This window comes from Paenibacillus sp. SZ31, from assembly GCF_012912005.1.
In the GTDB taxonomy this organism is placed as follows: Bacteria; Bacillota; Bacilli; order Paenibacillales; family Paenibacillaceae; genus Paenibacillus.
Window position 1 is genome coordinate 1 of sequence record NZ_JABBEA010000026.1, and the last position, 51,637, is coordinate 51,637.

Sequence of the window (51,637 nt, forward strand, 5' to 3'; positions counted from 1 at the left end):
CACGAAAATGCTTGGGTTGGAAGACCGCTCACGAATCTTTCGCAGAAGAACTGTCGCACTTGGTTTGACAATCCGTCTTATAACTAATTCATCATTATCACGAATTATTATGCCTTCAGAAATAACTATCTCACATAGCCGCTCCACTTCGTCTATGGGTAAAGAGGCAGAATCTGCATTCTTCAATATATCATCATAAGTGATGTATCCCTTTTTATTTGCTAGCTCAATTAACGTAGATGAAACTTGTTTCCTAGCTTCGCCTATGCCCATATAAAACACCAACTTAAGAGTGTGTGCTAACTTCTAGCCAAAGCACACAAATCCAGAATTTTTTCATCGGTAATAGTCTCATTGTATCTCTCGTTAAATTGTTCCATGAAGTCATATAGTTTAGTCATATAATCTTCAGGAGTCGTTGCACCTTCAATTAACTTCTCATATAGTACTTCAACTCCACCTAAAACGTATTGGTTGTAAGACTGTTCATCAGCTAGTGTCTCTTCACTTTCATCACCATAATTCCTAAAAGCCTTATCCACCCTTTTTTCAAAGTCTTGTTCGTTTTTTTCGTCTAGCAGCATGAGAAGTCGATAATTATATTTTAATATTGAATCGTCTTTAATTAACTGTTCAGGGAATATCTTTGTGGTGTTACTCCCTGATTTATCAAGATTAGCAGTTCTTCCATACAAGAAACCAATTAGTGGAGCTAAAATATAGACATCAATATTTCGATTAAATATCTTTGATATCCCATTATCATCAAATTGAGATGTTAATTTATTTACCTTGTCTGCGTGAGACCCACGAAAAGAATACTCTTTCTGAAATAACAATGTTTTCACCTCGCGATTAGATAGGTTTCAAATTCATTCTTTTTATCAAACAAGTATCTCTTTCCAACCTTCTCTCCCATGTTTTCCTCCGCAATTTCTCCATCAGTATCTTTAATGAAAATAATAACCTGCTCAGCAATACTTGGAAGAGCATCACATACTGTTTTAATCCTACGTCTATCAAATGCTGAGAGGGGTGCATCCATGACTAATGGATAAGGCTCCGATTCAAGAAGCTTGCTATCGTTATCTCGTTCCACACTATTTTCTCGCGCCAATTTTATAATTCCAGAAATAAATGCGAATATGACAGAGATACTTTGCGCTGTGGAAGTTTCAATATCATTACTAAAACCACTATCATCTTCAACAATGACCTGAATATTGTAGTTTTCATCCACATTTATTGACATACCACCTTCATAAATGCTTTTAAAAATATCATTCACATAATGCTCTAATTTCTGGCGAGTTTCATTCTCATTTTGTTTATATACTCTTAATAATTCATCATACATATATTGTGCATATACTTTATAAATTTCTATTTTTTTGTTTTTCTCATCTCTTAGAGTAAGCTCACCCCGCTCAGTAATTAAACGATCACGATTAGTCTCATATGCCCCTTTGTTTCTATTTAGTTCATCTCTTTCAGCAATTCGATCTCGAATAGTCTTTTCATAACGTGAAAGATCCTTTTGAAGGTGACCTATGCCTTCCTTTCCTTCTATTTGTTTTTCAATGGATTGTATATCCGATGTCAACTGTTCAATCTGAATTTCACTGTCCCTTATAGACTTGTATTCGTCTGTTATAGACTCAAACAAATCATTGGATGATCTGGTTTTGGATTCAGATTCGGTCACAAACTGATTTATTAACATACCAATAGAGTGAGGTGGTAAATACTCTAATGCTTTATTTAACTCATTATAAGCATTTTTTCCGAATTCAACTTTTGTACCGCAAACACAAACCCCACGTTTAATAAGAAATTCTATAGTACGTGCATGCATATCTGGAATCCCTTTATCAAGTTTGTTTGATTTCGAAAGGGAGTCTAATGATTTGAAAATTAATGATTTAGCAAAATAAGATGTAGGGTTAGTATTGAATTTCTTTAGCATCTTTGCCATTGATGAGAACTTTGACTGCTTTATTTTAGTCAGTATTTCAGTCAATCGTTGTTTTTCCTTTTGAAGTCTCTCAGTCTCGGCCATCCCAATTAATTTTTTATTAATCTCGTCACATTTTTCCTGCGCTAGCTCCATTTCAGTACTTATTTCACTAAGTCTTTTATCAATCCTTTCTATTTCATCTTGGGCGTTTTGAATTTCTTGAGTATACTGTGCGATTCTTATATCACTTTTTGAATCATAGCTTTCATTATAGCTACCAATTACTCCATACTTAGATGTAGGTTTCAAATGTTCTATAGCTGCAATAAATGCATTAAGCCCTAACAGACCTCTTACTGCCTGTGCAAAATCTTGACTTCTTCCTTTTTTTATTTCTTTACTCATATTACCTATACGTTCCCCATCAAAGAAAAAGTATTTAGACAACTCTTTTGGTAATATCTGCTTCATATAAGAATCTACTTCTAAAGCCCTGACAAATTCTTGCTGTCCATCTTTTTTGTAAATTATATTAAAAGTTGCATTGTTAGCTTTCGTCTTTCCTACACTATCCTTCTTATAGAGTTGTTCTCGAACAATAGTATATTCATTATTACTGTGTACTAGGTTAATCTCAACTCGAACTTGTAACTCTTGGCCTAGCAGCAACTTTTTTTCCAGAGCACGATTTGCTACTACCTTATCTTCAAAATCCGTGTCTCCATACAGACACCATGTAAACGCTTGGGCAAGAGTAGTTTTACCTGACCCATTTTCCCCCATGATAACTGTTACATTCCTTACATCACTCGTAGCAAATTCAATATTTTGCTCTCCGATAAATTGCCGGAAGTTAATAAGCTTAAGGGATTTTAGTAACATTCTACTTCCTCCTCAATGGCCTTCTTAATTTTCCTGACCATTTCAGCATTATTAAGTTGTTTAGTCCTAAGATTCTGCTTTTCCATAATAATCAACTTTTTCAGAAGACGATCTGCTTTTTTCTTATCTATTTGAATTTGCGTGTCAATCATAAAAAACTCTGCTCCCCTCAGTTATTCAATTTAGACATCGTTCAGGTAATAGCTATCTTTTATTTCTTGAAGGATCTTGTCTGCTTCCATAGCATTCATTGCAATTCTAGCAAACTCATCAGCACGGTTTAGTTCATTTTTTATCAGAGAATAATCTTTCTTCATCTCTTCAATAGTCAACGATGAAACTTCGTCTAAAGGGCGTGGTGTTGTTATAAAGTCGTAAACTTCAGCATAATCCTTACCCTCAGCAAGACGGAGAACACGCCCACGTCTCTGAATATATTCTTTTGGATTTGTCGTACTAGCCAGGATGAATGCAACTTTTATTTTAGGAATGTTTACACCTTCATCTAGACATTTAATTGCGATAAGCGCCTGCAAATTAGTTCCTTGTTCAAATTCACGTTTTAATATCTCACGTTCTTCTACATCTTCCTTAGATGTAAATTGTGAGACCTTCATATTTAGTTCATTTCCTAACATAAGGGTTACCGCATCAATCTGTCTGATATCGTCTTCATCAACAATTGTATAGTCATCGTTCTCATTCAACAAAGAAGCAGCACCACAATATATAAGTAGGTAGCTATCGTGTACATATGGCTGAATAACTTCTTTTAGTTTACTAATTTTTGATTTTGCCGCGGCGACAAGTCTCGCTCTTTTGAGAGCCAGCCTCTCACCCTTCTCAGATAATTTTTTCTTTCCATTTTTGTCAACTATAACGCACTTGTTTATCTCCTGAGATAACAAAGTATAAGCTTCGAGCTCACTCTCGTTTAAGTTAACTATAATAGGGTAATATTTATATGGTGTTAACTTTTTTTCTTTGATTGCTCTTTCTAAAGGGTATTCAATACATTTAGGTCCGAAATATCCCTTTAATTTATCTGTCCCTTCTTCATCATTATGTCGTTCTAAAGTAGCCGAGAGAGCCAGACGATAACTAATTTTTTCACTTAACATTAGGCTCAGTCTTGTTGATCCAAAGTTATGAGCTTCGTCAACCAGCAATAAAATATTTCCTTTCATTTTTTCAATCTGCAACTGTACATAGTCGGATGTAAATGTAGCATTAGTACAAATAAAGCAAAAATTTCTTCTGTTTTTCACCTTTAACTTATGGTCACGTACAGCAATACTCAGTTGTTGCTTCCAATCCTTTTGAGCGGAGCTACTATACCCAACTATAGGTTTTAGATTAAACATGACGATGTCCCCTACCCATTGCTCAACTAGATGTTGGTATGGACAAACAATAATAATTGCCAATTCATCATCCAGTACTTGTGACAAACGTGACGCTGCCCCAAGACCGGTATAAGTCTTTCCTGTACCTGTCGCCATATCGAAGATTCCTTGGAACCCTTGTTTCTCCCAAGCATCAATTGCTTTGGTTTGATAATCGTGAAACTGAAAACCTTCAGGAGCTCTTGGTCCAATAGATATATCATTGTTTGTAGAAAAAACCGTTTTAGTTTCCATCAAAATTTCATTTGGATACTCTTTAATATCAACATCTAAATCTATATATTTTTTTTTATAGGTTTGGAGTTTCTCTCTAGCCACATTCGGGAAATCTATAATTTTCATTTTTGACATTGTATTATTCCAAAGGGAGGAAAAAGCACACTTTTTAGCCTCGACACGCTCCGCGTCTTCTGTCCAAGAACAGAATACATCAATTGTTTCATAATTATGAGAAAAGGCTGTTCCCGTTTCATTAAGGGAACCTGTAAAGGCAACTATTTCATTGTCCTCACTGTAAATTAATCCAAGCTTTTCATGATACATTCCGATTTTTTTATCGCTTTCGAGGAAGGCTATTTTAATATCTAAGCGATCCTGGGCAATAAGAGTCGCCAACAAATTTAACCTTTGTTCTTCAAAATAATTCCTCGGTTCAGTTATTGCATTTAAAATTGCCCGTTCAATTATTACATCTCTCTCTTCGTAGCCCTTAGCAATCGCCTGAATATCATCCTCTTGAAGACGCGGGGAAGCTATTAACTGAATACGACCAGCATTATCCACCATCCTTGAAATACCGTAGGAGATCTCTATTAATGCAGTGGAAGAAAAAAATCCTACTGCTCTTTGATATAAATTCGCTTTATCTAGCAATGGAATATAAAAGTTATTCACTATATCATCAGAAAATGATCTATACTCTTTTTTTATGTACATATCTTTGTATCCCATAGAACGCCCCCATAATTAAAAAATCAAAAATCGTGACTAAAGAACCTGTTTTTGTCTAATTTTCCCTTTATGTATTACACTATAACTATAGTACTATAAAGTATGCAAATCCACCTATATTATAAATTAATAAGAAAGTCTGACTCACGATGGTGTTCCCCCTAAAGGTAGACATAAAAAAAGAAATCATGTTATAAAGAACTCAATACTAGAAACCGGAGAAGATTTTTGTTATGCCAGCTAAAAAACGAAAAGAGAGCTTTTTTATTTGCGAGTTGAAGAAGACTAGACGTATAATCCCGTGTGTTGTTCTACAGAATCGTTGAAATCACACGTGCAGCTTATTACAAATGGAGGAAGACTAACGCCAGCAGAACGAAGCAAGTTGACTGAGATGCTGGTCTGAAAGCAGATATTCTGGGCATTTACCAGATTGGAGAGAGAAGGCTTGGTGTAGAATCAAAAGGAGATCCGTCGCTGATAAGAGAGCTTAATATTCGTTTCGTGATTTGAAAGAACCGTCAGTTTACTGGCCGAAGACCGTTGATACTATTCCGCAATGTCTTATCCAGTCAACTCGGCTACAGCTCCCCTGCAGAAGCGAGTTGACCGGCGTTACCTATATATGAATTAGTTGTCTCTCCGTTGTGATAGACCTGTATATAATGAGATTTTCGCTTGGGAGCTTACTCCAACGAATTGACTCTAGTTAGTTACGGACAAGGTGAAGTAGCTGAAGAGCCACCCCGGCAGTTTGCTTCATTAAGCTCGGGATTTCAGTATACTCTCCCAAGCTATACCACTTATTTGAAGAGAAAATGAAAGAAAGCCATTCCAGTCGATGAGTCTGCTTCGACAACGCTTGTATGGAATCGCTCTTTTCCCGTATGAAAATCGAGAAAAATTTGGAGAAGCCTGTTTTGAGCAATAGGAGTTAAATCAAGAAATTTTATTCCGTTTTTAACGAGGAACGTTTCCATAATAAACTTGGCGACCTCTCTCCCATTGTATTCAGGGAAAAGGTCGCCACTTAAAGGGAAATTCTCTTTTTATTGTTTACTTGACGGGGTTATGCTCTTTACGTTTTCATGAAAATGAACATACACAAGGAATATCAGCATCCTCTTGAAATAGATACTTTTCAAATCCCTCTGATTCTAACTTTCCCCTGAACTCTTTTAATGTGTAGGGACCAGCGTTTTTCTTGAGAATTGAAACATTTTTCTTGAAGGAATCTCTAAAACGTTCTTCCATCTCTTCCTGTTCTTTATAACGTTCAGGCCAGATAGCATAGAGTATAGCATAGTGTTGGAAGCCACCCCTAACGCATTTCCCCGCACAATTCGCATGAGAAAAACCTTTGATATTGTGTTTAATTAAAATCTCAGCATTTTCATTGCCTTCTTCAGCTAGCTGTTCAGCAATAGTATACATTCTTGGGAGTTTAATTCCCCACTCTTCTTGAATAATACCTTTTGCGTCTAAGTCTTCTCTAAAAAGTTCAATTAAAGGAAATCTAGTTTCAATAGGCTCCAAGGGAAAATGACTATAAAAATCCTTTAAATTGTCTGCTCGATGACTCTCGTGAGGACCTATTCCAAAATAAAGAATAGGCTCTATATCTTGTTCATTTCTAAGTTCATCTTCTAAAAATATAATCGTTTGTCTTACTTTTAGTTCTTCGGAACATTTTGCTAGTCTTGCATTTCCTAGGAATCGAGTTTCATGAAAAACCTCTTCTGGTGTTCTGCCATCAATTCTCTGGGTAATTTCTATCCCTATATAATCAGCTACCTCTTGCATAAATCGATAGTTGTCTTCATCTTCCCATAAAGTGTTTGTAAAAAACAAAACACAATTTTCTTTGCCATAAGTTTGAACCATATGATGTGCTACATACGCACTTCCTGCTCCGCCACTAAACATAGCCACATGGACTTTTCTTTTTTTAGTTCCGTCCATTTCCTCACTCCATGTCACTTACATATTTTTCGAATATTTTGTAAACTACGAATTCTAATTCTTGCCGAGAAACACTCTTTTTTGTAACACTAATTAGCCTATCTAAATTATCATACATCACTTTAGATTTAACAGATAAGTCTACTTCATTTATTATTTTTTTACTATGACCAATCTGTACTGGAATTCCTTCATCCGTTTTTATTAAATCTTCTTGAGTATCATGTGCTAAAATATCCTGGTTCAATTGATTAATAAGAATATCATATGTGGCATCAGACCAATCTTCAAGCCGTACACCAACATACATTTCTACGAAACGTATTAACCATCCAGATTCGAGATCGCTTTCGTTGTGTAGGGCTCTGTTTAAAGAATTTAATAGATTGTTTCTTGGATTTTTATTCAAATCGTGTTTACCAAGCCACCCAGAGAGCTCATTGAAATTGTTTACTCCTAAGATAGAACAAATATTATCTTCGAGTTGCTTTCCTAATACATTAATGCGGCTTTCTCCATAATCTTTTAAAGAAACCATATTATCGAATTCATCATAATATTTATCAAACAGAATTTTCATACTTTCTTGTGGACTAATTTCCGAGCGACGGATACACTCTCTAAACCAACTAAATTGATCGTCGACATTGTTTGATAGCTGCGTATACCTCGGTAAAGTCCTATACCACTTTAGTAATGTTCCAGCGATAAAAATAGTCCGAGATTTATTAACAAGTCTTCCCTCTGTGGAATTAGAAAACTCCACTTCTATTTTCCTGTAGAAATCAATATGCTTTTCATCAATTCTTTCATACTTATACTGATATTGACCTGCTCCTATTTCTACGATGATTTCAAAAAGTTTATTCCCATTAAGCCCTGGTACAAACATATCATTGCTGTACAACATAAATTCACTTAGCCTATCACTTAACATCGCCACTAACAAAACTGGTACAACTGGTTTTCTGATCCCAAAAGGTGAGTCTGTAAACAAATTAATAATATCTTTAAATTCACCATACGGCTTATGATCCAATAATTCTATTAAACGCTGTCTTAGAACAGCATAGGGCTCGTATTGAATATTTTGAAACTCGGCATTGTTTATATTCAAGTCAAACCGCCCATTATTTTTAAACACTGACGCGTATATACTATACTCAGGGCCATTACCCTCAATGCCAAACCTTTCAAAACGGGGTTTCTCCATCATTAGATCAATTAATTTAATAGCACCATTTTTCTGGGGGGAAGATATGATAGTCCTGTTGAACGAATCATTAAGAATCACCGGTGTGTATCTAAATAATTCATGGCACTTTTCTGAAAGGAAATCACCCAACGTCACATCGTTTATAAAGCTCAACTTTTCACCGTTGTAGTACCATGAATCTTTTGAAAAGGTATCTATTTCATCCAAGTAATCAGAAACCATAAATTTTGATTCATTGAGCAGAAGAATTATCTCTTCTTTAATACCTTTATCTTCTTCGATAAATGCTTTATTTTTCAAAAGTTGCTCTAATACAAAAATATTTTTTAGTTCCTCTTGAATAACCACTAAGGGCTTAGAATGTAAGTATAAGAGGGTACCACTCTCTTTACTTATCTTTAAAATCTCTTCAAATTTTTCATTGTTATGATAGTCAGAACCCAGCAATAGATATTGAATCGTAAGGTCAGCGACTTGTTCTCCAACTATACTCTTGTAATCTGGAATATCTAAGTCGCATACGAATTGTACTGAAGCAAACCTTGTCATACCTTTAGTATCATTATATTGTTGAGGAAAATAATATTTCTTGCTTAAATTTCTGAACATTATTTCTTTTTGTATTTTTTTATTAATTTGCAAAGAGGCTTTGTCTGACTCTATTCTTTCCTGTAGGTTAACGGAATTACCTGCAAACAACTCCCAGTAATTACTCACTCTATTGTATCTGAGTATTTTATTATCACTTAATATTTGAATAACTGATTCTAAGTCTGCGTTATTTCCATTAAATACAAATGATATAAACTCATCCGTCAATCTTACTTCAGACTGTAATCCACAGATATTCCAAAGTGATACGAACTTTATTAAATTTATAGCTAACTCCTGTTGTAGAAGATCACTTGGGATTCTCGCGATAGCCTTTTTCAACAGTAAAAAGTGTCCAGCTAATTCCTCGGAAGTTATATCTCTCGAATCAGGGAAAAAGTAATCAAATAATTGATGCGGCAAATAATAGTTATTCGTTTTTTTTATGTGATTATGGAACCCACCACTATCTTGACTTTCCAAGAAAGTAAATAATGTCCTCTCGTTTTGTCCAAAAACACTCGTTAACTGCGGCAACATAAATAGAGAGACGGGATGTAAGGGATACATCCCCTTCAAGATCAATTTTTCCTTTTCTGTCTGGTTTAAGCTTGGGAATAAAGTATACTCCCTTAATTTGTCGCGGCTATATTCAAACAACTCATTACTAATTTCAGGTTTATTCTCTAAATTCTCAGATATAACAATTTCAGCTAAACGAAGAAACGTAGCTTGATCGTTCTTAATGAAATATTGTCTAAACCTCTTCTCTATGCGCTGAAATTCACTAATTGCTTCTTCGCCTAAACCACTAAAATACTGACGAAGACCTTTATGTGTAACAAGCAATAGATGTATTAACTCATTGCGGTTAGCAATCTCGGCGAGGTCTTGAATATCTTGCATAGCCTCATTAAATTTTGAATCATTTAGTCCCTGTAAGAATCGCGCGAACTCATCATATACAATGAAAACACCTATATTATTCTCGTGTAGTATTTTTAAAACATATTCTATTTGAGTTATAAAACTTTGATTGTAATCAATGTCAAAAGAAGCACCCGAAGTCAATTGAGAGTATAATTCAGAAAAGTAGGAGATCTCTTTCTCATTTTGTTTATTTATTTCGGTAATCCAAGGTTCAATTTCTTTACCTTCCGAAAGTAATCTGGTATGGAACAAATTATATGTCTCAGGAAAACTTTGCTTCCAACTAGTAATCGTTTCAATTACCTTTGAACTTACTCCAGGTAAGGTTACATGTATGTTTTCTTCATGTAGCTTTTTTAGTAGATTTGAAAGTATGGATTGTCTAAACCGTCCTTCGTCCCCACTCAGTATAATAGGAAGATAGCGACGCTCTAATTGAGATACCTCACTTATATGATGAGCTGTACTGTCATCTACTTGTATGAATTTATTAACAAGTGAATTGACATCCTCTGAAGATACTGATTTAGAAACCATACTTGCAATTATATTTGCTAATAAAGATTTTCCTGTTCCATACGGGCCAACCAAAATATGCGCTCGATTTGCATCTTCTTTAATAAAACCCTCAATAATCCCATTAATAGCCTCTGCATGAGATGGGGTAGATATATATCTCTTAATAAATACAGTATTGCCTATATCAAATTTAATGTTAACACTAGTTTTAAAAGTCATATTTACAACACCACTCTCTTGCCAAGTTCATCATTCAAAAAAACCATTGGCTCTATCTGAGCAACTTTTATATAATCTAAATTGTTAGTTCGAACGTATTGTATGGGATACTTGTCATGATTAGTTAACACATTTAAAGCCTCTATAATCTTGTTCCGAGACAAATTATATGTAGTACCCCACAAATACTTTTCGTTAACAATTTCATTTATACTCACTAATTCAATCTTGTTTTTATGACAGTAATCAAGAAGCACAAAGTACAGAGCGTTAACACCTATAGTTTCAATATCAGGAGAAATTTTTTTTATGGTTTCTCTTTCACTAACTGAAGGTTCAATTTTTAACAGTTGTAATTTCGAAAACGGGCTGAACGTAACATCCTCAGGATCAAGTTCATTGGGCTGCTTTGTATAAAATTGAATCAAACAATCAATATCTCTTTTTAATGATTTATCAGAAATCTCTTTAGACTCATTCAAAGAAACCCAAGTTTCAAACGAAGAATTCAAGTCCACTTTTTTAAAAGCCGTTTCCTTATAGGTATTAAAAAACCAATCAAATACTGTAGATTGATCATTATCATTACAAATTAATTTATAATGTAAGATTGATAAAGTAACATTATGTTGCAAAACTCTATCGAACCGAAAGATCAATTGCCCTAAATTTGTAAGAGAATGTACTTTAAGACCATCTTCGATTTTCTCTTCTATAACTCCAAAAGCAAAAAGCCAATATTTTAAGGCTTCAACCATATTTTTACCAAGGCCAATTTTTTCAAAAGAATCATCTTTGTAAAAGAAACGACTATTACCTTCTACTGACTTTAAACCCTTACTAAGCCATTTATCTCTCAAGTAGAAACTTTGATGCCTTGCATATGCCATGCATGATACTTCCTTTCAAATGGGATTCATCCCTGGTTAATACCTTCCAGGGATGATTATACACTAGTTCGACCAAGATAGACAACATTTAATAGGAACATACATTCTTGAAACGGTCAATTTTGATTGTTTTTTTGGGAATGCATTCTTCATGCCTTTCTATCATTGTAGGCTATAGACATCAAAATTATATCACTGACTTTCACTGTAGGCTATAGCCTATTGACATAATTTCCAAGAAATTTTTATGATACCTTTAATATTAGTCAAATTAAAGGAGTTGCCCTCTTGGAAATCGAATTAGTCATCTTTGGGGAAATAATCAGAAATAGACGGTTGGAACTTAATATCAGCCAAGAAAATCTGGCTTTGAAAGCCGATATGGACAGATCGTATATAAGCGAAATAGAGCGAGGACACAAAAACCCTTCCTTATCTAAAATTCTGGCTCTTTCAAGCGCACTAGAACTTTCTGTTTCGGAGTTATTCTACTTGTTCGAAGAATCATATTATAAGAGAAAGAACAACCACAAATAATTAAATTTGATGGTTGTTCTTTCTCTTACTACATAGTAACCACTGAAACAATTGAATATTTATGTACCACTCGTAGAGTAGAAGGCATTGTCACTTATCTAAACTTGTTTTTTACCCGCGGTTTTCAAAATTGAGATCTTCAGGACTCATTTATTTGACTCTGTCCTTATATCATATAGTAATTGATGAAATTTCGAGTTTAAATTTATACCAAGAATCATCAATGAAAATGTAACAATAATACCAAGCATAAACCCTATCCATCCAAAACAAGAAAGAGTACTCAATATTATCACCGATAGAACAAAAAAAGGAATAAGAATACCACCACAATTCAGAATAGTTTGTGCTGATTCTAGGTCAAGTTCATTCTTCAATGTTACTATTACATCAGTAAATGCATCTTGTGTAATGTTTATAGGAATGCAATAATCCGTTACGTTGTTTTTTCTTTTATTGGAATGTTTTAATTTCATCTTAAATTTGATTAATTTCAAATTCCTAATATTATCTCGCCCCATTGTCCTAAAATACAATGTGGTGTTGTATTCTTCATTAGTATCAAAACCCTCTCTACTAAATATATTGGGATCTCCAATTTCCTCAATAGGAATAATCCCCTCATTTATTTCCAATACAAAGTACTCATTTTTTTTTATTGTTGCTAGCTTTACATTCATAGCCAAAGGTTGAAAACCTTGATTATTTCGTATAGTTAAATTAATGGAAGTTTCTTTATTGGGAGTTATTATGATTTCATTAATTTTAATGTTGACTCCCATATTTTCATCAGCAGCATCCTTGGGCTTATAATTAATCTCATAATTAAAGTACTCTTTCAAAGATTTATGCTCTATAACCAAAGTTAAGAACACTCTGAATAGTACTCTCCAATCTAATAACCCAAGGTGAGCAAATGCTTCTGGAAAAAGGTAAAAGTCTCTAGGTGTAATCAAATTAGCCTTTTTGAATACTTTTATCAGTGACTCCTCTTTCTCATCATCATCCTCCTCTTGTACTGATTTTTTTCTATAATTCTCCTTGCTAGTAGAATCACCTATCTGTTTCTTGTAGTTCAATAATAAAAATTTAAATATAATTATTAACAATATAATTGTCACAATTGAAATAATACCATCACTAGAACCTATAACTAAAGATTTCACAATTGCCCCAACTTGGTTAAATAAATCCGAAATCATAATTCATTGCTCCGTTTCTATATTTACTGATTCACAAAGAATCAACTGCCTATGACCAAAAAAACAACTAACTTTTATTATTTGAACTACTCTCTAATTGTCCTATAAGATCTCATTTATTCATTAGAAATATTACAGTTATGACTAACCTCTCACATAATCCGCTTCGCCCAGAAAGACAAATGGAGACGTATAGCCATGCTCTTCCTTATACTCCCGCACGAACAGCACGATTCGGTTGCCCGTCTCCCGATGATGGATATACCGCTGCGCGGTAGCCGTATGCTCCGACACCCGGCTCTGAGTCTGCCAGTGGAACAAACGCTCGTTAATAGCATAGTCCTCGTACAGCGTAGAGGGTGAAAAGTCTTTGTCCGATTTGTTCAGTGTAATGAAGAAGATGTCCGTCTGTTCATCGGCAAAATAATTCACGCCTTCACGGAAGGCGGGGGATTGCTGGGCATTCCAGTAGCCGAAGGCGGCAAGCACTTGGTCGATGGAGTACATACAGTGGATATCCAGTGGACAAGTGTACGGGAACGAATTACTTTTATCCACAAATCGCAGATGAGCCAGATTATATTTGAAAATATCCACAAGCTCTGCTCGGAATGCTTCACAAGACAGCACACGCTGCACACCCTCTTCAATGCTGCTCAACCCTAGTTTCTCAGGCGCGGCCCGGTGGAAGGTGTAATAGAACATAATCAACATGCGCTGTTCATCAGCGTTGGTTGGTTCTTTGCCTTTTTCAATAAAGTCGATCAGGAACGTCAGCCAGCTTCGGGAGTTGATCGTCAGCACAGACGGCAGTCTGCGGATGTACTCATCCTGCTCACTCTCTATTGGCTCTGTCAGTCCGGCCTCGGCCAACATACCCCGGAAATACCTTTTGCCCGTACGTCCACCATACAATTCATACAATGTCATCCCATGATGCTCTACAAAACCAGCCAAGGTCAGCGGCAGTCCGGTGTCTTGCTGGAACGTTTGCAGCTTCTGGATCAACGCTCTGCGATTACGACTCATCTGCTTGAGGTTGCGCATGACGTATTCCTTCGCTTGCTTTTCCAATTGAATGAACGTGCCGCGTGGTAAGTTCGAAAATCCATTCTCAACGTAGTACGAGATAGAATGTTTAGTAGCGCCGATCAGGGCGCGGAATTTATCCTGGAACCTGTATTCCTGATGCGCTTGTCCGATGAAGTCGAGCACGGTCAGGCACTCTTTGCCATCCGCCATCCGGAGCCCACGTCCCAACTGTTGCAGGAATACGGTCAGACTCTCGGTAGGACGCAGGAACAGGACGGTGTTCACTTCAGGGATATCCACGCCCTCATTGTACAGATCCACGACAAAGATCATGCGCAGTTCCCCGTTCACCAGCTGTCCTTTCGCAGCATGACGTTCCTGTTCGCTCGACCCGCCATGCAGGGCCATGGATGGAATGCCGGCTTTGTTAAATATTTTTGCCATATACATCGCATGATCCACCCCTACGCAGAACCCAAGTCCCTTCACATCGTCGAGATCGGTTACGTATTTGTTCAGACTTTGGATGATCTGGTTGGCACGGATTTTGTTATGGGTATAGAGTTTCTCCAGTTCGTTCAGATCGTAGCCTTTGCGCGACCACTTTACCTGAGATAGATCGACAGTATCGGTGACGCCAAAATACTGGAAAGGACTCAGTAGTTTCCGGTCAATGGCATCGGTTAGACGGATCTCGGCGGCAATCGTATGATCGAAGTAGGCGGTAATGTCTTTGCTATCCATCCGTTCAGGCGTCGCGGTGAGTCCCAGCAAAATCTTCGGTTCGTAATGGGATAACAGCTTCTGGTATGAAGGTGCAGCCGCATGATGGAATTCATCCACAATGATGTAATCGTAATAGTCTGGGCTGGTGATCTCCGTCAGCTTCATGGAGTTAAGACTCTGAATACTAACAAACAAGTGATCCAGCGCCTCTGCTCGGTAATTCCCGACATGCAGCTCACCAAAGTTCATATCCTTCAGGATATACCGGAACGTATCACGGCTTTGCTTCAAGATTTCTTCCCGATGAGCAACAAAAAGAAGCTTAGCTCCCGCATGGCTTGCCCGGAATCGCTTGTAGTCGAAGGCTGAAATGACCGTTTTGCCAACGCCTGTGGCGGCAACGATCAGGTTGCGGGTTCGTCCATACAGCGTACGCTCGGCGTGAAGCTGTTCGAGCACTTCCTTTTGATAATCGTAAGGCTGAATGTCTAGGTGAAAGTGGTTAGTCTGATCTTTTTTGCGATTCAGAGCCGCCTTCAACTGTGCCTCATGCCCTTCATCCTCAGCTACATATCGCGTAAATTCACGGTCATTCCAGTAACTCTCGAAGGTCGCTTCAATCTTGCGCAGCACGTCGAGTGAATCCTTCTCCGTCACCTTGAGGTTCCACTCCATACCACTGGTTAGCGCCGGGTTGGAGAGGTTAGAGGAGCCGACATAAGCTGTAGTGAAGCCAGTATCACGGTGGAAAATGTACGTTTTGGCGTGCAGCCGAGTCACCTTGGTATCATAAGAAATCTGGATCTCTGTGTTAGGTAGCTTGCTGAGTTCTGTAATCGCCTTGAGATCGGTTGCTTCCATGTATGTAGTTGTGATGATACGCAGCTTGCCACCGCCCGCGGTAAATTGTTGAAGCTGTTCCAGCAGCAGACGAAGCCCGCTGAATTTGATAAATGACACCAACCAGTCGATCCGGTCGGCGGTCACAATCTCCTTTTGCAACTCCAATAACATACTCGGCTCGGACTTGGCACCTGTGAACAAAGAGCTTTGGGCGATCGGTGTATCTGGACGAACGATCTTGGTATCCCGGACCGCACGAATGCTGTTCAGCTTGGAATACACATGGGTCAACACTTCCCCCTGCTCATCCAGTTGCAATTCGTTGTACTCTTCTTCCCCAAGTGTGTCTTTCAGGGTAGCAATAATCTCATTACACGTTCGAATCTGCGCCAACACTGCCGTCTTATCTTCCGTCTGTTCCCGCACAATCTTGAGCGCTCGCCGCGTCACCGCCGCCAGATACGTGGATAGCAGCTTACGTGCTTCTTCCGCATCCAGCTTCTCGGTCCCAATGTTATACACATCCGGGTCCAGCGCCGAAATCTCTTGTCTGGTGATTGTGTTGATAAGCTGTTCATATATGCCTTGTTTCATGAATGTACCTCGTGTGGGTGTAGGATGTTTGTGGATCGTTCTCTATGTATATGGTGGGCTAAAAATTACTTCTTCTATATTATCGACCAACCTGTGGAAGATTTCATTAGTTGTTTTGATTTCATAGGAAAAAGCACCTCTACTTTTGGTTTGGTAGAAGTACTTTTCTATGAATACGATTATGCGAAATAGTAACCTAATGATCTACAGATTATTAAATATCAATCGGATCTTTCTCAACAAATTTTTCATACCAATTGTTTAATGGAAAATGTGAGACTTGTGTAATTTCTAGAGAGAGTGGTTTGATAGTAAAAGAGCCTCCCCGTTCAAAAAGTATAATTAACGGTTCATATATGTCTAGATACTGGCTGATGCTCAGAGTGTTCTCTGCGTACTTCGCCAACTGTAGGTAATATTCAAATATTCTTTTCACATATGAGTTTTGATTCAAATATTCAACAGCCTCCGAACTACAATAAGCTGAAATATCTAATTCCTCTTCTTGATCTCCTAGCAGTTTCGCCACATTTGTAAATGCAGGTGGCATAGGCTTCAGCTGCTCCGCTTTATAAAATTGAGCCATTCTTCTGAGAAATTCATATCCGAGTTTAGTATCCTCATCAGAGATAACAGTACCTACTAAGGCCCAATTTATATTATTTAGTTTGGATACTGCATTTTCCAATAACATTCTATTTCACCTCAACATTTAGTAATCAATCTTATCATCGTAGTATTTACCAAAATCCTTACTAGGATCGTAACCTGGAAAAGGCGGAGGATTGGGAGCTGTTACAGCAGCTTTATCATGAGCATTTTTCTCTGTATCTATTTTAAATGTCTCTAATTCCGCGCTCCAAGTCGTCCGATCCCTCAGGGGCATTCCTTCACTCATTAACTCTTTTTCTCTCAATTCATGATTCGCTAATGTCTTAAACCAATCCTTCTCAGCTTCATTAAGATCACCGTTTTGAGCTTTCTTCCAAGCATATGCTATATCCCCGTCGGCTTGAAAGTAGTTTTCTTTATACGGTTTACCTTCTATGGACAAATTATAAGTGCCCAAGAATAGATGTCTTTTCATGTTAGTAACTTGCTCTTCTGTCAGCCCTGTATTTTTAGCAACAATAGGTACATCTTCAATTCCTTTTGTTCTAATTTCAATATAATTTCTTTCAAGATACGCCTGAAATCCATCTTTAGGAGGCGTAATATATTTCTTCATTTCTCCGGGGTCTGTAATAAACGTAAATTCTTTATTATTTGAGCCATTCTCCCCATGCTCCTTCTTGCCCCCACCCGATCCACCCAGATCGGTATGTTTATCATCCATCGAACGAAAGGCTTTCCCAAACAAAACATAGGCCAGAGCCTGTCCTGTCATCGCCCCACCGTAATATCCTGCTCCACTCTCATCAATCTGCTTCTTCTGATTCTCTACAAATTGATCTATGTCAGACCTCGCGGTCCCCGTACCCCAAGCAGTATCCCATGCAAACTGAATTCCACGCCCAACGTCCACAACTTTGCCCACTGTCATCGCATATGCCACACTGCTTAATGTACTTAACGGGTTATAGAAGAACGCTTCTGCCGTCTGGCCCATTCCCGTTATTGTTTCTCCTATTGATTTATCAAGCAGCCCTACAGCGAAATTTCGCTGTAGTTCTTCTGGAATGTACAGCGCAACCTCGCCGGAGCCGTCCGTTGTTCTGAAGTTCCTCGCGATAAACGTAAACTCATTCTGGATTTTGTCCAACAGCCCGAGTGTAGTCGGGAACACTTCTTTCACCTGCATAAAATCCCAGAAGAAACGCTCTCCTGTCACACCAGACCAATCGGATTGCAACATATAGATGGATTTCTCCAGTTCTCTAACGATTCGATCGAGTTCCAATTTCTTCTGCTGAACCAATCGAGCTTTCTCATCCAACACATCGGGATGTACCTGAATACGTTGCATACCATCTTCACCGCCAACCTGACCATAGTAGTTATACCTAAATTTTAACAAGTGAAGAGTTTGATTGGAATCAAACGGAGGATTCATTTTCTCGTTAAAGATTCAGTAGTCAGGAAACATTCATTAGCCAGATATTTTGCATAATCGTGCATGTTTTTCGTCTACCTTCTTCTCATACGTTGTCGATCTAACTGAGCTCTAAGGTATAATAAATGACATACTACTATATACACCCTCATTCTACAGGAACAATTGATCCAATTCGAAGGAGGCTTATCCATGCAAATAGAACGACTTGATCATCTCGTGTTAACCGTAGAGAATCTGGAAGCAACCATTTCATTTTATACCAACATATTAGGTATGAAGGTAGTGGAATTTGGCCAAGGCCGAAAAGCATTACAGTTTGGACAGCAGAAGATCAATTTGCATGAACGGGGCAAAGAGTTCGAACCGAAAGCTCATACCCCTACGCCGGGTTCGGCAGATCTTTGTTTTCTGGTCAGCACACCCTTGGAAGAAATGATTCTCCATCTCTCACAACATCATACGAAGATCGAAGAAGGTCCAGTGGAACGTACCGGTGCGCTGGATCCCATTCGTTCGGTGTATGTACGTGATCCTGACGGAAACCTGCTTGAGCTGTCCAATGCTTTGTACAGTTAATCACGTGATTTTTCACCTTTATATGGTCGCAAAAAAACCTGCAAAGCCTCGGCTTCGCAGGTTTTTGTGTCTTCATAAACTACCAGATGATTAATTAATACATCGCATCTGTAGCTACTCCACTAACATCTTGAGGATGAAAAGGACCCTTGCATCCCTCTCGCCATTAGTGAAGCTTCATTATTTCTCGAATCGGAACCAGCCGAAGTCAAACTGACTGCCTGGCAGGAAGATAAAGCTTACTTTCTGCTCACCTTTCACCTGCTCAAGCTCAAACACCCGCTCCTCATATCCACCCGACTGTGTGAACTCAACCAACTGGTTGCTCTGTCCGTCCGCACCTGCAAAACGAATATGAATGGTATTCTTATCAATCGGCGAATGACCGTAGATCACGAGCTTCGACGTGCCTTCTGCCGTAAAGTCCATATTTTCAAACTCCAACGACACATTGTTTCCGATGCCTTCAACACGATCACCTTCAATTTTAAACGTATCTCCATAGAGATGGTCACAGGATGCAGCGGCATTCTGTTCAAAGGCCCGACTCTGGCGTTCGAAGGAGAAACCTTTAATATGAATCTTCTGTTTCAGCACAAAACAAATCGATGTAATCCCGCTAAGGCGTTTGGACAGATGATACGTCTCTTCCTGGTATACATTCCAAATGGACTCTTTGTCATATACCACATCCGCGATCATCGTACTTCCCTCTTCATCCGGCATACCTTCCCAGATCTGAATGAAGTAATCCTCAGTGGATAACGTAAAGATTGGAATGGTAATTGTATCTGAGCCGTATGGCCCGAAGTCAATATTACGGAAGCCTACATGTGTCTCTCCATCGCGACTTGTCGCTACCCCACGTTCGTTGCCGTTACCAACCTCACCTTTGGTGTAATCGTACAGTCCGCCCGTGATGAAGCCGTATGGATCTTTGTAGGCTGTACCGAGACCATCCGCCTTGAACTCCAGCTGGGAGATGAGTTTCGTTTTATCCGTACCGTTGGTGCTGGTTGCGCGAAGTCTGAACTCCCCGTCACCTATAGCCGATACCTTAACCGCATGTTGATACCCACCGTTATCGCCCGTTTCCGCTTGAACAGCTTCCACTTTGGCAATGTTGGATTCGATCCCCGCATCATTCACAACAGCCCACTCGATATCTCGATAGGAGGTGTTCTCCGGATACAGTTTGGCGGTTACAGTCAGCTCCGGGTTGGACGGATCGAGCAACTGTCCTGCACTACTGATGATCTCGATTTTCCGCAAAGGAATCTCCTGAGCATTTCCCGTCAGCACCGGACGTTTTTCATTGTTCATGAAGACAGGTTGCACTTGTTTTTCACCATCAAGTTCTCTATCCACAACCCGAGATTCAAACTCAGCCGTAGCCCCTTCCAACCCTTCGGAAGAAACTTCGATCCGCACCGTTCCAGGTTCATTTGTCGCTCCGATGATCGCCATCAGTTTGCCGCTGAACAGTCTTCTGCTCAACCCTTTGTATGGATCATAGTCCGTGCTGTCCCCGTTATCCAGACCCAGCAATCGTCCTGCACCACTCACCTGAACTTGCACGCGGTTGTTCGCATTGTGTACCGGATTACCCGCTTCATCTTCCACATCAATTTCTACAAAAATCAGGTCTGTACCATTCGCTTGCAACTGCTCCCGATCCGCTTGCAGACGAATCTTCTTCGCATCCGTATAGGATCTTTGCACATCGGTTGCTATGATTTGACCGTTCTCATCATAAGCGATCGCTTTCAGCTCGCCCTCTTCGTACGGCACTTTCCACCAGCCTGACAGCTGTGTTCCATTGGCATGATCGATATCGTACGTGCCAATGGTCTTACCGTTGACTTGCAGCTCAATCTTCGGCGCGTTGCTGCACACGCGTACATCAATAATCTGACCCGGGCTGAAATCCCAATACGGGAACAGGTGAACCATCGGGCTTTTCTTATAATCCGTCCAAGCCGCTTGGTAAATGAAATAAGAGTCTTTCGGGAACGTTGCTGTATCCAGCTGTCCAAAATACGAATTCTTCGTATGATACGGTGTCGGCTCTCCAATATAATCGAATCCAGTCCACAGGAATTGACCCAATGAGTAAGGACGATCCCGCTCTGCCAAAATGCAGTATTCTGCCGACTTCGCGCCCCAGCTCGTCGTACTGTTACCCAAAGCCGAGCACTGCTCATCATCATCTGCTAGAATCGGCTGTTCGAGCGGGAAGTGATAGATGCCACGACTCTGTACTACGGAAGACGTCTCACTACCATAGATGATCCAGTCCGGATGCTCTTCATGATGTTTGTCGTAATATTTTTCCGCGTAGTTGTAGCCTGCCAGCTTCACGATATCCGCGCATTTTTGTGCATTTTCCCATGGCATGTAGTTGGAACCAATCGTCACGCCTGCATTGCCTTTCGGATCAAATTCCAGCACATAATCCATCAGCATCCGGGTTACTTCCTGTCCACGCTCATCCGCATGGGTGTCGTAAATTTCGTTCCCGATACTCCACATGATCAGGCTGGGATGGTTACGGTCGCGTTTCACCCAACTCTTCACATCGGTATGCACCCACTCCGGGAAAAATCTCGCATAGTCGTATGGCGTTTTGGCACGTTCCCACATATCAAAGGCTTCAGACACCACCAGCATACCCATCTCATCAGCAAGTTCCATGAACTCTTTGGCAGGCATATTATGCGCAGTCCGGATGGCGTTAACGCCCATTTCTTTGAGCAAAACAAATCTTCTACGCAATGCCGTCAGGTTAAACGCAGCTCCCAGTGCCCCGAGATCGTGGTGTTCGCACACACCGTTCATCTTCGTGTGGACTCCATTCAGATAGAAACCTTCACTAGGATCCAGCTTAACGTCCTTAAATCCAATACGTTGGGTTACGGTTTCAATGATCTCCTCACTCTGATCATCCGAGATCAGTCTCAGTTCGGTGACCAGTTCATACAGATGCGGTGCATCCGGGCTCCACAAGTTGGGATTCTCCACACCGATCTGTTGGCTATCTGTCGATGCGGACGCATTCTCACCTGCTGAAGTCGTAACATTCGCTTGGGTGGATGCCACTACCTGACCTTCATACAAGATCGTATGCACCAGTTTTGCCTGCTGATTCTGTTCCAGGTTCAGCTCCGTATCCAATTCCACCTGCCAGCCATCCGCCTGCTGCTTGATAGATACATACGTTCCATCCGTAACAATATGGTTGCGCTCTCTCGTCTTCAGCCACACATGGCGATAGATTCCGGCACCGGAATACCATCTGCTATTCGGACTCTGATGCACCACTTTGACCACAATCTCATTGTCGCCTTCCACCAGTGCATTCGTGATCTCATGTTCAAAAGCAGAATAGCCATACTTCCACTCCCCAACCAGCTGCCCGTTCACATACACCGAAGAGTCCATGTATACGCCATCAAAACAAAGCAGAAGCTGTTGCTCATCCTTCGTGTAATGGAACGTCTTGCGGTACCATCCGATGCTGTCTTCATATAGTTCAAGCGTATTATATATCAGCCAATCATGGGGAAGCTCCACAGGTTCATACACCAGACCCGCAGGTTCCGTAACATCCAGCTTGCTTTTCGCAAATTGCCATCCATCATTAAAAAGCCTCTTCTGATTCATGGTAGATTCTCACTTTCTTCAAGTAAATTATGATTACGGTTACAACAGTAGCTGTCGATTTTTCCGAAAACCTTTTCGATAATACACAAGTATGACTATAACACATAACCCGATTATACCATCAGTCTCTTTCCTGTACCTCCATTTCAGAAGATTTTTTAGCCAGATTAATGAACGTTTTATCCCTCCAAGCATTTCAAGTCTCGATGACAACAAGCCAAAAAGGCAACCCATCAAACGGGTCACCTTCTAGATCCATCCTATAGCACGCCACTTCTTCTCTATACACTCCTACACCAACACTACTCAACCTCTATCTCTTGTAAAAAGGGTTCCACCCTTTGCCTTTGCCCGATGGCATCGCGCCAGGCACCCCATCCGCTTCAAGCAGCGGACGGACAACTAACTTCACGGGCCACTCCTCGCTCTCGAATATCGCATGAGCGAGCGCAGCCCGATCGGAATCGGGAAGCTGCACATGTTGCAGCGCTTCCTTCCAAGCCTGCTCCGTGATCTCCCATAACTTCGTTTCCGGGATGTGATACACCTGGCTAAGTGCCTCCATGATCGCAGCCAGATTCACCTGCGTGCCCAGAGACTGCACATAGAAGATCAGCTTCTGGATCGTCTCGTTATACAGGCTGTTCGAGTAGCCCGGGCGAATATGGTAGGCAGGGTCTGCAATGCCATGCTTGTCCAGATAAGGCTGATGCAGACGTACGGAATCATGATCGCGGAACAAAAGACCTTTTACCTCATTATCCTTTAACACCAGACAGCAGTTCTGACCATGAATCTCAGGTACAACACCCACCTTGAACAGACGCATCACGATATCATAGAACATCGTAGCTATGCTGGTATAAAAGTCGAGGACATCCGTGCTGCTCAGATCATCACCCAGAATGTCCTTTAGTAAATGGTTACCTTCCAGATTCACACCCAGTGCAGCCATTGGAATGACTTTGTAGGCTTCATTAAGCAATTCAGCGGGATACACACGAATCTGTGCAGCCAGATGGCGTGGATGATCATCGAATAGTCCCATGGATTCTGGCATAAAGCCCCACCAATTCTGCTCTTCACACATATACACCTTGTCCTTCAACGTCTCGTCACAAGCAATGGCCTGTCGTAGCATCCGTTCCCCAGCAAGACCATTCAGCAGCTTGACTACGGGAAGATAGCGAGCAGCCCCCAGTGATAGCACACTAACCGGTAGCTTGAGCATCAGATTAAATTCGGTTGACGGAGCCATCGAGCGTAGAGAGGATGTTGCCTGTACGTCACCAACTTCTACGTCCAATACGACAATGCTGCCTTGTTCGATCTCCCCAGTGAATCGGGGCAGAATCACATGCTGCAATTGCCACGGATGTACAGGCATCGGCAGATATTCGTCCAACGTAATCCCTTTTCGGGCAAACTCGGCTTCCACCACTTCGCGCTGAACATCGTCTAACACGTCCAAAATGGACAGTCCATCTCCACACCCTTGCTGTACAGTATCCAGCCGTATAGCCACCCAGCGCAGCGAAATCGCCTTCCCGAATTCCGCTGCGTAACGTGTTACATCTTCTGCGTTGAATCCCACTTTGGCTTTGGACGATGGGTGAAATGGACGATCCCGCAATGCCGCTACACGTTCACCCTTGATAAACCATTCATAAGCAGACGCCGGGACGTTGGCGGACAGATACTGGACTTGTTCCCAGCCCAGAGCATACTGTTCCACAGCAATGTTCAGACTAGCAAGAAACTCTGCCACTCCGGGCTGCGTATAAGCCTCATCCAACAAAGCCTTCTGTAACACCGCACGTCCAACCTCTACCGGAGAATCAAGGAGAACCCAGCTTCCATCTGCTTTCTCCTCGTAGATCGGTGAACCCTCAACCCACTGAGTCCCCTGTCTTACTCCTGCTTCAACCAGACACAGTACACCTTGAGTGTGCAATCTATAGCGAGAAACTACATTCTGATTGGTTTCTTCACCGTCATACTCCTTAAACAATCGACGGAACGGTGCAGGTGCCGTGGCAAAATCAATGAACGAATAACCTTCCAGTGGGAGTAATTGCTCCGACAAGAATGAATTCATCAGATCCGCCATAATCCGGCGTTCAGCGGCTTGCAGACTGGAACGCTTCATCAGTGTTGACATGATTATTGTCCTCCGTTAGATAATGGAATGCCGGGTGCGGATGCCCCAGAAAATCATGATGCGAGATGGTCCAGCAATAAGCTCCAGACTTTTCAAATACAACAATGTCTCCTACCCGTAGCAGCGCTATCTCCGCATCGGAATGCATGCGATCCTTGGGTGTGCATAACTCACCTACAACATGAACTCGACGATCTCTTACCTCTGGACGGACAAACGAGTGCTTCCAGCGGTCCGTCGCCATAATCTGAAACGGATGGTTATGGCCCCATGAAGCAGGCAGACGATTGTGGTGCGTACCTCCCCTTAACACAGCAAAATACTGATCATGAGAGGTTTTGATATCCGTAACCTCTGCAGCATAATACCCGTGGTCTGCTACCAGCAGTCGACCCGATTCGAAATACAGCTGACCTCCGCGTGAAGCAAGGCGCTCTCTGGCTTCACTTTGCTCCAGCAGGGAAGTGAACAAGGGCCAGTCGAATCCGGGGCTGCCATCATACGTAACACCGAACCCACCTCCTGCATTCACCACTTCCACAGGAAGATCATACTGCTGCTGCCACTGCTCCACCTTTTGCAAATACAGTTCGATCATCTCAGCATGCAGCCTGGCGTCCATATTGTTAGATAAGGAGTGAAAGTGGAACCCGCTTAACCGAACCACATCCGCGCCTTCCACACGAATGAGTTCTACGGCTTCTTGCACTGCCTCTTCATCGATGCCAAAAGGACTTGGTCCGCCGCCCATAACAATCTTCGTCCGAGGTAACGTACTGCTTCGCAGATTGATTCGGAGCAGTATGCGAACCACCTGCGCTTGCTCCTGCACCTGCTCCATCGCTCTCTCTTTAGCAATCGCAATGATCCGCCGCAGCTCCAGCAAACTTTCCACATGAATGTAACTCACGCCATTCTCGATGGCTAGCCTCAGCTCGCTCTCCTTTTTACCCGGACCTCCAAACAGAATCGGAACCTCGCGACTTACCGCTCTAACCTTGAGTAGCTCTCCAATCGAAGCCACTTCAAAGCCCTTCACCAATGGAAGCAACGCCTCAATGATTCGCGGATCTGGATTCGCCTTAATGGCGTAGAACAATTCTGTGTTTCCGGGCATGCTGCCCAGCATCTGACCTACCTGTTCCTGAATGCCGGCCAGATCGTAGACATACGCACATACCGGGTCTCCCAATCCGCGTTGTAGTTCATCAATCGCCTGCCATACACTAGGTTTCATATCTGCCCACCCGCATTCCTGTAGTCATTCCGTTTTTGGGCATATGCCCGAAACGCCGTATTCCGATCATCACCAAGCACGTATATATGTACTCCCCGCTCAGCCCAGAGCGACATGTCCTCTACACCTCTAGTGACCGTTGCATAAGGTACTTCGCACTGCTGCGCGGTAGCATGCAATTCATCCAGTGCACGCCTCACATCCGGGTGCTCGGTCTGCCATGGCACGCCGAGGGATTGCGACAGATCCGCCGCCCCTTCCAATACAAAACTCACCTGAGGGTGAGACAGAATCTGTGCACTTTGCCGAATGCCCTCTACACTTTCGATCATGGGTACAACCATCACCTGTTGGTTCGCTTCCCCAATGTATCCCGTGAGCGGATATTTACCGAATACACCGGGACGACCGCTATTCAAGCTCCGCATACCAACCGGATGATAGTAGGCGTGACGAACCGCTTCTTCCACCTGCTCCAGTTGCTCCACATGCGGAATGACGATGCCTTGTGCGCCACAGTCCAGCACTTTAAGAATCTCCGCTCGCTCCACTTTCGAAATCCGAACCAACGGGGTTAAGCCAACCAGTTCCGCAGCCCGAACCAACTCTTCCACCGATTCCATCGATGTTGCGGCATGTTCCAGATCAATAATGACAAAGTCATATTCTGCATGTCCGATCATCTCAATGATCACCGGGTGTGGTATGGATACAAAAAGGCCATAGACTGGCTGTTTGCGTGCAATCTTTTCCTTCAGCGTGTTAATTCTCATTCGACGATTCCCTTTAATTCGGGCGTTCCCTTGGAATCAAGTGCATCCTTCGATACCTTGAGCGGATTGCTTGCCTTACGGAAATACAACTCCCCATCCCCATACAGACGGCGCTTGGTCATCTCTTCGATCAGTGCATCTTCGGCAAAAAGGTCAAATGCAATGAACCGCTCTGCGTATTCCGGGTGCTGCTTCTGATAATCTACAATTACACCTGCGCACAGCTGCCAGAACGCTTCCTCCGACAACCCAAACTTCTCCAAAGCCAGCGCAATATCTGTCATGCAGATAAAGAAGAAGGCATCATACGTATAGTCACGAACTTCCGACACATCTCCGGCATAGATGAAGGAATACCGATTGAACTTGCGGTGGGTTTCCGGCTCGGGGTTCAGCTTCGGAGCCCGTTCCGGGTGTAACAGTTGATCCGGTACGTAGCGAACACCATCATGCAGATCCTTGATAATGATTCGTTTCGGCAGATCATCTTCCAGCACCAAAATGATATTCTGAGCATGAGATTCCAGCGCAATCCCATGTGCATAGAGCAGATGAATAATCGGCAGGGTAACCGTGCGAACTAGAGCCTCGCTCCACTTTTCCACACCATGTCGTTCTACAGCATCCTGAATAAATGGAACACCGTCCCGCTGCACCAACATTAGCGCATTCAGCGGCCACGCCGTCTCGCCTTCCTTCAGATGAACAGATACATTCTCCCGCCAGATGGCACCGAGTGTGCCGTAAGCCCGTCCATACTGCGTTGCAGGCAACTGCTCATAACGGAACGACAATCCCATGATTTCTTTCAAAATGCCAAACTGCGCCTGCTGCAACAGCTCATCTCCACGAACAAGTTCATCCAGCCAATCGCTGATCAGCGGCGCGTTCTGGGTCGTATGCTGTGCCAGAATACGAGTGCTCGATGTGTTGGTGATGCTGAGGGCAAGCTTGATGTAAGGAGATTCCGGGTTCACTCTGTTCGACAGCGAACGGATCGATTGCTGTGCACGATAGGGCGAAGACGATGGACCAAGATACACGATGTCCCGATCCATCAGTTGGCGGGCATATACGGTCTCCAACTGGTGCTCCCACTGCCATGGATGAACAGGAATGAACACATATGAATCATCAGTGACAGCACCTTCTTTCCCATCGCACTCCAGCATCTGATGGAATCGCTGTACGTCCTCTGCGGTCAGATGTTGCCCCACCAATTCTTCAGAGGTATACCCCGCGGATACAGCGGTCTGAGCGAATTCTTTTCTCACAGCAACCCAGACTAATGCAACCTCCGAGTTAAATTCAGGGCCATAAGCGAGATTATCTTTCAGGGAAAATCCCAACCTCGACTTATAGCTCGGGTGGTACAGATGACCGTCGGTCATGTGACTTTCGAGCGCATCATAATGCCGATCCTCACTCGGAATGTTCAAGGGTAATATGGCCCGGCACTGACTGTCCTTTGCCATCGTTTCGAGCAGTTCCTGGATAAAAGCCGTCACATTCGCACCCTTCAAAGCGTTCAGCACGATTTCCTCCAAAAATAGATCCAAATCGGTGCAGATGACACCTTCCCTTTGAATCGAACCCTTCTTCACCTTCACCCGGCCAAATGAAAACTTCCGCTCGGCTTCACACGTGTACGCTACAGAATCGCCGGAAGATGTAAGGCCGCTGGTTCTCCACTCGCTCCCACTTACATGACTGTCCAAGATGCCTTCGAACCACATCGCCTCCAGCGTCTGCCGCATGATCCGTTCCTGTACACCCACGTATACTGCTTCTGTCCTGCCGCCTGCTTCAGCCTTGTATCCCACGACTCCCACGCACTTCACTCCCTATTCGTTTCATTACATTGCTCACCGGCACGTAAGCCGGGGTCTGGCTGATCCCTCTTAGACAACTCACCAGATTTTGTTTGGCCAAAAATGCATCCGTTGTCAGCAGATGTCGCACATATGCATTGCCCGTTCGTTCCAATTCATCTACAAGTACCTCACGTACCTGCTTCCAGAAATGCTCCTCCGATACGTTCACATCTCGCGCCATGGCATGAATCAGAGACCCCAGATGATTGACGATAAAATAGTACGATGTCCGCGCCCAAGCTTTCTCTCGCGAGTAAAATAATAAATCGGACGCAGCACGTTCCTGCTCACTTATAAGTTCCTCATCCACACTGACCCCTTCCAGATCGCGGACGATAAAATCAACAGGCAACCCATCCTCCAAGGTCACAAGGGTATTCTGCAAATGAGCTTCAAAATGAATGCCTTTCTCACCCGCCGCCCGTACAATCGGCAGCAGCGAACATGCCATATAACGATCCAGCCAGCGCTCAGCTATGTCAAGGTCTCCGCCCAGCAACGTCATCAGTCGCGACCGCATCCCAGGAAGGGGTGCCTCAACCAGACTGGATAAGACATACGTATTCGCAGGGTCGAACTCAATGGGCCGATAAGCTATCGTAAACAGACTGGTTAACTCTTCATCATCAAAGGCACATGTCGCTACACCTGTCTCATACGCAATATGGGTGTGCGGTTCAGCACCGAAGCAGTCATGCTGCCTGACGTAATTGGAGGCATCCAGTGTTCTGCGCATCTGCTCGGCACTGTTGGTGCGAATCATGTTGGTGATCTGCATGTTCAGTGACAGCTTGATATTGCAGTTCCATGCTGGAATATAAACTGTACGGACCGAAGAAGTCGGATAGACGATTGGCCCCGCACTGCCAAGCAGGATTAATTTTTCATCTCGAATATAGTGCTGAACTTCGGACAGCTGTGATATGTACGCGTATTGCCATGGATGGACAGGCAGAAGCCCATACATACCACTCTTTTCTTTTAAAATCGGCTCCACATGGCTCCGCAGGAGATCATGCAAATCCATTACCGCCTCGTCATCCACCCATTCCTGCACATAGACATCCTGCCTCACGGCGATATAACAGAGTTGAAACGATGTCCGTAGCTCCGGACTGTACTTCTGCACATCCTGCTCGCTAAAGCCTTTGGAGTTTTTCGGAAACGGATGGAACGGATGACCAACCAACAGTGACTGTTCCGATGTCCGATAGTCGTGGATGTCGAGACCGGCTGCTTGTTCGATGTACAAGGTGAGGTTACCCACACTGTTATCTACCTTTTGTGCAAAATCTCTGGCATACGCCAGCTCTACGCGATTCGTGTTCTCACCCAATGGATGTGCAATATCCACCTCGAGTGAGCTCTTCCTTTTCATCTCACTCTTCAGCATTCCATGTAGATCCGAACTCGCTCCCTGTGCCCCATCTCCACCTAGCTCACATGTGATCCAGCGAACCAGGTCGCGATAATGCACCGCTTCCCCGCCAGATTGCATGCTGAGGTATTCATGCTCTCCCATGGCAGAGTGATATGCCAGCTGTCCCGTCACCTTCACCCCGCTGGCTTGAAAAGCAACAGCGTACGTCAGCGTATTCGGATGGATCCGAATATCGCTTTCCTTCTCTAGCGCAAGCTCACGGATGTAACAGTTCAGCAGCAGCTTGCACGAATGTTCATGGGCCTGCTGCTCAGCCTCAGACCGGAGCTTGTTTTCCATCTCGAACAATGATGCCAACCTTCTTTCGGGTTATAAGTAAGACCAGGGGAAGTGTAAGCAGTATGGCGCAGCCAAGTCCGATACAGATCTCTTTGAGCGCTCCCCATTTGGCCATCTCCATGGACGTTCCTGCCCCGGCAAGCCATTGCCAACGCATATCGTAATACAGGGTCATGCCCATCACCGCAAACGAAGAAGCCAGCCGCTCAATCGTCGTCGATAACACCGACCCTTCGTGCATGTCTTCGTCCGGTAATGCTTGTAAACCGATAGCAGAGATACTCATGCCTGACAGGCCAACGCCAATTCCCCGGCACGCCATGAGTATTCCGATGATCCAGATTGATGCTCCCATGGGCAGAACTGCAAACGACAAGATCGATATCGACACCAACAACGTGCCCCATGCGATAAAATGCCTGGACCGACCGCGATCCAGCAAGCTGCCGCCAATCCACATGAACAGACTTGTACAGATCGACAAGGGAATGAACAGCGCACCGGACAGGGCCGGCGACAGGTGGAAGACGTCCTGGAACAACAACGGCAATGCAAAGATCACGCCAAACATGACACAATCCTGAATGGTCGAGATCAGCACGGTCAGCGGAAAGACGGCATTACGCCGCAGCAACTGGTACCGGATCAACGGTTCCTTGCGACCGTTCTCTGTCTGGACAAAACGAATGAGTAACACTACACCAAGCGCAATCAGCAGCCAAGGTACCCATACTGCCACGACAGGACTTGCGTACAACTGTACCCCTAGACTAAGGGCACCTACCGCACAGATTAGCAGCATGACACTGAAAGGATGCCATTTTTTCCTGCGGGCAGGGATATAAGTTTGAATGACTCGGCCGCACCCGATAAAAGAAAACACAGCCAGCGGCACATTGAGCCAGAACAGCATTTCAAGCCTTCCGTACTGAATGATGAAACCACCCAGCGTTGGACCAGCAGCCGGAGCCAGCATAAGCAGCAAGCCCCACGCTCCGGTAATTCGCCCCCTTACCTCCGGTCCGTATACATCAAACAGCAGCACAAGCGATAACGGAATCATCAGCCCGGCGGCAACCCCATGCATGAAACGGACCAGCAAGAGCACTTCGATGGAGTGATAAAACAACGCACCTGCCACCGAGAACACTCCATAGATACTGATGCCCAACATATACGTCTGTTTACGGCCCAGTCGGTCCACGATCAGGGAAGCCAGCGGCATCGTTAACGTCATGGCGAGCATGTACAATGCGATGATCCATCCGCCTGCTGTCGTAGAGATCTGATAGTATTGCACAAAATAAGGCAGCAGCAGGTTAAATGCACTGTTGGTCAGCACCAGCGAAAAAGCACCGATCAGAATCGCGAGTAATACTGCATGCCTCTTCATCAGGGACAGCTTCAGCATGCGGCCGTTGCTAAGGCAATCGCTTCAGTTACCGATTTCTCAAAGATCGCGAGGATCGCGTTCGATTCCTGCTCTGTAATATTCAGCGGCGGCAGAAAACGAACAACAGCTGAATGACGCCCGCCCAGCTCCACAATTAATCCATTCTTGAAACATTCACGCTGAATAGACTCAGCCAGCGCACCATTAGGCAGATAATGTCCAAGGCGATCCTTGCGTCCTGCTGGATCAACCACTTCAACGCCGATCATCAACCCTCTGCCCCGCACGTCACCAATCTCTGCATACCGTTCTTCCAATGCATTCAGTTGATTCATGAACTGCTCGCTACGCAGATTTACGTTGTGCAAGATATCCTGTTCCCGGATATAGCGAAGTGTGGCAAGCCCCGCAGCCATGGCTAGCTGATTGCCACGGAACGTACCTGTGTGTGCACCAGGCTGCCATTGGTCCAGCTCTTCTTTGTAGATGACAACAGACATCGGTAGACTACCGCCAACCGCTTTGGAGCAGATGATTACATCGGGTATGATTCCGGCATGTTCAAATGAAAACATTCGCCCTGTCCGTCCGATGCCTGTCTGCACCTCGTCAATAATGAGCGGAATATTTCGCTCTGCTGTGATACGGCGTAACTCCTTGAGCCATTCGATATCCGCTGGAATCGCTCCGCCCTCTCCCTGTACCGTCTCCACAATGACCCCGCAGGGTGCCGCAATACCGCTCTCGCAATCATCGAGCAAATTCTCGATATACTGTGCGCTTAATTGGGCCGTCATGCCTTCACCAACACCAAATGGGCAACGGTATTCATAAGGAAAAGGCAGGAAATGCACATCCGGCAGCAGGCTTTGCAGATGTTGTTTCTTGCTCAGGTTGCCACTCATCGACATGGTCGCTTGGGTTGAACCGTGATATCCACCTTGAAAGGCAAGAATGGACTTGCCACCTGTGGCATGTTTAACCAGCTTAATGGCTGCTTCTACGGCATCCGCTCCGGTTGGACCACAGAACTGAATCTTGGCTTTATCTCGCATTTCTTCCGGAAGGATGGAGAATAGTTCTTGCATATATGAAAGCTTCAGCGGCGTTGCCAAATCCAGTGTATGTAGCGGAATCTGCTGATCCAGAACATCGCGAATGGCGTTGACCACCGTGTCATGGTTATGTCCCAACGCCAATGTTCCTGCACCAGCCAGGCAGTCGTAGAATACGCGGCCTTCCGTATCGGTAATCTTCACCCCATGGGCCTTGCTAATGACAAGCGGGAAATGTCTGGGGTACGATCTTGCATTGGATTCCTTCTCATTTTGCATCTTCAGATATTCCGTCTGCACCTCTACTGACATAGCCCTATAACGCTCCTTATAATCGATTCAGGCTGAACCTGCTGCCTGTGATTCTTGTTTTATATCTTTTATGCGTTGTTATACGTCTCATACTCGAGTTGTTCCCGACAAAGGTATTCCAGGTATAACCGAACTACATCACGAGTTGTTCCACCATGGGGAAAGACGTGGTGTGTCATATCTGGCAAAGCGTTCACTTCCAGGATGCCTCCCTGATCTCTGGAGATCGGCGTGCGGATATCACGACAACGAACATCGATCCCAGCGACATCAATCTGAAGAGTCTTTGCCGCCTGAATGATCATTCGGGCATTTTCGGGATGAATGATTTCGGTACAATCCTTGTAGAATTCACTGATTTTTCCGGCGGCTGAGTTACGGAGATCGTATAGCTCGATTTCTTTTCCAGCGGCAGGTACTTCATCCAGTGTTATCCCTTGTGCTCGTAATACCTCCAGCAGACGTTCAGCTTCTGCATCAACCTGGGGAAAAGCTTCATACTCGCCAATGTACGTCATCTCGATTCGATCCTGATTCAACTGCTTGATTAATGCCCGAACGGTTGAAGTCCCGTTACCCTCGACATAGACAGGTCTATACTCATTTACAGCCGCCACTTCACCGTTAATAATCAGCACTCTGTAATCAATTCCAGTTACATATTGCTGTAGCATAATGCTGCTGCCATGAACACCCGCAAGACGAATGGCTACCTCCAGTTCATCTTCGGTACGCACATCCAACGTCACGCCCATACTACTGCTCGCATCCAGCGGTTTCACCACAATGGAGCCATGTCTTTTCAGAAAATCTGCTGCTTCGCTTCCCATCTCCGGGATCACGATAAATGACGGTACGGGCATGCCCTGTTCATGCAGCAACCTATTACATGCCTGCTTGTTCTTCGCGAGTAAACCAGCAATTAACGGCAGACGATGAGATCTGGTTTTGTTAATGATGATTTGCTTGTCTCCTACAGACAGCTTCAGAAAATCTTCGCATCCCTCAAGAAGTGGATCACAGGCGATGCCCATTTCTCTCGCTTTGCTTATAATGAGTCGGTTTTGCAGATTATGAATCCCTTTCGGAAACACTGAAAATCCTCCTCGATCGAATGAAGGTACTCGCACCTATATAAGTCGAATTAAAGATTATTTACGCTGACACTACAATGACAGAACAACCTTCCAATCGCTGTTATCCCCAGATTTTTTTGATTCCCTTTTCTCAAGGGAAAAATCCGGGGATAAAGGCGAACGCTTCGCTTTTTCAGGTTTTTTCTGTCCTCTCCGTTGCATGTAAATGATTAATTCAACTTATATTGCTCATACGTTCATCATTTTTTTGTAATTATAAATTGATAATGATTATCAATATCATACAAGATCTATTTTATGGCAATTCGAACTATATTGTCAATAATAAACTTTTAAGGAAAAATAAGATGTAATTTGTTAGGGGTTTGAGTCGATGTAGGTATGCTTTTATCGAATAGTAGGCACAACAAACCGGGCAAGCCTGGGACATGGTTTTACCAACGGCTTGCCTAATTTGTTATCTGTATGCTCATGCAATGGAGTTGATGTGGATGGTTGAATCAGTATTGAAGTAATCAAAAGCCGACTTTTTGATCGTCAAGCCAGTTGTGTATAACGCTGTTCCCCATTCAGCTTCCTTCCTCTTCCATGTGGGATGCAGGTTGGTGTGCCAAACAGCGGATCGACCGCAATCTCACACTCCATCTGGAAAACCTTACGAACCATCTCTTGTGTAACGATATCCTCCGGTTTACCTTCTGCGTAGATGGACTTGTTGTGAACAGCTACAATGTGATGCGCATACCGACACGCGAGGTTCAGATCATGAAGCACCATGACAATGGTACGTCCTTCCCGTTCGTTCAACTCGAACAACAGATCAAGGATATCAATCTGATGTGTCATATCCAGATAGGTTGTAGGTTCATCCAGCAGCAACGTTTCCGTTCCCTGCGCGAGGGTCATCGCAATCCAGGCACGCTGACGCTGTCCACCAGACAATGCATCCACAGGCCGATCGGCGAGTTCCGTCAGATGTGTAGACTCCAGTGCCAGCTTGACCATACGCTCATCCTCTCGGGACCATTGCTTCAGCCACGTTTGATGTGGATAACGACCTTGCTTGACCAGCTGATTCACTGTCAATCCTTCTGGAGCGGTCGGACCCTGCGGCAAGATAGACATGCGCCTTGAAATCTCTTTGGTCGGCAGCTTTGCAATCTCTTCACCATCCAGTAGCACCGAACCTGAGCTGGATTTCAGCAATCGGGCCATCGTGCGCAACAACGTGGATTTGCCACAGCCGTTACTTCCAATTAGGACGGTGATCTGCCCCTTGGGAATGGTCAGGTTTAAATTTTCAATAATGGGATCTGCTCCATAGGAGATAGTAAGCTCCTTGGCTTCCAGAATACTCACGGCTCTCTCCTCCTCAAAACTGATTTCGATTCTTGAACAACAGATACAGGAAAAATGGTGCGCCTACGCCTGCGGTGAATACCCCTGCGGGAACATCCAGCGGTAGAAAGGCAGTGCGGGCAATCAAATCTGCAACAAATACAAGCAAAGCACCGACCAGTCCGGACACAATCAGCATACTGCCAAACATCCGTCCAACCAGCTTCCGGGCAATATGTGGAGCGATCAGACCCACAAAGCCAATGGTTCCGGCAACCGCGACGGCGATTCCAGCCAGCAGTACACTGCATAACAACAACGCTGAACGATGCCATTGAACAGTCACACCCAGCCCTGTGGCCAGATCATCTCCGAACTCCTGTGCATTCAGACTGCGGGCGAACCAGATCGCCAGAGGAACAACAATAATGATAACCGGGAGAATGGTTCGGACATCGGTCCACGATGCTCCGTATATACTTCCTGTCAGCCAGATATAGGCTTGACCTGCCGTGTAGAACGGACTCAGGATTAGCATAAAGGTCGTTCCGGCCCCGGTAATGGCTGACACTCCAATTCCGATCAACACCAGGCGGATCGGACTGACTCCCTTTTTCCAAGCAAGCACGTAGATAATCAATGCCGTCACAAGCGCACCAACGATGGCGAACAGTGGTAACAGCTTGATGCTTACCGCTCCGCCCAGCAATGTAACAAAACCTACAGCCGCAACAGCTGCTCCGCCAGTGATACCAATGACATCCGGTGATGCCAGCGGGTTACGGATAATGCCTTGCAGGAGCGTACCTGACATCCCGAGGGCTGCACCTACGAGCAAAGATAGTAATACTCGTGGCAGTCTCAAGGTCAGCACGACGAAATCATGCTCGCCTGCATTCACACCGAATATCGTTCTGAGCACATCCAGCGGAGATATAAAGTCACTGCCCACACTGGTCCCTACAACCCCTGCCACGAGGAACAAGAGGATACATATGCCGATAACAGCCAGTGATTTTCGTTCCAATTGCACCGAGATGGTGTCTTTTTTGTTGCGGAAAGTCAACATCTTCCTCATATCTTCGTCACCCCCTTGCGGGCAATGTACACGAAGAAAGGTCCGCCAATTAGTGCAGTCATGACACCAAGTGGAACTTCCTGCGGCATGATTACCAGTCTTGCAACCACATCCGCAGACAGCAGCAGAATCGCTCCCCCTACAATAGAGTAGGGAACAAGCCAGCGGTAATCGTTGCCTACCAGTGCACGCATGATATGCGGGACAATCAGGCCTACGAGACCGATCGAACCAGCTACGGCAACAGAACCACCTGCGAGCAATACGGTAACAATACCCATGAGCACCTTGACCAGAAGTACATTCTGTCCCATGCCTTTGGCGATATCGTCACCCGTCAGCAGCAGATTGATGGCTCTGCCCATGAACAGAGAAACAATAGCTGCGGCTGTCATGTAAGGCAGAACAGGATATAACATATCCAACGTCCGACCACTTACTGAACCGGCAAGCCAGAACAGTACATCCTGCAATCCGGTTCCATCCAGCACCAGAATGGCCTGTGTGAACGAGGCAAACAATGCTGAGATGGCCGTCCCCGCCAGTACAATTTTGATCGGTGTCAGGCCATCACGACCGAGGGAACCCAGCGCATATACAATCGCCGCGGCAACCGCAGCTCCGGCAAAGCCAAACCACATCATGGTGGTGAGCGAGGATACGGACAATACAACGATGGCAATGACAATAAAAAAGATCGCACCTGCGTTGATTCCAAACACACTCGGTGATGCAAGCGGATTACGTGTTAATGCCTGCATTAGTCCACCCGCCACGGCCAAACTTGCACCAACGACAGCGGCAATAATGGTACGTGGCAGTCGCTCCGTCAGGAGCACCACATGTTCCACCGAACTCTCGTCATAGAATTGCAGCGCATCCCATGCCATCTGAAACGTGATATGCGTGCGTCCCAGAATCATGCTGGCTAGGCAAGCAAGTAGAAGTAATATGAATAAACCAGCCAGTCCATAGACTTTGGCACTTGCCTTCGTAAAAAGGGGAAACATATTCTCACTCTTTCATCTGTAAAATGACAAAAGACCTGCCTGCCCATACACTTCGTTAACGAATGTCCTGGTGCATGGCAGGTCCTGCTCCTGTTAGTTAGTTCAGGTTGAACTGCTTATATAGATCGTCCAGCATCATGTTGGCCGATGTGTATCCACCTGCCATGTTCCAGGCCACTTCATCGACCTGAATCAGTTGGTTGTTCTTGACTGCATCAAGATTTTTCCAAAGAGGACTGCTGGTCCAATCATCATAATTTTTCTGAATCGCATCGGTTTCGGTGCCTGAATTAAAGTTAAAGATCATGTCCGCATTCATATCTGGAATGTTCTCTTTGGAAGTCAATTCAACGCCCCATGTGTCTGCATCATGTCCAGCAGGTCTGGTGAACCCAAGTTCATTCAGAATTTTACCTGCGTATCCCATGTAGAAAATACGGACCTGATCGGCTCTAAAGTTCGTGATGGTTGCTTCAATTGGCAGACGATCACCCATTTTCTCTTTGAAATCAGCTACACGGCCATCCCAATCAGACAACAGTTTATCCGATTGCTCAACCATATTCATCGCTTCACCAGTCGTCTTCACGGTTTCTTTCCAGTCAAACAACGTTTCCGTCACTACCGTTGGGGCGATCTGTGACAATTGCTCATAGATCTCTTCATGTCTGATCTTCGTAGCAATGATCAAGTCCGGCTTCAACTTGTTGATCTCTTCCAGATTGGGCTGGGATTCCTGACCCACTTGTGGAACTCCATCCAGGTCTGCTCTCAGATATTCATAGACTGGCTGCTGAACCCATGATTCGACAATACCTGTTGGTTTCACGCCAAGTGCAACAACTACATCATTCGCACCCTGGAACAGTGTCACGATTTTTTGCGGGGTTCCCTTAATTGTGGTTTCGCCCATAGCATGTTTGATCACTCTTGCTTGATCATCTGTTGTACTACCCGATGTACCGCTTTCATTATTACTTTCATTACTACTTGCTGCCGTACTGGACGTATTCGTTGTCTCAGCGCTTCCACCTGAAGCACAACCAGCAAGCAGTGAAATCATCAGAATAAGTGCTGCATAAATATATAACTTTTTCTTTACCTTGAACATGTAACCCGACTCCCCTTTTCTCTGTAAATGATATTGAATCTCATTATCAATTGTATTGTAATAGAGATGAATCCATTATACAAGCATTTTATTTGGAAAAAGTTCTCACGTCATGTCGAACTTTGTCAAGTACATAAACAGCTTTAAACAAGGAACTTTCGCCTACATACATATAATATAAGTAAATATAATTTACACTTCGTAAATACATATATGTAATTTTTTTGATACTATTTTTTGAATGAATTGAAAACACCTCACCGTAAATTCCTCTACGGCAAGGCGTCTTCAACTTTGCATAATTAATCATAATCACTTATAAAAAAACGTTCTAACAATCCGTTTAATTATAGCTGGTTGTCAGCCACTGAACGGGTGTCCATACAACCTGCCCGCACCGGCACCACCGCTCGCATTCAGTTTCGTCTGCAAGTCAGCTGGGTAAACTGCATCGTAGCTATAGGGCAAGGATGCAAATCCGTTCCAAGCTCCCGCTGCTGGGCCTGGTGCCAGTGGGCTTTTGGCATCCTCACTTCCCCCTCTATAGCTTGTTCCATTCCATACGTATATCGTATCGATTGCATCGATTTTTCCCGTGTAATTACTCTTGGACGTACTCGATGTAATCTTCTTTTTGATCTCCCAAGTATCGGCATTATCCAAAACAATATTGTACACATATACATTACCTCCACGTACACGCGGCATGCGAATATGCAACAGCATGAAAGGATATGAAAAAACCAAATTACTGTAAATGGATACCTGTAATTTCTTGTCGTACTATGTTAGATTATCCATTGGAATAATATCACATATATAGACAGGGGAAATTGTAACGTGAAAAAATCTTGGGTTCTATCCATTATTATGAGTTTTGTTTTGCTTGGTGGGGTATTCGCACCTGCAGGGTCCTATGCCGCTGCTGCGGATGACTCAACCACTACATATTCGGAAGACGAATACTATGAAGAAATTGACACGTCAGAACAAGAACCGGAACGGGAACTTACAGCCGAAGAAGAAGATTTCCTGAACTATCTGGATCTACTGGATAGCGCAGCGGTATATGAGGAGAAAGCCTTCAATGCTTTGGGCAGTGGATTTTACATTACATCCTCCAATCGCAAGTCCGTTTTCCTGAAACTCACCAACACAGCGATTCCTAACTACACTAAATATGTATCCAAGCTGAAGCTGATTAAACCGCAAAATAAAGAGCTGCAAAAAATCCATGCCAACTTGATCAAAGGTAGCTATACACAGCTGGAAGGATTCCAACTCGCTAAAAAATCTGTCTCCAAAACAACGGTAAACAGCGCTGTCCTCAAACAAGCTAATGCCAAAATTGCTGCTGGTAAGAAAAATATCGAAAAGTATCAAAAAGAACTAGCTGCCTACTCCTATAAGCTTGGTTATGAATTTTAAAAAATAGTAACCGCAGCTAACATTTAAGGAAGAACAGTGTTTTCTTATGCTGAAGGCTATGCTGCCGAAAGGCACAACCTCGTGAAAAATTGAGGTTGTGCCTTTTTTTCGTTTATGGCCGCATTGACCTGAATTTCATCATCAGACGAGATTAAAAAAAGAAGCCGCAATGTTCATGCGGCTTCCTGGATGTTCCTGACTGTACTCACGATTTCCGTTTTCCATACTCGACTGCACTTGAATGGATTAGTAAGAGCTCCAACCAGCATCTGCTGTAACGACCGTTCCGTTCACGAAGCTGGACTCGTCAGATCCGAGGAACAGGGCCACTTTAGCAATCTCTTCACTCGTCCCGATACGTGGGTTAATTGCCATGCCAAGCTGTTGCCGCCCTGCACCGAAATGACTAATCCCTGCCATGGATGTGCTGATATTGGTTGCCACAGCTCCTGGAGCAATCGCATTACAGCGAATGCCTTGCTCAGCATACATGTACCCTGTATTTTTGGTGAAGCCCACGACCGCATGTTTGGAAGCCGTATAGGCTGCTCCTGCACGTCCGCCGTGTAGACCACCTGCCGAAGCAATATTCACGATAACACCTTTTTGTTTTTCCAGGAAGATCGGCAATACTTTACGTGTTGTCCGCATCACACTTGTCGTGTTCACAGCGAACAATCTCTCCCACTTCTCATCCGTCACATCTGCTGCCGGCTCCATGCCATCCATAATGCCCGCATTGTTAATCAGAATATCTACTGTTCCGTATGTGCTCACCGTCGTATCGATCAGGTTTTGCACATCTTCTTCTTTGGCTACATTGGCCAGAACGACAATCGCTTCTCCGCCCTGTGCCTTAATATCATTAACTACCGCTTGTGCGGATTCTTCGTTAATATCCGATACGACTACTTTCGCGCCCTCTTGAGCATACAACGTGGCAATTGCTTTCCCCATACCTGAACCAGCACCTGTAACAACTGCAACTTTATCTTGAAGTTTCATTCCATGTATCCTCCTTTGTGTATTCGTTTACAATAAGTTAACAAACAAATGTTCATTAACTCCTATCCTTAGTATAATAAGTCATAGCGTTTCACTTCAATCAGTAAAAGCTTGTCCAGTTGTACGTTAAACAACACTTATAAGCCCGAATGTACTTTAATTAATAAAGTGAACTATATAAATTGAACTAAACATTTACGCTTTAGTTCAATTTATATAGCGAGGAGGAAAATAAATGTCTGAAACTCTGAATTTGATGGACCGAAGAATCAAGAAATCAAAGGCTGCGCTGAAAGATGCGCTCATCCATTTAATGCAAAAACATCCCTTTAAAGAAATATCGATTACGGATATTGTGCAGCGAGCTGACCTGAATCGGGGAACTTTCTACAGACATTATCAGTACAAGGAAGACCTGTTCAACGAAATCATTAATGATGTGATTCAAGATTTGGTGACTTCTTTTCGCAAACCTTATCAGGATAAGGAAGAGTTCGAGGTCAATCTGATGCCCTCTTCGGCAATTACCATATTTGAGCATGTGCATCAGCACGCACAATTCTATACGCTGGTTGTGAAATCCGAAGCTTCATCCAACTTCCAGCGCATGATCTGTGATGTCCTTCGGGATCTCGCCTTACAGGATCTGAACCATATCTTCCCTCCGCACATCAACCATGAAATATTGGCAAGTTACCAATCTCATGCGATATTCGGCATGATCATGGAGTGGATTCGTCAGGAATTCAAGCACAGCCCCGCCTACATGGCCGAGGAGTTGTTCAAGATCATTCATTACAAGCCTGACAATGTCGTGTTGAGAGACTGAAATTTTGAATCGCCTTACTTCCCTATAGTAGGGTTATTGAGAGTAATTTCAAGAAAGCTTCACCACCAAAATTATGTAAATACATTCCTGTAATTTCTGGTATTGATATGATAAATTATGCATTGGAATACAAACAAAAGGAGGATGACAATACATTTGAAGAAGTCGTGGATTATATCATTGATAACCAGTTTTGTTTTGCTTGGCGGAGTGCTTCTCTCTCCAGCCACTTCTGTCAATGCAGCCAAAGAAGCAACCTCTACATATTCAGATCAGAGTTATAGTGAAAACGAAGATGACTTTAGTGAAGAGTTTGCGGACGAGTCGGCATTTTCTGAGGCAGAACAGGAGCTTGTAGACTATCTTAATCAGATATTAGCTCTTGAAACTTATGTAGCTAAAACCTCTACCGCTTTGGAAAGTATCGGCTCCCAAGTAACTTCACCAAATCGCAAGTCTATTTATCTAAAACTTACGAATACGGTTATCCCTAACTATTCGAAATTTGTATCTAAGTTAAAGCAAATCAAACCTGTCAATCCGGAACTGAAGAAGATTCACGCCAGATTCGTCAAGGGGAGTTACACTCAACTTGAAGGTTACCTGTTATACAAGCAGGCAGTTTCCAAGACCAAAGTGAATTACACGATATTAAAACAGGGCAGTGCAAAAATAAAAACCGGTGGCGATCTCATTGATCAATCCGAGCAGCAGCTGTACGCTTATGCAAGAAGTTTGGGTTTTGAATTTTAGTACCAATCTTCATAGAAGCCCAAAAAGCGACCATTCCCATGCTTAATGAGGAACGGTCGCTTTTTCTAATTATGAATTATGATAACAATCTAATACGTAAAATTTATATATCACTCTTCTAAAATCACAGCCCCAGCTTCTGCCCTTTTTCCAACCGCTGAATCTGCTGCTCCCCGGTATCAGCAAGTTCACGGAACTGAGTAATCGTCTCGCGCATTCTTGGCAGAGCTTCCTGCTTATAAAGACTGATTGAATCGAGCGCTGACAACACATCGGTGAATGCCTGTTTCATCGTATCCACGGAGATGCTGGCTTCATACGCCTGCTTCTGAATGGCAATCCCCTGGTCCTTGAGCATTTTGGATGTACCCGCGATCAGATCATTCGTCGTCTGGTTCAGCAACTCAATCTTCTGTAATACAATCTTCTGATTATACAAAGCACTCGCTACCGTAACGGCAATTTTCAGTGCCGATATCGTTACATTCTTCGCCCGGTCTACGCCTCGGATCAGTTCCTTATTATTGCGGATGACTACTTCAATCGCCATAATGCCCTGTTGGTTCACAACCAACATCTGCTGCAGATCCATGACCCGCTGACGGAGTGGGAACAATACTTCTTCCGTAATAAAACGGACTTTCTCGGGGTCCTCGTTGCGGACCTTGGCGGCTTCAATCTGGCCATCGATGGATTCATCCATGAGCACACCAAGCTGGATTTCCTTTTGCAGTCGTTTGGTGAGTTCCCGCAGGTTCTGTTGCTCAATCTCCAACGTCGTATTATCGTTTCGGAGTGTGGACCTGCCTTTATCCAAGGAGGTTACGATGTCAGCGATGACTGCGTCAGCCTTCTGGTATTTCAGGAAATAGGCGCGAAGCGGATTGAACAATTTCCCGAGGAAACCGGTCTTGGCGAAGTCGACCACGCTCGGGTCGAGATCCTTCAGTTGCATATGCAGCTCGGTCAAGCCTTTGGCTACCTGACCGCCCTCGTCTCCCGTCTTGGACAGATGTCCAACAGAGACTTGAAGCAAGGCGTTTTTCTCAGAAGAGGATCTCATCGTGTTCATGCCAAAACCGTCAATGGATTGCAGTATCTCTTTGCGCTTCTCCAGGGATTCAAGATCCAGTGTCATAATCATCTCTACGTTGGCATTAGCCACTTGTTGAAGCTCCGCGACCTCGGCGGGCACGGGTTTCACCTCTTCTTCGATCACCTTCTGAATTTCCTTCTGGCTCGGTATTTCCATTGAAAATGACATCTATAGTTCCCCCTTTAGATTACATCTGAACGTTAAACAGGTTTCCGATCTTGTACACGACATCGTCGGTATCGGCATTAATGCTTGCGGCTTCGTTAATGCTGGAGATGCTCTCCAAAGCCTTGATGTCCGCGTTATAGCCAATCGTATAGATTGGCACTTTGTACGTCTCGACCAGATCCCGGATATCCTTGAGGGTATGACCTTCGTTGGTCTCGCCATCACTCAGGACAAAGATCAACGGCTTCACGTTCGGATCAGCAGCCATATAATCTTCCAGCATCTTCATCGCCACCACGATCCCGTCAAAGGTTGCTGTACCGCCGCCAGCTTGCAGACTATCGACTGTTCCGACAAACATGGACTGCTGGTTCGTATCATATTTGGCAATCGGCAGATTCACAGTTACCCCGCTGGAGTAAGAGACCAGGCCAATACTGTTGTCCGTGCCCAGATACTTCTGACCTTTACGTAAGGACTCCTTCAGTCGGTTAAGCGGTTCGCCATCCATGCTTCCGGATACGTCTGTCACGAACACGGCGGCAATGGGTTTACTACCATTCTTCTTCTCTTTCCATACTTTCTGTGCAGATAGCAACGTGCCGCCATCCACAGTAGCCAGTTCGGATTTGTAATCCTGTAACCCGTTGAAACCGAACTCTTCCGCCGATTGTTGGTACTTCGCCTGGGTTACGAATTCCGCGAACTTCTGGATAATCTCCTGTTTGTTCTGCGGCAGTTGACCGAGTGCATACAGCGGGCTGTCATGTCTTACGCCAAATGGTGTAAATACGTAACCACTCTTCAGATCGGCGGTATTCAAATACGTCTGGTATTCGAGTACAAAAGCATCCAGTCTGCCTGACTTGGCAGCTTCACGCATCTGAATGGTTGTTGAAGCGGTAAACGGTACATTGGTCTGGAACTTTTCGAATCCTTCAACGGCCTTCTCACCGAGTGGATTGGTACTGTCATACGTATTCAGTGCGGTCACCAGGAAGTTAAGTCCTGTAGAACTGGCAAATGGATCCGTATATCCCATCGCAAGTTCATTGTTCGCAATCGCTTCGGTTACGGTCTTCACATTAACGGAGCCGTACGTATCAACCAGTGCGTCATACTTGGCTTTGGAAATAACGATACCCGGAACGTTCCCGACCAGTCGCTCAGACACCATCTCGGTCTTCACCCCACTGGCCTCAACCATCTCGCCCCACAGTTCGTTAGAAGGTGTGAATGCATCAGGCATATACTTACCAGACTTGATATAATCCGTAGCCGTTCCGGAGGCAATGTTGCGGATTTTGACCGATACCTGTTTGCCTCCAACGGTAATGTTCGCTTTGTTGAATTCCTCACCCACTTCAGTTAACCAGCCGTCTACCCCGCTGCCCGACTTCTCCGTGGAAGAGAATATTTCGACATAATCATTCGTTGTATTCTCTACAGCAATCGGAAATTTAGAGATATCCGGCAGTGATTCTGCCACATCGACCGGGTCGAGATCAATCTGTCCTTTGACCGGTTCCGCCGTTGCCGGCGCAATGTCCGAGTACAACTTACCAAGTGCTTTACCTGCATTCTCTGTGCTCACCTGTGTGGTTGATTTGCCAAAGTTCGATGTTAGTGTAATTCCTGCATAGACCAGACCGAACACGAGTACCAGCATCACAATCGATATGAAAAAAAACTTTCCCTTCTTGGCCATACGAGCAACCCCTCACTGTCTGTATAATTTGGTGTGCTTGATTAACTGATCAATCTCCTGCATACAAGGCATCTGTTCAATATCTCCGGCTTCAAAGCTGTCGAGGCGTGAAATCTCCAGTAACAACTGATCGAGCTTGAGCAAAATTTCCTCATTGGTGTGTAGTGCATTTTTCACATAAGACAGATAATCGTTGTATACCTTGGTTTTTTCCTGAAAGAGCTTCTGGGGAAGTGTTGAGGATTTGGATTTCATCATGTTGGCATAATCAGCTTCATCAAATACATTCAACCGGTTCAGTACACTGCGAATGTTCAGGTATAACAACTTCTCCACTTCCAGTGTGACCGAAGCGAATTTCTTGTAGCTCAGTTCCCCGGGATCAAACCGTTGATGAAGCACGTTCAAGAGTGTTTCCTTCTTCTTTTTCATCCGACTAAGTTGGGACAGCCCCAGCGTAATATCTTCTTCGAGGACTTTGATGCGTCTATAAAACGATAAGGCTTCCACATAATCTTCATGTGTTTCGATATGCTTCACGGGCAGAACTACTGGCTGTCTGAACAGCAAAGTGTAACTGCCATATAAGAGTGCCATTGCACTGCCGAATAGAAGGGTGACGGATAGCGCAGTTGTAAATGCACCCACTCCGAAACTCAGCCCGATAAAGCCGGGTGAGAATGCCAGAACATTTACAGCCACAATACCGAAGATCAACCCCAATAATTTTATGTACTTGATCATGTTCAATCATCCGACCTCCTTTCATGTTATATACTGGTGCTTCATGTCGTAATTTTCCCAATCAACTTATTCTTATTGTACATGATGTTAACGCTCTCAGGTGGATAACATTGGATATTCGGATACTCATAATATACGTGGTTTGGGCTTATCCCATTTCATATTTTCAGGGACAACGTGGAACTTGGCAGGTAATTTTGTGGTCAATCTGTAGAAGTTCGTCTTCTAGAACAGCAGATGGTGGAAAAAGAAATGTTATCAGGTAATACGTGGAAAATAGCTATGCGTGTCATTTTTTATATAAGACTTGTCTGAAAAATGAGCCATGCAAAAAGGACGAAACGGAGATCATCCGGTTTCGTCCCTTATATGTTGGTTCACTTTTTTCATGTTCTTATATAAAATCTTGATACCGTTTTCTATAGCTAACGAACTGAGGTGGCGCTATTTGGTATATTTCAGCTCTTCTGAAAATGTAACGAACCTGAGACACGTTATGTTCGCGAATTTGGTGTAGAAACGTTGTTTAGCGCCCATTTTGAATGAAATAGCGTCGCTGAGATTCGTTACATTTTCCACCTCATCAATATTGCCCATATAAGACGTGTGCGGTTCGTTAGAAATTAGAAAGTCGATTTCTTATCGAACCCTCTCCTCCAGTGGACAGGCCACCGCCTTTTCATATGATGCCCCTTATTACGAAAAGATGGATTCCGGTTTGCTTCGCGTGGTGCGTACCTCTACAACTTTCCCGGTACATCCATTGTCGCCCTTCGCCTGGAACATTACCGTAACGCTGTCTTTGCCTGATGTAACCGCCTCCGGAATATCGTAGGTCACATAGAACACTTCGCCGATTTTGTTCATATGAATTCGCTGCTCTCCGATGACGGTTCCATCCACGGTAATGCTGAATTTTCTGTCGTATAACGTACCTTCCCGTTCAAACGGCGAATGATCTCCGCCCCAATAGGCCACGCATAGGTAATTGGCTGCGGCTCGATCCACTGCCAGCTGATAACTGAAGTAAGCTCCACGGACGCCAAAAGCCTCTCGCCACATATGCAGCTTGTTACGGCCATCCGTGGTAGAACCATTATGATGCTCCCCACGGCAATTGCTATCCAGTTGATGTCCGATCTCATCCTGCTGACCATCCGCCTGGACCCTGTCGATCGTAATATCATTTAATTCTTTCTCCAGTGCATCACCTTCATCGTTAAACGGCCAATACACCGTATAGAACTCATGATGCACATCATAGAACGGAATGAGCTTCACGGCTTCGCCCGTGGAAGTGACATCCTTGCTAAGTTCAAATGTTAACGTGCCTACATCCACGACCTTGATCCACTCTCGTACATCCTCTTGCTCCGTCCAAATCACAGGTACAGGTGCAGTCTTGGGATTCAGCGCTGTTTCGTCCACAATTGTATCCTCGGGCAGACCATCGCTGCCAAGTGCACCGGCGAGTACGATTGGCCCGTACAGGAAGGCCACTTTGTGGGCATCATCCCGGGAAGTGTACTGGCGGAGTGACATCGGCAGTGTGATTGTGATGACATCGCCCGCTGTCCATGTGCGGTCGATGGAAAGATAGCCGGGTTCCATCCGTGTATACGGATGTTCCGTATCCCCGTTAACCGTTGCCGTCATTGGCTCTTGCAGCCATGAGGGTACGCGTAATCTTAGATGGGCCGAGGCGCTGCCTCCGGTGATCGTCAGGGTCACCTTTTCCGAATAAGGAAAGTCGGTTTCGAGCTTCATGGATATTCCCTGAGATGTCCAATCCAGTTGGGAAGCGATATACAGGTTGACGTACAGGTCCTGCTCGTCTTCGAAATAGATGGCCTCAGCATATTTGCCCGGGTTCTCCATACCTGATCCTGTACAGCACCACCAAGCGGTATCGTGAGTACCATAGATTTTGTAGTGGCCTTGCAGTGTTGAAGCAAAATACGTCTTGTTCCCCGTATCCGGGTCCTGCGTGCCGAGGATGTGATTATAGATGGCGTTTTCATAATAGTCCATGTAGGCGCTATCGGGATTCCAGGCAAAGAGTTGTTTCGTCAGATGCATCATGTTGTGAGTACAGCAGCTCTCACCTGTCTTGATCCCGAGACTCTCCATGCCCTTCGCTTCGTAATGCTCCGAAATACTCGTCGCACCAAATACATAGGAACGATGATGAATGGTCGTATCCCAGAAAAATTCTGCTGCTGTCCGGTAACTCTCGCGGGAGTGATCCTGGTTGTAGATCTCTGCTGCACCGATCACTTTGGGAATCTGGGTATTCGCGTGTCTGCCTTGAAGATCGTCCTGCTTGTGTTCCAACGGTCTAAGAATCAACTGATGGGTGAACTTATTAGCGATCTCAAGGTATAAGGCTTTGCCCGTAATCCCATACAAATGTGCAAATACTTCATTCATGCCCCCGTGTTCACTTTGAAGCATCGTCTGCATCTGTTCTTCTGTCATCGGAAGCAAACCTTCTACCGCCCAGTCTGCAAATCGAGTAACCACCTCAAGTGCCTGTCCGTTGCCAGTGAGTTTATAGGCGTCAATCAAACCGCGATAGATTTTGTGCACACTGTACCAGGGAACCCAGTATTCACCGATGTTGAATCCACCAATATGTTCGGCGCGGAATGCGATGTGGAACGCTTCTTCGGACAAACCGCCGATATACCCGCTCCCCGTCGTCTGTTGGATTCTCGCCAGTTCGGTGACAGCATAATCCAACGTTTCTTTTAACGTAATATTCCCGGTTGCTTGATACGTCACAGCCAGGGCAGACAGGTAATGTCCGAGGGAATGCCCGCTAATGGTGCGTGCCTCCCAACCCGCGTATCGTTCTTTTCGGGCAGGTAAACCATGGGCTTCAAAGCATGGAGCCAGAAATCGATCAATATCTAGCGATAACAGATAACGCTCCCCCACCTCTTGTGATGTTTGGAACAAACCATTTAGCAGATCTACATGTTCCGGTCCCAGAAATCCTTTTTTCGTATCAATCATTACATTCACTCCTTCTCGGGATGTAATAGATATCCATTCATTCTTGAGGGGTAAAATCCGTGTTCTGTTCCATATGACTAATACTCATCAATCTACTGTAGAGCTTGAATATCCTCATATTATCAAATAAAATACAATTACATCAGACTCATAATCCAAGAAAAGGTGGATAAATCCGTCCTATGCAAAAGCCACTGGAACATTACCTGTGCGGCAAGTTCATATCCGAAGGTAACTGGAGCCACATGAGACGTAGCATGCCTGTTCACGAGATCATTTTGATGCTGGAAGGTGAAATGTACATCGCGGAAGACGAGGAACAGTACGTGGTTCGTGCCAATGATCTGTTGTTTCTGAGCGCCGGTCGTACCCATTATGGCTACCAGATCAGCGACGCCCCCGTGAGCTTCTACTGGGTTCACTATGATGCTATGCAGTCAGAATTCAATCGCTTTAGGACACATGCCACCATTCAGGTGCCTTCCATGGCCAATCAGTTATTCAAGCAATTGCTGCATGTGTCATCCTTCTCACCCGAGGAAGCCAACGCTGCTTTGTTATTGTTGTTCAAGGAGCTGGAGCGCAATATAGAGACGGATTATCGCCCGCACAATGCGATTGTAGACCATATTTGCAAGTGGGTGGATATTCATCTGCATACGAACATTACGGTGAGTCAGATTGCAGAGAATTTTAATTTCAACAAAGACTATATCTCCAAAATGGTGAAACGTGAGAAAGGTACCGGACTCAAAACCTATATCCTCACGGAACGAATTCGCCGGGCGAAACAGTTGCTGCTCAACACCAATGCCAGTGTAAAAGAAATTTCCGGACAGTGCGGCTTCTCCGATTACAAGCTGTTCCTGCGCATGTTCAAGCAATACGAGGGCAATACGCCAACCGAATATCGCAATCATCTGTATTCCACACAGCTCAATCGCTGATGGGATTTGATCTATAGAAATGACTGAGTTAACCATAGAAAATTTGAATGAATCGGATTGAATCCGTTATGGTAAAATGCAAGAAAACTCTATTTCACACTTAACCCATAAGAGAAGAGGAATTAAGAGATGACAACGGCTGCCGTTACGATTCATCCTGCCACAGAAACAGACCATCCAGAGATTGTAGATATCCTTGTTGCAAGTTATGCCGAGTATCGGGAGACTTTTGAGCAAAATGAACGATGGGAGGCCTACCTAAAAGATATTCGAGAGTCTGTGGTTAATCCGTACCTGACACAATTATGGATCGCCAAGATTGATGATCAGATTGTCGGTACAGTCCAGTTATTCGAAACCGCGCACAAGGCTTATCCGAACTTTGAATTGCCTATTGATTATCCGTTTATTCGGCTGTTGGGTGTTGATCCAAAATGGAGAGGACGCGGGATCGCCAGAGAATTGCTCCAGCAATGCGTTGACTCTGCCAAGGAGATGGGTAAAAATACGGTGTATTTATATACGGGCGGTCAGATGCTCAACGCTATTCGTTTATATGAGCGTTTTGGTTTTGTGGAAGATGTGGAATTCAGCTCCGAGGGTACTGGAGGAAAGGCCATTTGCTATCGGTATGATTCCTAGTGGAGGGTAACAATAACCCGTGGTAAGCGAGTGGAGAATGAAACGTAAAAAAGACCGATCACCATCATGACGGTCTTTTTTACGTTTATATATGTCAACTATATAAGTTGCCTAATCATTTATACGATAACGGAGAGGACAGAAAAAACCTGAAAAAGCAAAGCGTTCGCCTAAAAGCTTTCTGAAAGAAAGCTGCTTCGAAAGCATACGCTATCCCCGGATTTCCCCTTGAGAAAAATGAATAGAACAAATCTGGGGATAACAGCGATTGGAGGGTTATTCTGTCATCGTAGTGTCAGTGTAAATAATCTTTAGTTCAACTGATATGAACGAAAATGTCAAAGGCGCTTTAAGAAACTCCTTTCACAGCTCCGTTTTGAAGCAAAGT

Annotated in this window: 36 protein-coding genes and 1 pseudogene; 7 read left to right on the plus strand and 30 right to left on the minus strand. The window is 44.0% G+C overall.

Annotated features, from left to right (window positions below):
• From HF638_RS27620 to HF638_RS27650, 7 genes are all read right to left on the minus strand, one after another.
• Positions 1 to 273, minus strand: a 273-nt coding sequence (locus HF638_RS27620) for an RNA ligase family protein (RefSeq protein WP_169483098.1), incomplete at its 3' end; no start/stop codon positions are given.
• 26 nt (positions 274 to 299) lie between these two features.
• Positions 300 to 839 carry a hypothetical protein gene (locus HF638_RS27625; protein WP_169483099.1) on the minus strand — a complete coding sequence of 180 codons (540 nt, stop codon included), beginning with the start codon at positions 837 to 839 and terminating at the stop codon, positions 300 to 302.
• Between the two features lie 5 nt (positions 840 to 844).
• Entirely contained in the window at positions 845 to 2,839 is a 1,995-nt protein-coding gene (locus tag HF638_RS27630; protein ID WP_169483100.1) for an AAA family ATPase, read from the minus strand.
• 182 nt (positions 2,840 to 3,021) lie between these two features.
• Positions 3,022 to 5,196, minus strand: a complete 2,175-nt coding sequence (locus tag HF638_RS27635; RefSeq protein WP_169483101.1) for a DEAD/DEAH box helicase family protein — start codon at positions 5,194 to 5,196, stop codon at positions 3,022 to 3,024.
• 1,086 nt (positions 5,197 to 6,282) lie between these two features.
• Positions 6,283 to 7,158, minus strand: coding sequence for a hypothetical protein (locus HF638_RS27640; RefSeq protein WP_169483102.1), 876 nt, complete (start codon positions 7,156 to 7,158; stop codon positions 6,283 to 6,285).
• A gap of 4 nt (positions 7,159 to 7,162) precedes the next feature.
• On the minus strand, positions 7,163 to 10,633 hold the full coding sequence (locus HF638_RS27645; protein ID WP_169483103.1) for a P-loop NTPase family protein: 3,471 nt from the start codon (positions 10,631 to 10,633) through the stop codon (positions 7,163 to 7,165).
• Between the two features lie 2 nt (positions 10,634 to 10,635).
• A complete protein-coding gene (locus HF638_RS27650; RefSeq protein ID WP_169483104.1) occupies positions 10,636 to 11,523 on the minus strand; it encodes a DUF4007 family protein in 888 nt (295 codons plus the stop codon).
• Between the two features lie 288 nt (positions 11,524 to 11,811).
• Between HF638_RS27650 and HF638_RS27655 the strand changes: the two genes are divergently transcribed.
• A complete protein-coding gene (locus HF638_RS27655) occupies positions 11,812 to 12,060 on the plus strand; it encodes a helix-turn-helix domain-containing protein (RefSeq protein ID WP_211175821.1) in 249 nt (82 codons plus the stop codon).
• Positions 12,061 to 12,206: 146 nt separating this feature from the next.
• Here the strand turns inward: HF638_RS27655 and HF638_RS27660 are convergent, their stop codons facing one another.
• From HF638_RS27660 to HF638_RS27675, 4 genes and pseudogenes are all read right to left on the minus strand, one after another.
• Positions 12,207 to 13,262, minus strand: a complete 1,056-nt coding sequence (locus HF638_RS27660) for a hypothetical protein (RefSeq protein ID WP_169483105.1) — start codon at positions 13,260 to 13,262, stop codon at positions 12,207 to 12,209.
• A gap of 153 nt (positions 13,263 to 13,415) precedes the next feature.
• Positions 13,416 to 16,457 (minus strand): annotated as a pseudogene (locus HF638_RS27665) (DEAD/DEAH box helicase); the annotation flags it as partial.
• A 214-nt stretch (positions 16,458 to 16,671) separates the two neighbouring features.
• Positions 16,672 to 17,151 carry a hypothetical protein gene (locus HF638_RS27670; RefSeq protein WP_169483106.1) on the minus strand — a complete coding sequence of 160 codons (480 nt, stop codon included), beginning with the start codon at positions 17,149 to 17,151 and terminating at the stop codon, positions 16,672 to 16,674.
• An 18-nt stretch (positions 17,152 to 17,169) separates the two neighbouring features.
• Positions 17,170 to 18,423 carry a WXG100 family type VII secretion target gene (locus tag HF638_RS27675; RefSeq protein WP_169483107.1) on the minus strand — a complete coding sequence of 418 codons (1,254 nt, stop codon included), beginning with the start codon at positions 18,421 to 18,423 and terminating at the stop codon, positions 17,170 to 17,172.
• 279 nt (positions 18,424 to 18,702) lie between these two features.
• Between HF638_RS27675 and HF638_RS27680 the strand changes: the two genes are divergently transcribed.
• The gene (locus HF638_RS27680; RefSeq protein WP_169483108.1) at positions 18,703 to 19,089 is read left to right on the plus strand and encodes a VOC family protein; all 387 of its coding nucleotides are present in this window, start codon (positions 18,703 to 18,705) and stop codon (positions 19,087 to 19,089) included.
• Between the two features lie 180 nt (positions 19,090 to 19,269).
• On the opposite strand, the gene HF638_RS27685 is transcribed toward HF638_RS27680, so the two are convergent.
• The 14 genes from HF638_RS27685 to HF638_RS27750 form a co-directional block, all read right to left on the minus strand.
• Positions 19,270 to 22,752 (minus strand): glycoside hydrolase family 2 TIM barrel-domain containing protein, encoded by a 3,483-nt coding sequence (locus HF638_RS27685; protein WP_169483109.1) that lies wholly within the window; start codon positions 22,750 to 22,752, stop codon positions 19,270 to 19,272.
• Between the two features lie 313 nt (positions 22,753 to 23,065).
• Complete coding sequence (locus HF638_RS27690; RefSeq protein ID WP_169483110.1) at positions 23,066 to 24,913, minus strand: IucA/IucC family protein; 1,848 nt, start codon at positions 24,911 to 24,913, stop codon at positions 23,066 to 23,068.
• Entirely contained in the window at positions 24,873 to 26,150 is a 1,278-nt protein-coding gene (locus HF638_RS27695; protein ID WP_169483111.1) for a type III PLP-dependent enzyme, read from the minus strand. The genes HF638_RS27690 and HF638_RS27695 overlap by 41 nt, the downstream gene beginning before the upstream one ends.
• Positions 26,147 to 26,923, minus strand: a complete 777-nt coding sequence (locus tag HF638_RS27700; protein WP_169483112.1) for an HpcH/HpaI aldolase family protein — start codon at positions 26,921 to 26,923, stop codon at positions 26,147 to 26,149. Before HF638_RS27700 ends, HF638_RS27695 begins: the two co-directional genes overlap by 4 nt.
• A complete protein-coding gene (locus tag HF638_RS27705; RefSeq protein WP_169483113.1) occupies positions 26,920 to 28,755 on the minus strand; it encodes an IucA/IucC family protein in 1,836 nt (611 codons plus the stop codon). The genes HF638_RS27700 and HF638_RS27705 overlap by 4 nt, the downstream gene beginning before the upstream one ends.
• On the minus strand, positions 28,730 to 30,517 hold the full coding sequence (locus HF638_RS27710; RefSeq protein WP_248278297.1) for an IucA/IucC family protein: 1,788 nt from the start codon (positions 30,515 to 30,517) through the stop codon (positions 28,730 to 28,732). Before HF638_RS27710 ends, HF638_RS27705 begins: the two co-directional genes overlap by 26 nt.
• Positions 30,495 to 31,910 carry an MFS transporter gene (locus HF638_RS27715; RefSeq protein ID WP_248278295.1) on the minus strand — a complete coding sequence of 472 codons (1,416 nt, stop codon included), beginning with the start codon at positions 31,908 to 31,910 and terminating at the stop codon, positions 30,495 to 30,497. Before HF638_RS27715 ends, HF638_RS27710 begins: the two co-directional genes overlap by 23 nt.
• 11 nt (positions 31,911 to 31,921) lie before the next feature.
• On the minus strand, positions 31,922 to 33,277 hold the full coding sequence (locus tag HF638_RS27720) for a diaminobutyrate--2-oxoglutarate transaminase (RefSeq protein ID WP_169483116.1): 1,356 nt from the start codon (positions 33,275 to 33,277) through the stop codon (positions 31,922 to 31,924).
• Between the two features lie 68 nt (positions 33,278 to 33,345).
• The gene (locus HF638_RS27725; RefSeq protein WP_169483117.1) at positions 33,346 to 34,371 is read right to left on the minus strand and encodes an ATP-grasp domain-containing protein; all 1,026 of its coding nucleotides are present in this window, start codon (positions 34,369 to 34,371) and stop codon (positions 33,346 to 33,348) included.
• Between the two features lie 540 nt (positions 34,372 to 34,911).
• On the minus strand, positions 34,912 to 35,733 hold the full coding sequence (locus HF638_RS27730) for an ABC transporter ATP-binding protein (protein WP_062837465.1): 822 nt from the start codon (positions 35,731 to 35,733) through the stop codon (positions 34,912 to 34,914).
• A gap of 13 nt (positions 35,734 to 35,746) precedes the next feature.
• Entirely contained in the window at positions 35,747 to 36,790 is a 1,044-nt protein-coding gene (locus HF638_RS27735) for a FecCD family ABC transporter permease (RefSeq protein WP_169483118.1), read from the minus strand.
• Positions 36,787 to 37,800 (minus strand): FecCD family ABC transporter permease, encoded by a 1,014-nt coding sequence (locus HF638_RS27740; RefSeq protein ID WP_169483119.1) that lies wholly within the window; start codon positions 37,798 to 37,800, stop codon positions 36,787 to 36,789. The genes HF638_RS27735 and HF638_RS27740 overlap by 4 nt, the downstream gene beginning before the upstream one ends.
• 97 nt (positions 37,801 to 37,897) lie before the next feature.
• Entirely contained in the window at positions 37,898 to 38,911 is a 1,014-nt protein-coding gene (locus HF638_RS27745; protein WP_169483120.1) for an ABC transporter substrate-binding protein, read from the minus strand.
• 360 nt (positions 38,912 to 39,271) lie between these two features.
• Positions 39,272 to 39,589, minus strand: a complete 318-nt coding sequence (locus HF638_RS27750) for a hypothetical protein (protein WP_169483121.1) — start codon at positions 39,587 to 39,589, stop codon at positions 39,272 to 39,274.
• A gap of 162 nt (positions 39,590 to 39,751) precedes the next feature.
• Between HF638_RS27750 and HF638_RS27755 the strand changes: the two genes are divergently transcribed.
• Entirely contained in the window at positions 39,752 to 40,339 is a 588-nt protein-coding gene (locus HF638_RS27755) for a hypothetical protein (RefSeq protein ID WP_169483122.1), read from the plus strand.
• Between the two features lie 246 nt (positions 40,340 to 40,585).
• Here HF638_RS27755 and HF638_RS27760 read toward each other — a convergent pair whose 3' ends face one another.
• Complete coding sequence (locus HF638_RS27760) at positions 40,586 to 41,344, minus strand: SDR family oxidoreductase (RefSeq protein WP_091034565.1); 759 nt, start codon at positions 41,342 to 41,344, stop codon at positions 40,586 to 40,588.
• Positions 41,345 to 41,579: 235 nt separating this feature from the next.
• Between HF638_RS27760 and HF638_RS27765 the strand changes: the two genes are divergently transcribed.
• Complete coding sequence (locus HF638_RS27765; RefSeq protein WP_169483123.1) at positions 41,580 to 42,173, plus strand: TetR/AcrR family transcriptional regulator; 594 nt, start codon at positions 41,580 to 41,582, stop codon at positions 42,171 to 42,173.
• 156 nt (positions 42,174 to 42,329) lie between these two features.
• Positions 42,330 to 42,926: a hypothetical protein gene (locus HF638_RS27770; protein ID WP_169483124.1), complete on the plus strand. Its 597-nt coding sequence runs from the start codon at positions 42,330 to 42,332 to the stop codon at positions 42,924 to 42,926.
• A 124-nt stretch (positions 42,927 to 43,050) separates the two neighbouring features.
• Here the strand turns inward: HF638_RS27770 and HF638_RS27775 are convergent, their stop codons facing one another.
• The 4 genes from HF638_RS27775 to HF638_RS27790 all read right to left on the minus strand — a co-directional run bounded on the left by HF638_RS27775 (position 43,051) and on the right by HF638_RS27790 (position 49,660).
• Complete coding sequence (locus HF638_RS27775; protein ID WP_169483125.1) at positions 43,051 to 44,190, minus strand: toxic anion resistance protein; 1,140 nt, start codon at positions 44,188 to 44,190, stop codon at positions 43,051 to 43,053.
• A gap of 19 nt (positions 44,191 to 44,209) precedes the next feature.
• Positions 44,210 to 45,898 (minus strand): vWA domain-containing protein, encoded by a 1,689-nt coding sequence (locus HF638_RS27780; RefSeq protein WP_169483126.1) that lies wholly within the window; start codon positions 45,896 to 45,898, stop codon positions 44,210 to 44,212.
• A 12-nt stretch (positions 45,899 to 45,910) separates the two neighbouring features.
• Entirely contained in the window at positions 45,911 to 46,642 is a 732-nt protein-coding gene (locus HF638_RS27785) for a hypothetical protein (protein WP_169483131.1), read from the minus strand.
• 696 nt (positions 46,643 to 47,338) lie between these two features.
• A complete protein-coding gene (locus HF638_RS27790; RefSeq protein ID WP_169483127.1) occupies positions 47,339 to 49,660 on the minus strand; it encodes a beta-L-arabinofuranosidase domain-containing protein in 2,322 nt (773 codons plus the stop codon).
• Positions 49,661 to 49,842: 182 nt separating this feature from the next.
• On the opposite strand from HF638_RS27790, the gene HF638_RS27795 reads away from it, so the two are divergent.
• The gene (locus HF638_RS27795; protein WP_169483128.1) at positions 49,843 to 50,607 is read left to right on the plus strand and encodes a helix-turn-helix transcriptional regulator; all 765 of its coding nucleotides are present in this window, start codon (positions 49,843 to 49,845) and stop codon (positions 50,605 to 50,607) included.
• Positions 50,608 to 50,736: 129 nt separating this feature from the next.
• A complete protein-coding gene (locus HF638_RS27800; protein ID WP_169483129.1) occupies positions 50,737 to 51,249 on the plus strand; it encodes a GNAT family N-acetyltransferase in 513 nt (170 codons plus the stop codon).
• Positions 51,250 to 51,637 lie beyond the last annotated feature (388 nt).

What these genes read in the sequence shown, in the direction of transcription:
- HF638_RS27685 (WP_169483109.1), bottom strand. Translation starts at nt 22,752, where the DNA reads ATGAATCAGAAGAGGCTTTTTAATGATGGATGGCAATTTGCGAAAAGC.
- HF638_RS27790 (WP_169483127.1), bottom strand. Translation starts at nt 49,660, where the DNA reads ATGATTGATACGAAAAAAGGATTTCTGGGACCGGAACATGTAGATCTG.
- HF638_RS27700 (WP_169483112.1), bottom strand. Translation starts at nt 26,923, where the DNA reads ATGAGAATTAACACGCTGAAGGAAAAGATTGCACGCAAACAGCCAGTC.
- HF638_RS27660 (WP_169483105.1), bottom strand. Translation starts at nt 13,262, where the DNA reads ATGATTTCGGATTTATTTAACCAAGTTGGGGCAATTGTGAAATCTTTA.
- HF638_RS27690 (WP_169483110.1), bottom strand. Translation starts at nt 24,913, where the DNA reads ATGTCAACACTGATGAAGCGTTCCAGTCTGCAAGCCGCTGAACGCCGG.
- HF638_RS27795 (WP_169483128.1), top strand. Translation starts at nt 49,843, where the DNA reads ATGCAAAAGCCACTGGAACATTACCTGTGCGGCAAGTTCATATCCGAA.
- HF638_RS27720 (WP_169483116.1), bottom strand. Translation starts at nt 33,277, where the DNA reads ATGTCAGTAGAGGTGCAGACGGAATATCTGAAGATGCAAAATGAGAAG.
- HF638_RS27765 (WP_169483123.1), top strand. Translation starts at nt 41,580, where the DNA reads ATGTCTGAAACTCTGAATTTGATGGACCGAAGAATCAAGAAATCAAAG.
- HF638_RS27675 (WP_169483107.1), bottom strand. Translation starts at nt 18,423, where the DNA reads ATGCAACGTATTCAGGTACATCCCGATGTGTTGGATGAGAAAGCTCGA.
- HF638_RS27645 (WP_169483103.1), bottom strand. Translation starts at nt 10,633, where the DNA reads ATGACTTTTAAAACTAGTGTTAACATTAAATTTGATATAGGCAATACT.
- HF638_RS27680 (WP_169483108.1), top strand. Translation starts at nt 18,703, where the DNA reads ATGCAAATAGAACGACTTGATCATCTCGTGTTAACCGTAGAGAATCTG.
- HF638_RS27735 (WP_169483118.1), bottom strand. Translation starts at nt 36,790, where the DNA reads ATGAGGAAGATGTTGACTTTCCGCAACAAAAAAGACACCATCTCGGTG.
- HF638_RS27640 (WP_169483102.1), bottom strand. Translation starts at nt 7,158, where the DNA reads ATGGACGGAACTAAAAAAAGAAAAGTCCATGTGGCTATGTTTAGTGGC.
- HF638_RS27710 (WP_248278297.1), bottom strand. Translation starts at nt 30,517, where the DNA reads ATGGAAAACAAGCTCCGGTCTGAGGCTGAGCAGCAGGCCCATGAACAT.
- HF638_RS27745 (WP_169483120.1), bottom strand. Translation starts at nt 38,911, where the DNA reads ATGTTCAAGGTAAAGAAAAAGTTATATATTTATGCAGCACTTATTCTG.
- HF638_RS27695 (WP_169483111.1), bottom strand. Translation starts at nt 26,150, where the DNA reads ATGAAACCTAGTGTATGGCAGGCGATTGATGAACTACAACGCGGATTG.
- HF638_RS27785 (WP_169483131.1), bottom strand. Translation starts at nt 46,642, where the DNA reads ATGATCAAGTACATAAAATTATTGGGGTTGATCTTCGGTATTGTGGCT.
- HF638_RS27630 (WP_169483100.1), bottom strand. Translation starts at nt 2,839, where the DNA reads ATGTTACTAAAATCCCTTAAGCTTATTAACTTCCGGCAATTTATCGGA.
- HF638_RS27760 (WP_091034565.1), bottom strand. Translation starts at nt 41,344, where the DNA reads ATGAAACTTCAAGATAAAGTTGCAGTTGTTACAGGTGCTGGTTCAGGT.
- HF638_RS27650 (WP_169483104.1), bottom strand. Translation starts at nt 11,523, where the DNA reads ATGGCATATGCAAGGCATCAAAGTTTCTACTTGAGAGATAAATGGCTT.
- HF638_RS27740 (WP_169483119.1), bottom strand. Translation starts at nt 37,800, where the DNA reads ATGTTTCCCCTTTTTACGAAGGCAAGTGCCAAAGTCTATGGACTGGCT.
- HF638_RS27635 (WP_169483101.1), bottom strand. Translation starts at nt 5,196, where the DNA reads ATGGGATACAAAGATATGTACATAAAAAAAGAGTATAGATCATTTTCT.
- HF638_RS27775 (WP_169483125.1), bottom strand. Translation starts at nt 44,190, where the DNA reads ATGTCATTTTCAATGGAAATACCGAGCCAGAAGGAAATTCAGAAGGTG.
- HF638_RS27670 (WP_169483106.1), bottom strand. Translation starts at nt 17,151, where the DNA reads ATGTTATTGGAAAATGCAGTATCCAAACTAAATAATATAAATTGGGCC.
- HF638_RS27780 (WP_169483126.1), bottom strand. Translation starts at nt 45,898, where the DNA reads ATGGCCAAGAAGGGAAAGTTTTTTTTCATATCGATTGTGATGCTGGTA.
- HF638_RS27800 (WP_169483129.1), top strand. Translation starts at nt 50,737, where the DNA reads ATGACAACGGCTGCCGTTACGATTCATCCTGCCACAGAAACAGACCAT.
- HF638_RS27715 (WP_248278295.1), bottom strand. Translation starts at nt 31,910, where the DNA reads ATGAAGAGGCATGCAGTATTACTCGCGATTCTGATCGGTGCTTTTTCG.